General features: G+C 52.1%; 52 protein-coding genes and 4 tRNA genes (2 of these 56 cut by a window edge). 35 read left to right on the top strand and 21 right to left on the bottom strand.

The window, feature by feature from the left end; all coding sequences use genetic code 11:
• The 18 genes from rho to CWS43_RS22965 form a co-directional block, all read left to right on the top strand.
• Nucleotides 1–643, top strand: the 3' portion of a protein-coding gene (gene rho / locus CWS43_RS23050) for a transcription termination factor Rho (protein ID WP_101079467.1). Its footprint begins 617 nt before the window's first position; the window shows 643 of its 1,260 coding nt (coding positions 618–1,260); its start codon lies beyond the left edge, outside the window; its stop codon occupies nt 641–643.
• A gap of 289 nt (nt 644–932) precedes the next feature.
• Nucleotides 933–2,018, top strand: coding sequence for a UDP-N-acetylglucosamine--undecaprenyl-phosphate N-acetylglucosaminephosphotransferase (gene wecA / locus CWS43_RS23045; protein WP_101079466.1), 1,086 nt, complete (start codon nt 933–935; stop codon nt 2,016–2,018).
• Nucleotides 2,019–2,062: 44 nt separating this feature from the next.
• Nucleotides 2,063–3,115, top strand: coding sequence for an ECA polysaccharide chain length modulation protein (wzzE, locus tag CWS43_RS23040; protein WP_101079491.1), 1,053 nt, complete (start codon nt 2,063–2,065; stop codon nt 3,113–3,115).
• Complete coding sequence (gene wecB / locus CWS43_RS23035) at nt 3,112–4,242, top strand: non-hydrolyzing UDP-N-acetylglucosamine 2-epimerase (RefSeq protein WP_101079465.1); 1,131 nt, start codon at nt 3,112–3,114, stop codon at nt 4,240–4,242. Before wzzE ends, wecB begins: the two co-directional genes overlap by 4 nt.
• On the top strand, nt 4,239–5,501 hold the full coding sequence (gene wecC, locus CWS43_RS23030) for a UDP-N-acetyl-D-mannosamine dehydrogenase (RefSeq protein WP_101079464.1): 1,263 nt from the start codon (nt 4,239–4,241) through the stop codon (nt 5,499–5,501). The genes wecB and wecC overlap by 4 nt, the downstream gene beginning before the upstream one ends.
• Nucleotides 5,492–6,565, top strand: coding sequence for a dTDP-glucose 4,6-dehydratase (gene rfbB / locus CWS43_RS23025; protein WP_198555908.1), 1,074 nt, complete (start codon nt 5,492–5,494; stop codon nt 6,563–6,565). The genes wecC and rfbB overlap by 10 nt, the downstream gene beginning before the upstream one ends.
• Before the next feature lie 34 nt (nt 6,566–6,599).
• On the top strand, nt 6,600–7,481 hold the full coding sequence (gene rfbA / locus CWS43_RS23020; protein ID WP_101079463.1) for a glucose-1-phosphate thymidylyltransferase RfbA: 882 nt from the start codon (nt 6,600–6,602) through the stop codon (nt 7,479–7,481).
• Nucleotides 7,459–8,145 carry a dTDP-4-amino-4,6-dideoxy-D-galactose acyltransferase gene (gene rffC, locus CWS43_RS23015; RefSeq protein WP_101079462.1) on the top strand — a complete coding sequence of 229 codons (687 nt, stop codon included), beginning with the start codon at nt 7,459–7,461 and terminating at the stop codon, nt 8,143–8,145. Before rfbA ends, rffC begins: the two co-directional genes overlap by 23 nt.
• Nucleotides 8,146–8,149: 4 nt before the next feature.
• Entirely contained in the window at nt 8,150–9,280 is a 1,131-nt protein-coding gene (gene rffA, locus CWS43_RS23010; RefSeq protein WP_101079461.1) for a dTDP-4-amino-4,6-dideoxygalactose transaminase, read from the top strand.
• 1 nt (nt 9,281) lies between these two features.
• Nucleotides 9,282–10,532 (top strand): lipid III flippase WzxE, encoded by a 1,251-nt coding sequence (wzxE, locus tag CWS43_RS23005; RefSeq protein WP_101079460.1) that lies wholly within the window; start codon nt 9,282–9,284, stop codon nt 10,530–10,532.
• Nucleotides 10,529–11,611, top strand: coding sequence for a TDP-N-acetylfucosamine:lipid II N-acetylfucosaminyltransferase (locus CWS43_RS23000; RefSeq protein ID WP_101079459.1), 1,083 nt, complete (start codon nt 10,529–10,531; stop codon nt 11,609–11,611). The genes wzxE and CWS43_RS23000 overlap by 4 nt, the downstream gene beginning before the upstream one ends.
• Nucleotides 11,608–12,987, top strand: a complete 1,380-nt coding sequence (gene wzyE, locus CWS43_RS22995; protein WP_101079458.1) for an ECA oligosaccharide polymerase — start codon at nt 11,608–11,610, stop codon at nt 12,985–12,987. The genes CWS43_RS23000 and wzyE overlap by 4 nt, the downstream gene beginning before the upstream one ends.
• Entirely contained in the window at nt 12,971–13,711 is a 741-nt protein-coding gene (gene wecG / locus CWS43_RS22990; protein ID WP_101079457.1) for a lipopolysaccharide N-acetylmannosaminouronosyltransferase, read from the top strand. Before wzyE ends, wecG begins: the two co-directional genes overlap by 17 nt.
• Before the next feature lie 237 nt (nt 13,712–13,948).
• On the top strand, nt 13,949–15,343 hold the full coding sequence (locus CWS43_RS22985; protein WP_101079456.1) for an amino acid permease: 1,395 nt from the start codon (nt 13,949–13,951) through the stop codon (nt 15,341–15,343).
• A gap of 143 nt (nt 15,344–15,486) precedes the next feature.
• Nucleotides 15,487–15,563: transfer RNA gene (locus CWS43_RS22980), tRNA-Arg, on the top strand.
• A gap of 65 nt (nt 15,564–15,628) precedes the next feature.
• Nucleotides 15,629–15,704, top strand: a tRNA-His gene (locus tag CWS43_RS22975).
• 29 nt (nt 15,705–15,733) lie between these two features.
• Nucleotides 15,734–15,819: transfer RNA gene (locus tag CWS43_RS22970), tRNA-Leu, on the top strand.
• Between the two features lie 59 nt (nt 15,820–15,878).
• Nucleotides 15,879–15,955 (top strand) — tRNA-Pro (locus tag CWS43_RS22965).
• A gap of 603 nt (nt 15,956–16,558) precedes the next feature.
• Here the strand turns inward: CWS43_RS22965 and hemY are convergent.
• The 4 genes from hemY to hemC are packed head-to-tail and all read right to left on the bottom strand — an operon-like array spanning nt 16,559 to nt 20,611.
• On the bottom strand, nt 16,559–17,755 hold the full coding sequence (hemY, locus tag CWS43_RS22960) for a protoheme IX biogenesis protein HemY (protein WP_101079455.1): 1,197 nt from the start codon (nt 17,753–17,755) through the stop codon (nt 16,559–16,561).
• 3 nt (nt 17,756–17,758) lie between these two features.
• Nucleotides 17,759–18,910 (bottom strand): uroporphyrinogen-III C-methyltransferase, encoded by a 1,152-nt coding sequence (gene hemX / locus CWS43_RS22955; protein ID WP_101079454.1) that lies wholly within the window; start codon nt 18,908–18,910, stop codon nt 17,759–17,761.
• A gap of 13 nt (nt 18,911–18,923) precedes the next feature.
• On the bottom strand, nt 18,924–19,673 hold the full coding sequence (gene hemD / locus CWS43_RS22950; protein ID WP_101079453.1) for a uroporphyrinogen-III synthase: 750 nt from the start codon (nt 19,671–19,673) through the stop codon (nt 18,924–18,926).
• A complete protein-coding gene (gene hemC / locus CWS43_RS22945) occupies nt 19,670–20,611 on the bottom strand; it encodes a hydroxymethylbilane synthase (protein WP_101079452.1) in 942 nt (313 codons plus the stop codon). Before hemC ends, hemD begins: the two co-directional genes overlap by 4 nt.
• Before the next feature lie 330 nt (nt 20,612–20,941).
• Between hemC and CWS43_RS22940 the strand changes: the two genes are divergently transcribed.
• From CWS43_RS22940 to uvrD, 7 genes are all read left to right on the top strand, one after another.
• The gene (locus CWS43_RS22940) at nt 20,942–23,500 is read left to right on the top strand and encodes a class I adenylate cyclase (protein WP_101079451.1); all 2,559 of its coding nucleotides are present in this window, start codon (nt 20,942–20,944) and stop codon (nt 23,498–23,500) included.
• A gap of 158 nt (nt 23,501–23,658) precedes the next feature.
• Nucleotides 23,659–23,862, top strand: a complete 204-nt coding sequence (locus CWS43_RS22935) for a lipoprotein (protein WP_101079450.1) — start codon at nt 23,659–23,661, stop codon at nt 23,860–23,862.
• A 95-nt stretch (nt 23,863–23,957) separates the two neighbouring features.
• Nucleotides 23,958–24,782, top strand: a complete 825-nt coding sequence (dapF, locus tag CWS43_RS22930) for a diaminopimelate epimerase (protein WP_101079449.1) — start codon at nt 23,958–23,960, stop codon at nt 24,780–24,782.
• Nucleotides 24,779–25,483, top strand: coding sequence for a DUF484 domain-containing protein (locus CWS43_RS22925; RefSeq protein WP_101079448.1), 705 nt, complete (start codon nt 24,779–24,781; stop codon nt 25,481–25,483). The genes dapF and CWS43_RS22925 overlap by 4 nt, the downstream gene beginning before the upstream one ends.
• On the top strand, nt 25,480–26,391 hold the full coding sequence (gene xerC, locus CWS43_RS22920; protein ID WP_101079447.1) for a tyrosine recombinase XerC: 912 nt from the start codon (nt 25,480–25,482) through the stop codon (nt 26,389–26,391). The genes CWS43_RS22925 and xerC overlap by 4 nt, the downstream gene beginning before the upstream one ends.
• On the top strand, nt 26,391–27,107 hold the full coding sequence (yigB, locus tag CWS43_RS22915; RefSeq protein ID WP_101079446.1) for a 5-amino-6-(5-phospho-D-ribitylamino)uracil phosphatase YigB: 717 nt from the start codon (nt 26,391–26,393) through the stop codon (nt 27,105–27,107). Before xerC ends, yigB begins: the two co-directional genes overlap by 1 nt.
• Before the next feature lie 96 nt (nt 27,108–27,203).
• Nucleotides 27,204–29,369 (top strand): DNA helicase II, encoded by a 2,166-nt coding sequence (gene uvrD, locus CWS43_RS22910; RefSeq protein WP_101079445.1) that lies wholly within the window; start codon nt 27,204–27,206, stop codon nt 29,367–29,369.
• Nucleotides 29,370–29,502: 133 nt separating this feature from the next.
• Here uvrD and CWS43_RS22900 read toward each other — a convergent pair whose 3' ends face one another.
• Nucleotides 29,503–29,979 (bottom strand): WbuC family cupin fold metalloprotein, encoded by a 477-nt coding sequence (locus tag CWS43_RS22900; RefSeq protein ID WP_101079443.1) that lies wholly within the window; start codon nt 29,977–29,979, stop codon nt 29,503–29,505.
• 420 nt (nt 29,980–30,399) lie between these two features.
• On the opposite strand from CWS43_RS22900, the gene corA reads away from it, so the two are divergent.
• Both corA and CWS43_RS22890 read left to right on the top strand, forming a co-directional pair.
• The gene (gene corA, locus CWS43_RS22895; RefSeq protein WP_101079442.1) at nt 30,400–31,350 is read left to right on the top strand and encodes a magnesium/cobalt transporter CorA; all 951 of its coding nucleotides are present in this window, start codon (nt 30,400–30,402) and stop codon (nt 31,348–31,350) included.
• 139 nt (nt 31,351–31,489) lie between these two features.
• Nucleotides 31,490–32,557: an AbrB family transcriptional regulator gene (locus tag CWS43_RS22890; protein ID WP_369825929.1), complete on the top strand. Its 1,068-nt coding sequence runs from the start codon at nt 31,490–31,492 to the stop codon at nt 32,555–32,557.
• Here the strand turns inward: CWS43_RS22890 and rarD are convergent.
• Complete coding sequence (rarD, locus tag CWS43_RS22885; protein ID WP_101079441.1) at nt 32,522–33,436, bottom strand: EamA family transporter RarD; 915 nt, start codon at nt 33,434–33,436, stop codon at nt 32,522–32,524. The genes CWS43_RS22890 and rarD overlap by 36 nt on opposite strands.
• Nucleotides 33,437–33,549: 113 nt before the next feature.
• Nucleotides 33,550–34,032: a thioesterase family protein gene (locus CWS43_RS22880; protein ID WP_101079440.1), complete on the bottom strand. Its 483-nt coding sequence runs from the start codon at nt 34,030–34,032 to the stop codon at nt 33,550–33,552.
• 214 nt (nt 34,033–34,246) lie between these two features.
• On the opposite strand from CWS43_RS22880, the gene pldA reads away from it, so the two are divergent.
• The 3 genes from pldA (at nt 34,247) to rhtC (ending at nt 37,744) form a co-directional block, all read left to right on the top strand.
• Nucleotides 34,247–35,125 carry a phospholipase A gene (gene pldA, locus CWS43_RS22875; protein WP_101079439.1) on the top strand — a complete coding sequence of 293 codons (879 nt, stop codon included), beginning with the start codon at nt 34,247–34,249 and terminating at the stop codon, nt 35,123–35,125.
• 129 nt (nt 35,126–35,254) lie between these two features.
• Complete coding sequence (gene recQ, locus CWS43_RS22870) at nt 35,255–37,087, top strand: ATP-dependent DNA helicase RecQ (protein ID WP_101079438.1); 1,833 nt, start codon at nt 35,255–35,257, stop codon at nt 37,085–37,087.
• Nucleotides 37,088–37,126: 39 nt separating this feature from the next.
• Nucleotides 37,127–37,744 carry a threonine export protein RhtC gene (rhtC, locus tag CWS43_RS22865; RefSeq protein ID WP_101079437.1) on the top strand — a complete coding sequence of 206 codons (618 nt, stop codon included), beginning with the start codon at nt 37,127–37,129 and terminating at the stop codon, nt 37,742–37,744.
• A gap of 63 nt (nt 37,745–37,807) precedes the next feature.
• On the opposite strand, the gene rhtB is transcribed toward rhtC, so the two are convergent.
• On the bottom strand, nt 37,808–38,428 hold the full coding sequence (rhtB, locus tag CWS43_RS22860; protein ID WP_101079436.1) for a homoserine/homoserine lactone efflux protein: 621 nt from the start codon (nt 38,426–38,428) through the stop codon (nt 37,808–37,810).
• Between the two features lie 121 nt (nt 38,429–38,549).
• Here rhtB and pldB point away from each other — a divergent pair, with 121 nt between their 5' ends.
• Nucleotides 38,550–39,542 carry a lysophospholipase L2 gene (gene pldB / locus CWS43_RS22855; RefSeq protein ID WP_101079435.1) on the top strand — a complete coding sequence of 331 codons (993 nt, stop codon included), beginning with the start codon at nt 38,550–38,552 and terminating at the stop codon, nt 39,540–39,542.
• A gap of 48 nt (nt 39,543–39,590) precedes the next feature.
• Nucleotides 39,591–40,400, top strand: coding sequence for a sugar/pyridoxal phosphate phosphatase YigL (gene yigL, locus CWS43_RS22850; protein WP_101079434.1), 810 nt, complete (start codon nt 39,591–39,593; stop codon nt 40,398–40,400).
• Nucleotides 40,401–40,455: 55 nt separating this feature from the next.
• Here the strand turns inward: yigL and CWS43_RS22845 are convergent, their stop codons facing one another.
• From CWS43_RS22845 to CWS43_RS22810, 8 genes are all read right to left on the bottom strand, one after another.
• Complete coding sequence (locus CWS43_RS22845; protein WP_101079433.1) at nt 40,456–41,724, bottom strand: hypothetical protein; 1,269 nt, start codon at nt 41,722–41,724, stop codon at nt 40,456–40,458.
• 117 nt (nt 41,725–41,841) lie between these two features.
• Nucleotides 41,842–42,816, bottom strand: a complete 975-nt coding sequence (locus CWS43_RS22840; protein ID WP_232777168.1) for a porin — start codon at nt 42,814–42,816, stop codon at nt 41,842–41,844.
• Between the two features lie 217 nt (nt 42,817–43,033).
• Nucleotides 43,034–43,972, bottom strand: coding sequence for a DUF1861 family protein (locus CWS43_RS22835; RefSeq protein WP_198555907.1), 939 nt, complete (start codon nt 43,970–43,972; stop codon nt 43,034–43,036).
• On the bottom strand, nt 43,945–45,006 hold the full coding sequence (locus CWS43_RS22830; protein ID WP_101079488.1) for a glycoside hydrolase family 130 protein: 1,062 nt from the start codon (nt 45,004–45,006) through the stop codon (nt 43,945–43,947). The genes CWS43_RS22835 and CWS43_RS22830 overlap by 28 nt, the downstream gene beginning before the upstream one ends.
• Nucleotides 44,993–46,543, bottom strand: a complete 1,551-nt coding sequence (locus CWS43_RS22825; protein ID WP_101079431.1) for an alpha-amylase family glycosyl hydrolase — start codon at nt 46,541–46,543, stop codon at nt 44,993–44,995. Before CWS43_RS22825 ends, CWS43_RS22830 begins: the two co-directional genes overlap by 14 nt.
• 12 nt (nt 46,544–46,555) lie before the next feature.
• Nucleotides 46,556–47,413 (bottom strand): carbohydrate ABC transporter permease, encoded by an 858-nt coding sequence (locus tag CWS43_RS22820; protein ID WP_369825936.1) that lies wholly within the window; start codon nt 47,411–47,413, stop codon nt 46,556–46,558.
• 20 nt (nt 47,414–47,433) lie between these two features.
• Complete coding sequence (locus CWS43_RS22815; RefSeq protein ID WP_101079429.1) at nt 47,434–48,303, bottom strand: carbohydrate ABC transporter permease; 870 nt, start codon at nt 48,301–48,303, stop codon at nt 47,434–47,436.
• A gap of 3 nt (nt 48,304–48,306) precedes the next feature.
• Entirely contained in the window at nt 48,307–49,569 is a 1,263-nt protein-coding gene (locus tag CWS43_RS22810) for an ABC transporter substrate-binding protein (protein ID WP_101079428.1), read from the bottom strand.
• Between the two features lie 265 nt (nt 49,570–49,834).
• Between CWS43_RS22810 and CWS43_RS22805 the strand changes: the two genes are divergently transcribed.
• A complete protein-coding gene (locus CWS43_RS22805; protein ID WP_101079427.1) occupies nt 49,835–50,860 on the top strand; it encodes a LacI family DNA-binding transcriptional regulator in 1,026 nt (341 codons plus the stop codon).
• Nucleotides 50,861–51,135: 275 nt separating this feature from the next.
• Nucleotides 51,136–52,248: an ABC transporter ATP-binding protein gene (locus CWS43_RS22800; RefSeq protein ID WP_101079426.1), complete on the top strand. Its 1,113-nt coding sequence runs from the start codon at nt 51,136–51,138 to the stop codon at nt 52,246–52,248.
• A gap of 49 nt (nt 52,249–52,297) precedes the next feature.
• On the opposite strand, the gene CWS43_RS22795 is transcribed toward CWS43_RS22800, so the two are convergent.
• Nucleotides 52,298–52,864, bottom strand: coding sequence for a DcrB family lipoprotein (locus CWS43_RS22795; RefSeq protein ID WP_101079425.1), 567 nt, complete (start codon nt 52,862–52,864; stop codon nt 52,298–52,300).
• A gap of 131 nt (nt 52,865–52,995) precedes the next feature.
• Nucleotides 52,996–53,667, bottom strand: coding sequence for a 7-cyano-7-deazaguanine/7-aminomethyl-7-deazaguanine transporter (locus CWS43_RS22790; RefSeq protein ID WP_101079424.1), 672 nt, complete (start codon nt 53,665–53,667; stop codon nt 52,996–52,998).
• 216 nt (nt 53,668–53,883) lie between these two features.
• Between CWS43_RS22790 and tusA the strand changes: the two genes are divergently transcribed.
• Nucleotides 53,884–54,144, top strand: coding sequence for a sulfurtransferase TusA (gene tusA / locus CWS43_RS22785; RefSeq protein WP_101079486.1), 261 nt, complete (start codon nt 53,884–53,886; stop codon nt 54,142–54,144).
• Between the two features lie 17 nt (nt 54,145–54,161).
• Here the strand turns inward: tusA and CWS43_RS22780 are convergent, their stop codons facing one another.
• From CWS43_RS22780 to CWS43_RS22770, 3 genes are all read right to left on the bottom strand, one after another.
• Nucleotides 54,162–56,531 (bottom strand): zinc/cadmium/mercury/lead-transporting ATPase, encoded by a 2,370-nt coding sequence (locus CWS43_RS22780; protein ID WP_101079423.1) that lies wholly within the window; start codon nt 56,529–56,531, stop codon nt 54,162–54,164.
• Between the two features lie 227 nt (nt 56,532–56,758).
• A complete protein-coding gene (locus CWS43_RS22775; protein ID WP_101079422.1) occupies nt 56,759–57,385 on the bottom strand; it encodes a lysoplasmalogenase in 627 nt (208 codons plus the stop codon).
• A 220-nt stretch (nt 57,386–57,605) separates the two neighbouring features.
• A protein-coding gene (locus CWS43_RS22770; RefSeq protein WP_101079421.1) for a DUF1145 family protein crosses the window boundary here: on the bottom strand, nt 57,606–57,671 show its end. It continues 213 nt past the right edge of the window; the window shows 66 of its 279 coding nt (coding positions 214–279); its start codon lies beyond the right edge, outside the window; its stop codon occupies nt 57,606–57,608.

The following is a 57,671-nucleotide window of genomic DNA, read 5'->3' as shown; positions in this document are numbered from 1 at the left end:
TCTGCTGATTGACGAACGCCCGGAAGAAGTGACCGAGATGCAGCGTCTGGTTAAGGGTGAAGTTATCGCTTCTACCTTTGATGAGCCGGCATCCCGTCACGTTCAGGTGGCTGAAATGGTCATCGAAAAAGCGAAACGCCTGGTTGAGCACAAAAAAGACGTTATCATCCTGCTGGACTCCATTACCCGTCTGGCGCGTGCATACAACACCGTGGTTCCATCATCAGGCAAAGTACTGACCGGTGGTGTGGATGCTAACGCCTTACACCGTCCAAAACGCTTCTTCGGTGCAGCACGTAACGTGGAAGAGGGCGGCAGCCTGACCATCATCGCGACCGCGCTGGTCGATACCGGTTCTAAAATGGATGAAGTTATCTATGAAGAATTTAAAGGTACCGGCAACATGGAATTGCATCTGGCGCGTAAAATCGCTGAGAAACGCGTCTTCCCTGCGATTGACTACAACCGCTCTGGTACCCGTAAAGAAGAGCTGTTGACCACTTCTGAAGAGCTGCAAAAAATGTGGATCCTGCGCAAAATCATTCACCCGATGGGTGAAATTGACGCGATGGAATTCCTCATCAACAAGCTCGCTATGACTAAAACCAATGACGACTTCTTCGACATGATGAAACGTTCGTAATTTGGTGTAAAGCTCAAACCAACGCCACGCTTAGCCGTGGCGTTTTTTGCTTTAGGTAGCTACCATAATGCTACTTTCGGGAGATTGTCAGACTATTAGGACAATAGCTGATGGTTTTTCCAGTGCCCTTTCTTTATGTTGTCGGCCAACAGCCCGGCAAAAGGGTAACAGATAAGGTATTGCCTGAGAAAAATCATAAATTTCACCATTGGATTTGTCATAAGGCTATGAAAATTATGCGTTTTTGTCTCGATCCTACGCACCTTATTTTTGCAGAGATCTTTTAACTGTGAATTTACTCAATATGAGTACTGAACTTGTTGTTGTTTTTCTGTTTTCATTCCTATTTTTATTCGTTGCAAGGAAGATGGCGAATTTCATTGGTTTGGTCGATAAACCCAACTTCCGCAAACGCCACCAGGGTATGATCCCGCTGGTCGGTGGCATCTCTGTTTATGCAGGGATTTGTTTCACTTTCCTGATCACTGATTATCGAATTCCCCATATAGCGCTTTACCTGAGTTGTGCCGGTTTACTGGTTCTTGTTGGTGCATTGGATGACCGGTACGACATCAGTGTCAAAATTCGCGCCCTCGTTCAGGCCAGCGTCGCCGTTGCTATGATGAGCTTTGCCAATCTTACGTTGCGAAATCTCGGGCATATCATAGGCCCGTGGGAAATGTTACTTGGGCCATTCGGCTATCTCTTTACGCTTTTTGCCGTCTGGGCCGCGATTAACGCCTTTAATATGGTCGACGGTATTGACGGGCTGCTCGGCGGGCTTTCTTGCGTTAGCTTTGGTGCGATGGGCATCGTGATGTACGGTAGTGGTCATATGGAGTTAGCGCTGTGGTGCTTTGCAATGATTGCTGCGACTTTGCCTTATATCCTGCTTAACCTCGGTATTTTGGGGCCGCGTTATAAAGTCTTTATGGGCGACGCAGGTAGCACCCTGATAGGGTTCACGGTGATTTGGATCCTTTTGCAAAGTACGCAGGGCGAATCACACCCGATGAATCCCGTGACCGCACTTTGGCTTATTGCCATCCCCCTGATGGACATGATTGCTATCATGTATCGTCGTCTGCGAAAAGGTATGAGCCCGTTCTCCGCTGACCGTCAGCACATTCACCATTTGGTCATGCGTGCCGGTTTTACTTCCCGCCAGGCTTTTGTGTTGATCACCCTGGCGGCGGCGGTGCTGGCCTGTATTGGTGTTGTTGGCGAGCGCCTTCCCTTTATGCCCGAATGGTTGATGCTAGTCTTATTCTTCTTTGCCTTCCTGCTCTATGGTGTCTGCTTAAAGCGTGCCTGGCGGGTTGCACGATTTATTAAACGAATAAAAAGACGTTTTCGTCGCCCGACCGTTCATTAATTACTCTTTTGATCAGAGGCATCCTGGCTGTGGATAAACCAGAAATGATAAAAAACCAGAAAGAATACACTATCGAAAATGAGCTCGATATTCGTGCCCTATGCTGCACGCTGTGGCGGGGGAAATTCTGGATTGCAGGTCTGGCGATATTGTTTGCTGTAGTGGCCCTGGGTTCGTCTTATCTGATGAAACAGGAGTGGAGCTCCACGGCGATCACCGATCGTCCGACAGTGAATAACCTTTCGTCTTATTTCTCTCAGGCGCAGTTTTTGCGAAATTTGGATATCCGTAATACATCGCAGTCAGACTTAAATCGCCCGCCGATTTCAGATGAGGCGTATAACGAATTTGTGATGCAACTTGCAGCCTACGATACCCGCCGCGATTTCTGGTTGCAGAGCCCTTATTACAAGCAGCGTCAGGAAAATGATGTACACGCAGACGCTGCACTGCTGGATGAGCTGATTAACGATATTCAGTTTACCGCGCGGGATACCACGAAAGTTCCTAACGATATCGTCAAACTCACGGCGGAAAATGCTGCAGATGCCAACAAACTGTTGCGCCAGTATGTTGATTTCGCCAGTCAGCGCGCGGCACAACATTTGTACGATGAGCTGGAAGGCGCATGGGCGTCCCGTACGCAGTCGATGAAAGCACAGGTGAAACGTCAGGAAGTGGTCGCACAGGCTATTTTTAAGCGAACGACGAATAACACGGAGCAGGCACTTAAGATTGCTCAGCAGCAAAATATCAATAAAAATACGGCTGATACCCCTGCCGAAGAACTGCCAGATTCCGACATGTTCTTATTGGGCGTTCCGATGTTGAAAGCGCGGCTGGAGTTGTTGCAAGCCTCCGGGCCGGGATACGATCTGGACTATGACCAAAATCGTGCAATGCTCTCGACACTGAATGTTGGACCGACGCTTACAGCCAAATTCCAGACCTATCGTTATCTAAGAACGCCTGAAGAACCTGTAAAACGTGACAGTCCACGTCGTGTATTTCTGATGATTATGTGGGGGATCGTTGGTGGCTTAATTGGCGCTGGCGTTGCTCTGTCACGTCGCAAAAAAGGGAGAGACGCATTGTGAAAGTATTAACGATTTTCGGCACCCGTCCTGAAGCCATTAAAATGGCGCCTCTGGTGCATGCTTTGTCGCAGGATGCGGTATTCGAATCAAAAGTCTGTGTCACGGCTCAACACCGTGAAATGCTGGATCAGGTATTGCGGCTCTTTGAAATTACGCCTGATTATGATCTCGACATTATGAAACCAGGGCAAGGGTTGACTGAAATCACCAGCCGTATCCTGACAGGGCTGAAACCTGTGCTGGAAACGTTCAGGCCTGACGTCGTTCTGGTTCATGGCGATACGGCGACGACACTGTCTGCCAGTCTGGCGGCGTTTTATCACCAGATCCCGGTCGGTCATATTGAGGCTGGTCTGCGTACTGGCGACCTGACTTCTCCGTGGCCTGAAGAAGGTAACCGAGTGCTCACCGGCCACCTTGCTCAATGGCACTTTGCGCCAACCGAAACTGCCCGTGAAAATTTACTGAGGGAAAACATTCCTTCCGGGGGCATTTTCATCACGGGAAATACTGTCATCGACGCATTGCTGTGGGTTAGGGAGCGTCTTAACAAAGATGCTGAGCTGGCGCAGCAACTGGCCAATACCTATCCGTTCCTCGATGCCAGCAAAAAGTTGATCCTCGTGACAGGTCACCGTCGTGAAAGTTTTGGCGGCGGTTTTGAGCGGATTTGCTCAGCGTTGGCTGAGATTGCCCTTCAGCACCCTGATGTGCAAATTGTCTACCCGGTACATCTCAACCCGAACGTCAGCGAGCCGGTAAACCGTATTTTGCACGGCATCGACAATATCGTTCTGATTGACCCACAGGATTACCTGCCGTTTGTGTATCTGATGGACAAAGCTTATCTGATTTTGACGGATTCCGGCGGTGTACAGGAAGAAGCGCCTTCATTGGGCAAACCGGTGCTGGTGATGCGCGAAACAACAGAGCGCCCGGAAGCTGTCGATGCCGGAACTGTCCGGTTAGTCGGGACAGATGCTGCGAAAATCGTAGAAGAAGTGAACCGCCTGCTGACTGATAAAAATGAATACGACAGCATGAGCCGGGCACACAATCCTTATGGTGACGGACACGCCTGCCAGCATATTCTTGTAGCATTAAAAAAACATTGGGTATCAGATTGAATTTTAACACTATCTCTGTAATTGGCCTGGGTTACATCGGGCTGCCTACTGCGGCCGCTTTTGCATCATGCCAGAAAAAGGTGGTGGGTGTGGATGTTAACCAGCACGCGGTGGACACCATTAACCGCGGGGCTATTCATATTGTTGAACCCGATCTTGATCTGCTGGTGAAGCAGGCGGTTGAAGAAGGATTTTTGCGGGCAGTCACTTTGCCTGAACCTGCAGATGCATTTCTGATCGCTGTGCCGACGCCGTTTAAAGGGGATCATCTCCCGGACATGCAATTTGTGGAATCTGCGGCACGGTCTGTTGCGCCGGTTCTCAAAAAAGGCGATCTGATTATTCTGGAATCGACTTCACCTGTCGGTGCCACGGAACAAATGGCCGCATGGCTGGCGCAGGCACGCCCTGATCTGAGTTTCCCTCAGCAGGCTGGCGGGTCGTCTGACATTAATATTGCTTACTGCCCGGAGCGTGTTTTACCGGGGAAAATAATGGTTGAGCTGGTTAAAAACGATCGTGTGATTGGCGGGATGACGTCAGTGTGCTCGCAGCGTGCCAGTGAGCTGTATAACATTTTCCTGAAAGGGGAATGTGTGGTCACAAATTCGCGTACGGCGGAAATGTGCAAGCTGACTGAAAACAGCTTCCGCGATGTCAACATCGCTTTCGCTAATGAGCTGTCGCTGATTTGCGATGCGCAGGGCATTAATGTCTGGGAGCTGATCAGCCTGGCAAACCGTCATCCGCGCGTGAATATTTTGCAACCTGGCCCCGGCGTCGGTGGTCATTGTATTGCGGTCGATCCGTGGTTCATTGTGGCGCAGAACCCTGAACTGGCGCGGATTATCCGTACTGCGCGTGAAGTGAATGACAGCAAACCGCACTGGGTGGTTGATCGCGTGAAGGCCGCGCTGGCAGATTGCCTGACGACCACCGGCAAGCGTGCTTCCGAAATCAAAATCGCCTGCTTTGGTCTGGCGTTTAAACCGAATATTGACGATCTGCGCGAAAGCCCTGCGGTGGAAGTTACGCATCTTATTGCCGACTGGCATGCGGGTGAAACCTGGGTGGTTGAACCGAATGTACATCAGCTTCCCGGCGCTTTATCGGGCAAAGTGACGCTGAAGTCTGTGGAGGATGCTCTGAAGGAAGCTGATCTTCTGGTGATGCTGGTCGATCATAAATCCTTCAAAGCGATCCCTGCCGATCAGATCCAACAATCGTGGGTTGTCGATACCAAAGGCGTATGGCGTTGAAAAAAATACTGATCACTGGCGGCGCAGGCTTTATTGGCTCTGCCGTTGTCAGACATATTATTCAAAACACCCCGGATGCGGTGATCGTTGTCGATAAACTGACATATGCCGGAAATCTTGATTCGTTAGCTGAAGTCTCAGGCGATCCCCGTTATGCGTTCGAGCAGATTGATATTAATGACCGTCCGGAGATGGATGCTGTTTTTACGCGCTATCAGCCTGATGCGGTAATGCACCTGGCCGCAGAAAGCCATGTTGATCGCTCCATTGACGGGCCTGCGGCTTTCATTCAAACAAATGTGGTGGGAACTTATCAATTGCTGGAGGCCGCGCGTCAGTTTTGGCTGACATTGCCTGAGCCAAAGCGGCAGGCATTTCGTTTCCATCATATCTCGACAGATGAAGTCTTTGGTGATCTTGGTGCGGGTGATGCGCAGTTTATGGAGACAACGGCCTACGCGCCCAGCAGCCCCTATTCCGCGTCTAAAGCTGCCAGCGATCATCTGGTCAGGGCGTGGCAGCGAACTTATGGGTTGCCGACTCTGGTCACTAATTGTTCTAACAATTATGGCCCGTACCATTTTCCTGAAAAACTGATCCCCCTGGTTATTCTTAATGCATTAGCGGCAAAACCGTTACCGGTGTATGGCGATGGTGGTCAGATCCGCGACTGGCTGTATGTGGAAGATCATGCGCGAGCGTTATACCGGGTTGTGACGCAAGGTTGCGTTGGCGAAACGTATAATATTGGCGGGTGCAATGAGCGTAAAAACATTGAAGTCGTGGAGGCGATCTGCGCGTTACTGGAAGAACTCGTCCCCCGGAAACCGGGCTGCCTTGCGCAGTATCGCGATTTAATTACCTTTGTCACCGATCGCCCGGGGCATGATCTCCGTTACGCAATTAATGCGGGCAAGATTGAGCGTGAGCTCGGTTGGAAGCCGGAAGAAACATTTGAAACAGGTTTACGTAAAACGGTGTTGTGGTATCTGAATAATCAAAGCTGGTGGCAGCGCGTTCAGGATGGCGGCTATCGCGGCGAGCGTCTGGGTCTCGACAACTGATGCTTATACAGCAAGGTTTAACCGAGGATAAGCAATGAAAGGTATCATTCTGGCTGGCGGTTCTGGCACCCGGTTACATCCGATTACGCGGGGCATGTCAAAGCAACTGCTGCCTATTTACGACAAGCCGATGATTTATTATCCGCTATCGGTACTTATGCTGGCAGGTATCCGTGACATTATGATCATCACGACGCCTGAAGATAAACCCTTTTTCCAGCGCTTACTGGGCAGCGGGGAAGAATTTGGTATCCAGCTGACTTACGCTGAGCAGCCGAGCCCTGATGGTCTGGCCCAGGCATTCCTGATCGGCGAGGACTTTATTGACGGGCAATCTACTTGCCTGGTGCTCGGCGATAATATCTTCTTTGGGCAGGGCTTCAGCCCTAAATTACGTTCAGTGGCTGCCCGGGAGAAAGGTGCAACAGTATTTGGCTATCAGGTCATGGATCCGGAACGTTTTGGTGTTGTGGAGTTTGATGACGATTTCCGCGCTTTATCTATCGAAGAAAAACCGAAAAATCCAAAATCAAAATGGGCCGTCACGGGGTTGTATTTCTATGATCATCAGGTCGTCGATTTTGCCAAACAAGTGAAACCTTCTTCACGTGGCGAACTCGAAATTACTTCAATCAATCAGATGTATCTCGAGCGCGGTGAGTTATCAGTCGAGTTGCTGGGGCGTGGTTTTGCCTGGCTTGATACGGGGACTCACGACAGCCTGATCGAAGCCAGCACCTTCGTGCAGACGGTAGAAAAACGCCAGGGCTTTAAAATTGCCTGTCTGGAAGAGATCGGCTGGCGGAATGGCTGGCTTGACGATGAGAGTGTCAGACATACCGCTCAGACATTAGCAAAAACGGGCTACGGGAAATACTTGCTGGATTTATTACATGCCCGTCCACGGCAATATTGAGCCGCTCGAGTGGGAGAGTGATTTCTTCCAGCTCAGGAGCGCACGCCTGGTACCCGATGATTCTGCGGTTGAAATCACACCACAGGCGCTGGCGCAATACGCGCTGGTGCAGGCAAAAGTGGACGCGGATCAGACCGACATGCTGGATGCGCTTTCTGCACTCGGTTTTCGCCTTGCAGAAGGTGAAACTGATGTGTGTGTGACGGTGGCTCCGCAGGACATCTCGCTGCCCGCCGGACGTCTGGCGCAGCAGGGAGAAATTGCCGACGTGGTGGCTATCGCCCGCCAGGCCTTTCGCCTGAGCCGTTTTCGTACGCCGTGGTATCAGCCGGATGACAGCGCACGGTTTTACGCGATGTGGGCAGAGAAAGCGGTGCTGGGCACATTCGACCATCTTTGCCTGTGGGCCGATGACGCGAGCGGATTTGTGACGCTGCGTCAGTTAGCCAATGGCGAAGCAAGAATTGGCCTGCTGGCCGTCAGACCTGAATATCAGGGGCGGGGAGTGGGCAAGACATTAATGGCGGCTGCGAAACAATGGTGTTCCGGTCAGGGCGTTACGCGTCTGCACGTCGCGACACAAACCGGCAACCTTCCGGCTTTAAATCTTTATCTCGCCAGCGGTGGCAAAGTCACGCGCTCGGCGTACTGGCTGTACAGGTGAAACGATGATCCCTTTTAATGCGCCACCGGTTGTGGGTACTGAAATTGATTTCATGCGCGAGGCGATGAGCAGCGGCAAACTTTGTGGCGATGGTGGATTTACCCTGCGTTGTCAGAAATGGTTTGAGCAGCGTTTTAACTGCCCGAAAGTGCTGCTAACCCCGTCCTGCACGGCGTCGCTGGAAATGGCCGCATTGCTGCTTGATATCCAGCCGGGCGATGAAGTGATTATGCCGAGCTTCACGTTCGTCTCGACCGCCAATGCGTTTGTTCTGCGTGGCGCGAAAATCGTCTTTGTGGATGTCCGCCCGGACACCATGAATATCGATGAAACCCTGATTGAAGCGGCGATTACGGCTAAAACCAAAGTGATTGTGCCGGTTCATTACGCAGGCGTGGCCTGTGAAATGGACACCATCATGGCGCTGGCCGAAAAGCATCACCTGTTCGTGGTGGAAGATGCCGCGCAGGGCGTGATGTCGACTTACAAAGGCAAAGCGCTGGGAACGATCGGCCACATCGGTTGTTTCAGTTTCCACGAAACGAAAAACTACACCGCAGGCGGAGAAGGCGGTGCGACGCTTGTCAACGATCCGTCGCTGATTGATCGCGCTGAAATCATTCGCGAAAAAGGCACTAACCGCAGCCAGTTCTTCCGTGGTCAGGTGGATAAATATACCTGGCGCGATATTGGTTCCAGCTATCTGATGTCCGATTTGCAGGCCGCGTATCTGTGGGGAAATCTGGATGCCGCTGAAAAAATTAATCAGCGCCGTCTGGCTATCTGGAATCAGTATTATGAAGCCTTGCAGGATCTGGCCGATGCGGGGCGTATCCAGCTTCCGGCTATTCCGCAGGAATGTGTGCAAAATGCCCACATGTTCTATGTTCGCCTGAAAGATATCGAAGATCGTGATGCTTTTATCCGTCATATGAAGGCAGCTGATATTCTGACCGTCTTCCATTACATTCCGCTCCACGCCTGTCCGGCAGGTGAGGATTTCGGTCACTTCGCCGGTGTTGATCGTTTTACGACCAAAGAAAGCGAGCGACTGGTGCGCCTGCCGTTGTTCTATAACATGGCCGACGATACACAGCGCACTGTGATTGCGGCCATGCTGCAATACTTCGCCTGATATGTCGCTGGCAAAAGCGTCAGTCTGGACCGCCGGTTCCACGCTGATTAAAATTGGCGCCGGATTGCTGGTGGTTAAGCTGCTGGCTGTGGCGTTCGGGCCGGAAGGCGTGGGGCAGGCGGGGAATTTCCGTCAGATGGTCACGGTGCTGGGCGTATTGTCGGGTGCCGGAATATTCAACGGCGTTACCAAGTATGTCGCTGAACATCATGATAATCCTGAGCGTCTCAAAGCCGTACTCGGGACATCTTCATCGCTTATTTTAGGTTTCTCCACGCTGCTGGCAGCGATATTTTTGCTGTTCGCTGCGCCGATCAGTACTGGCCTGTTCGGGCATGAACGCTATCAGACGGTCGTCCGCGCCGTGGCCTTTATCCAGATGGGGATCGCCTGCGCCAACTATTTTCAGGCAATCCTGAAAGGGTATCGCGATGCGATGGGCAATGCGCTGTCGGTGATTGGCGGAAGCCTGATTGGGTTAGTCGCTTATCTGGCTTGCTTCAAACTGGGTGGTTACGAAGGCGCGCTGGCCGGTCTGGCGCTGGTGCCTGCGCTGGTTATCCTGCCCGCGGCGGGTATGTTGTGGAAGCGAAAAGCCTTTCCGCTGGAATACTTAAAACCGGGCTGGGATCGCTTTCTTGCCAGCTATCTGGGTAAATTTACGCTGATGGCGTTGATCACTTCCGTCACGATCCCGGTGGCGTATGTGATGATGCGAAATCTGCTGGCAGAGCACTATAGCTGGAAAGATGTAGGGATCTGGCAGGGGGTAAGCAGCATCTCCGATGCTTATCTGCAATTTATCACCGCATCTTTCAGCGTGTACTTGTTGCCCACGTTATCCCGGCTGACTGATAAACGGGATATTTCCCGCGAAATCGTGAAGTCGCTGAAATTTGTCATCCCCGCCGTGGCTGCAGTCAGTTTAACGGTCTGGTTACTGCGCGATTTTGCTATCTGGCTGTTGTTTTCAAAACAATTTATCGCGATGCGCGATTTGTTTGCCTGGCAACTGGTGGGCGATGTACTGAAAGTTGGCTCGTATGTTTTTGGGTATCTGGTGATCGCCCGCGCGTCTCTGCGCTTTTATGTGCTGACAGAAATCAGTCAGTTCGCGCTGCTGACCGGTTTCTCACACTGGCTGATCCCGATTCACGGTTCTCTGGGCGCCGCGCAGGCGTATATGGCGACGTATATCGTCTATTTTTCCGCGTGCTGCACTGTATTTGTTATCTATCGTAGACGAGCATGACAACGCTGATTCACGTTTTGGGATCTGACATCCCTCATCATAATGTAACCGTACTGCGCTTTTTCAACGACGTGCTGGCCGAATGCACGCCTGAAAAGCGGATTTGTCATTTTATGGTCGCGGCGGCGGATGCTTCGGCGTTTGCTGAGTTTACGCGCCTGGACATTCGGGTTTATCCGGACAAAAAAACGCTGGCGGCGGCGGTGATTTCCCGCGCGCAGGACCGGACGCACCACTTTTTCTTCCACGGGCAATTTAATCCCACCCTCTGGCTGGCGCTGCTGACGGGCAAAATCAAAGCCTCGCAGGCGAGCTGGCATATCTGGGGTGCAGATTTGTATGAATCTGCCGGTGGCCTGAAATTCCGCCTGTTTTATTTCATGCGCCGCCTGGCGCAGGGACGTATCGGGCATGTCTTTGCCACGCGCGGCGATCTGATTCATTTCCATCAGCGCTACCCGCGTACGCCGTCTTCTTTACTGTATTTTCCGACGCGGATGGATCCGGCGCTGACCCAACCTGCTGATCTGCCTGAACCTGAAGGGCCGATGACGGTGCTGGTGGGGAATTCCGGTGACCGCAGTAACCGTCACATTGAAGCACTGCGTTCGCTGCATCAGCAGTTCGGTAGCGGTATCCGCGTGATTATCCCGATGGGATATCCGGCGGATAATCAGACTTACATTGAACAGGTTCGCACCGAAGCATTAACGCTGTTTGCGCCCGAAAATGTCGACCTGATGACCGGCGCCATGGCGTTCGATGATTATCTGAATGTGTTGCGTCGCTGCTCGCTGGGCTATTTTATTTTCGACCGTCAGCAGGGTATCGGGACGCAATGCCTTCTGATTCAGTTCGGCGTGCCGTTTGTCGTCAGCCGTCAGAATCCTTTCTGGCAGGATCTGGCCGAGCAGCATCTGCCGGTGCTTTTCTACGGTGATACGCTGGATGAAAAAGTGGTCGCTGAGGCGCGGCGTCAGTTACTGAATGCCGATCGCAAAAACATCGCCTTCTTTAATCCGAACTATATTTCGGGCTGGCAGCAGGCGTTGCTGCTTGCGGCGGGAGAAACGTCATGACGCTGGCACAATTAGGCGGCCTGACCGTCGTTTACGTGCTGTCGCTGCTGTTTATCCTCACGCTGACGTACAAAGAGTTCCGGCGCGTGCGTTTCAACTTTAACGTCTTATTTTCGTTACTGTATCTGCTGACGTTCTACTTTGGTTTTCCGCTGACCTGTCTGCTGGTTTTCCAGTTTGACGTCAAAGTGGTGCCGGTGGAAAACCTGTTGCAGGCAATGCTGGCCGCGACCTGTTTCTATGGCATTTATTACGTTTGCTACAAAACACGGCTGAAGGCAAAACGCGACGGCCCTTCGCGACCCCTGTTTACCATGAACCGGGTCGAAACTCATCTGACCTGGATGCTGCTGGCGCTGATTGCGGTAGTCACCGTTTCCATCTTCTTCCTGCACAACGGTTTTTTGCTATTTAAGCTGAAATCCTACAGCCAGATCTTCTCCAGCGATGTCTCCGGTGTGGCGCTTAAACGCTTCTTTTACTTCTTTATTCCGGCGATGCTGGTGGTGTTTTTTATCAAACCGGATGTCCGTCGCTGGCTGTTTTTCCTCGCCAGCACCGTGGCTTTTGGCTTTCTGACGTACGTTATCGTCGGCGGAACCCGCGCCAATATCATCATTGCTTTTGCGCTGTTTTTGTTTATCGGCATTGTGCGCGGCTGGATCAGTCTGTGGATGCTGGCGGTGGCAGGCGTGCTGGGCATTGTCGGTATGTTCTGGCTGGCGCTTAAACGTTACGGGTTAAATGTCAGTGGCCCGGAAGCGATTTACACTTTCCTGTATCTGACGCGTGATACGTTTTCTCCGTGGGAAAATCTGGGGCTACTGCTGCAGAATTACGACAAAATCAGTTTTCAGGGGCTGGCTCCGATCGTACGTGATTTCTATGTTTTCATCCCCACATGGTTGTGGCATGACCGCCCGGGCGTGGTGCTCAATTCGGCTAACTACTTCACCTGGGATGTACTGAACAACCATTCCGGGCTGGCAATGTCCCCTACGCTGATTGGCTCGCTGGTAGTGATGGGGGGCGTATGGTTTATCCCGCTTGGCGCGGTGGCGGTGGGAATGATCATCAAATGGTTTGACTGGCTTTACGAAAAAGGTAAAGCGGATACGAATCCTTATAAGGCCGCTATTTTACAAAGTTTTTGTTTCGGTGCGGTATTCAATATGATTGTACTGGCCCGTGAAGGTGTGGATTCCTTCTTTTCGCGGGTGGTGTTTTTCTGTGCCGTTTTCGGCGCCTGCCTGATTGTCGCCAAATTACTGTACTGGATGTTTGACGCCGCCGGGCTGATACGGAACAGGGGGCCGCACAGCAAAAATCTCATGGAGTCGTTGACAGTAAGGAAGATGGATGAGCTTGGAGAATAACATTCCGCAATACGACATTCGGGGGATCCGCCTTTGGGGTTTTCGTCATATGGCGCATTTCCTCGATTATCTTTTTGCTGACCATAAGGTAAAAACCGGCGCGCTGGTGGCAATGAATGCAGAGAAAGTGCTGACCATCGAAAGCAGTCCGGAAATGAGCGAGTTGGTAAGCCAGGCGGAATACAAATATGCCGATGGGATAAGTATCGTGCGGGCCATCCGGCGTAAGTATCCGCAGGCACAAATATCGCGTATTGCGGGAGCCGATCTCTGGGAAGGGCTGATGCAGCGTGCGGGCCGTGAAGGGACGCCGGTATTTTTGATTGGCGGTAAACCCGACGTGCTCCGCAAGACAGAAGATAAGCTGCGGGCGCAATGGAACGTCAATATTGTTGGCAGTCAGAATGGCTACTTTACGCCGGAACAGCGTGATGCCTTATTTGAAAGAATAAAAGACAGTGGCGCAGCCATTGTGACCGTTGGAATGGGGTCGCCAAAACAGGAAATCCTCATGCGCGATTGTCGTCGCATTCATCCCGATGCGCTTTATATGGGGATCGGTGGCACATATGACGTGTTTACTGGCCATGTAAAACGCGCGCCTAAAATCTGGCAGAGGATGGGGCTGGAGTGGCTATACCGCCTGATCTTGCAACCAAGCCGGTTGCGACGTCAGCTTAAACTGCTCAAATTTTTACGTTATTACTATACCGGTCGTCTGTAATTACCCGCCGCTCAACCCCCGGAGCGGCGCGCAATCTCTCATTTTGCTGTTCTCTTTGCTGTTGTTTACATCCAGCCTTGTCTATCAATGCGTATCTTTCTCAATTGTGGTTTGCAACTCGTCTTAAAATACGAAACCATAACGCCGTTTTTCCGCCTTCTGCGGGGAACATCACAATAAAAATAACATTCCGGGGATTCCGGAAGGCAAACACAAATACAGAGAAATTGAGGATTTATGGCGAATCAAGAAGAAAAGGGTGGGCTACACCGGGGGCTTGAAGCGAGGCATATTGAGCTGATAGCGCTGGGCGGTACCATCGGTGTCGGGTTATTTATGGGTGCAGCCAGTACGCTGAAATGGGCAGGGCCGTCGGTACTGCTGGCGTACATTCTGGCCGGTGTGTTTGTATTCTTCATCATGCGCTCGATGGGCGAAATGCTGCATCTGGAGCCTGTTGCGGGCTCATTTGCGGTTTATGCGCATAAGTATCTCGGGCCGTATTACGGCTATCTCACCGCATGGAGTTACTGGTTTATGTGGATAGCGGTGGGGATTTCTGAAATCACCGCAATTGGCGTATACGCGCAGTACTGGTTTCCGGATTTACCGCAGTGGATCCCGGCGCTTGCTGCTGTAGCCATTGTTGCCGCCGCGAACCTTGCCGCGGTGAAACTCTATGGCGAAATGGAGTTCTGGTTTGCACTGATAAAAATCACCACCATTATTGTGATGATAGTGGTCGGTCTGGCCGTGATCTTCTTTGGTTTTGGCAATCACGGTGAAGCCACCGGTTTCGCGAACCTGACTGTGCACGGCGGTTTCTTCGCCGGTGGCTGGAAGGGCTTCCTGTTTGCACTGTGTATTGTCGTGGCATCGTATCAGGGCGTTGAACTGGTGGGGATCACTGCCGGTGAAGCGAAAAACCCGCAGGTGACGCTCAAACGTGCCATCAACAATATCCTGTGGCGCATCCTGATTTTTTACGTGGGCGCGATTTTCGTCATCATCACGATCTTCCCGTGGAACGAAATGGGCACGCACGGCAGCCCGTTCGTTTTAACCTTCGCGAAAATTGGTATTGCCTCAGCAGCCGGTATCATCAACTTTGTGGTACTGACGGCGGCGTTGTCGGGCTGTAACAGCGGAATGTACAGTTGCGGACGTATGCTCTATGCGCTGTCACAAAACCGCCAGTTGCCTGCATTCCTGAGCAAAGTGTCTAAAAGTGGCGTACCGGTTTACGGTATTGCGATTACTATTCTGTGTTTGCTGGTCGGTTCGTGCCTGAACTACGTCATCCCGAATCCGGAAAAGGTTTTCGTGTACGTTTATAGCGCCAGCGTGCTGCCGGGGATGGTGCCGTGGTTCGTCGTGCTGGTCAGCCAGCTGCGTTTTCGCGATGCACATAAAGAGAAACTGAAAAATCACCCGTTCAAATCCGTGCTGTTCCCTTATACCAACTATCTGACGCTGATTTTCCTGGTGTGTGTGCTGGTGGGCATGGCAATTAACCCGGATACGCGGGTTTCTTTGCTGGTTGGCGGTATTTTTATCGCGGCGGTCTCACTGATATACTTCGGTCTGGGTATGCATAATCGGGCTGTGCTGACGGCAGAAAAAGTAAAATAATGCCGTAAGTCATGGGTGGGGAAGGGAAGGCGCTTACTTTTAATGCGGATTGGATAAAGCGTAATCAAACGCAATATTTCTGATAAAAAGCACTAGACAGGTTGGCGTTAAAACCGTAGTATCCCCACCCGCAACGGCGCTAAGCGCCCGTAGCTCAGCTGGATAGAGCGCTGCCCTCCGGAGGCAGAGGTCTCAGGTTCGAATCCTGTCGGGCGCACCATTTAGTTTGCGCTAGAGTTGCGGTGGATTGTTGAAGTCAGATATTCCACGTTAGTTAGAGATATGGTGGCTATAGCTCAGTTGGTAGAGCCCTGGATTGTGATTCCAGTTGTCGTGGGTTCGAGCCCCATTAGCCACCCCACTCTAAAAATGATTTTGTGATTGTGACATGCGATGGTGGCGGAATTGGTAGACGCGCTAGCTTCAGGTGTTAGTGTCCTTCGGATGTGAGGGTTCGAGTCCCTCCCTTCGCACCACACACAAAATTCATTTAAATGATGCAGTTAGCATCATAAAGTAGTAAGATGCACGATATCGGCGAGTAGCGCAGCTTGGTAGCGCAACTGGTTTGGGACCAGTGGGTCGGAGGTTCGAATCCTCTCTCGCCGACCACATTTAAGAAACCTGCTTTTTAAAGCAGGTTTTTTTTCGTCTGTAGTTTCTCAAATCCCTTTCCTGCCCGTTGTAACCGTTTAACGACATTGCCCCTGTTATTTGTCGCTGTCTTGAGACATTTATCTTGTTGATAAATATATAATCGATCAGGCGGTGTTTCAGATGTCGTTCAGTGGAGACAGATTAAGGCGGCTGCGGAATGCTATTGGGCGTGGATCCTTTTTGCCCTGGCAACGCTGAATAATAAAATGCTTATTTTTCAATGAGATTAAAAAATTCACATCCGCTATTGCCATATTGGCACGCCTCCTGCAATATTCCCGCCGTAGATGCTCATTCCACCTATTATGTTTGCTCCGGCTTCATAAACCTGGGAATGATGCAGAGCCAATTTACAGTGCCTATTGCCATCCTGACCGATAACGCTGATGCGCTATCACCCAGAAGGCAAAACGTTGAGTGAGGCACTCATCTGTTGTCCTGGACCTGATTGTTTTATACACCTGCTTATATTGCAGGTGTTTTTTTATGTGCAATTTGCCTCAGGCGTAAAAAAGGCTCCCGAAGGAGCCTTTTGCATAATGTGAGGTCCGGTTCTGATTAAAGTTGCTGATCGTTATTGAGCGTCAGCATCAGCCCTTCACGACGCATCTCTGCCGCTTCAGCCGGTTTATGCAATTTATCCAGCGCATCAGCCAGCCATGCGTAATCGTAAGCATCAGGACGCTGTTTCAGCGCTTCACGGAAAGCCTCGCTGGCCTGTTGCCATTCCCCGTGTTTCATCAGCAACTGGCCGAGTGTGCTATTAAGCAGAGGAGAGGCTCCATTCTGCTTAATCAACTGACGCAGCGTTTTTTCCAACTGTTCAGGATTACCCGAGCGCAGCTTAGGCATCAGCGCAATCAGACGTTCGTCGTACTGGCGTTTCAGCCCGTCCAGAACGACTTCCTGCGCGAGGTCGTGATCGTTGCATTCAATCAGATGTTTCGCCATCGCCACCTGCAATGCCACTTCATGACGGGTCTTGCGGCTCTGATCTTTCCACCAGCGCTTGAGGCCGTCGCTGCCTTCTTCTGCCATCAGCTGATTCATCATGCCGATATACGCTTGTTCCTGAAGAACGCGAAGTTCGTCGTCGGTATGAATTTCCGCTTTTGACATTGAAGGCAAAATTTCCAGCAGTGAACCGTAAGCGCCGGTGCGCAGATAAGCCTGTTCCGCCAGACGTAAAATTTCCGGGTGACGCGGCGACTGTCCGAGCAACCGGTCAACGCCGTGGCGCGCGGCATGGATTTCACCTTGTGCCAGCTGGATCCGGACACGCGTGATATCTACCGGCATCTGGTCAGTATCGGCAATTTCTGCCGCACGTTCGAGATACTGATTCGTGCGGATATCATCACCACGCTGTTGCGCTGCTTCTGCGGCAAGCAGGTAATTCACCACCGGTTGATCTGCGTGATCGGCATTACGCGCCAGTAATTTCTCCATCTGGCGATGATCGCCTTCCGCCAGTTTCAGCATCGCGGCTTTGGTTTGCTTACGCGCTTTGGAGCTTTTACGCCCGGCAAACCAGCCGCGTGTCCTTGCCCCAGTGCGCAGAACGCGGCGAAGGATCCACTCGATGAAAAACAGCACCAGAATCAGGACGATCAGCATGATGACCAGGCCGGTGACGCTGGTTTCAATGTTGTAATTGTCTGTCTGAATCAGGACGTAACCCTGATGACCAGCCAGTATCGGGCCGACGATGATCCCGGCAAACACAATAAGGAACAGCACGAAAACTCGTAACATGCGTTATTCCCCCTGTGTTGCGGCGGCGGGCTGCTGAAGCAGGTTACGCACGCGGGTCTGCATCAGCTTTTCCAACATCGGCTGGCTTTTCAGCTCATCCGGCACATCCATCGAAACAGATTGCTGGCTGAGGTTATCCAGTTCCTCAAGGAAAGCTTTGGTCGACGGATCTGACGTATCAAAGTAGGCGCGAACCCAGGTTGATACGCTTTCCAGCGACTGTTTGTAGACTTCATCCTGATGGCGCGGAACGGCTTGCGCGGCAATCAGCAGGCGCGAGCGGATATTTTCCCGCAGATACACGTCCTGATTGGGGGCCAGCAGCGGTTCTGCGCTGGTATCACGGCGTCGGATGGTAATGAAGTCATCCATAAAGTTGTGCCAGCTTTTGGTCAGATTCTGACGCCATTCTGTCAGTGAACCGGACAAACTGGCGCTGTCGCTGTCCATTGGTGAATCGTCAGTGTCATTATCGGCCAGACGCAGGTTATCCACCTGATTCGACAGCTGGTTCAGCTTAAGGATAATTCCATCAAAATCGACCTGAGCCACGGCGGATAAGCTGCCGACGTCTTCATTCAGCGCGCGACGCACATCAATCAGGCTGGGATCGTTCATGTCTGCCAGGCTCGCATCAGCACTTTTCAACAGCGCGGCTGCCGTGGTGACATCCTGATCGCTCCACAGTTTGCGGCCTGCCAGTTTCACCAGATAATCGGCCTGAGCCAGTAACCATGTTTTGGTATCACTGCCGGAGATGCTGGTGACTTTATCCTGTAATTCATTGAGCTGGCGGCCAAACGATGCCTGCTGGCGGTCAGCGGCTTGCTGTGTTTTCTCCTGCTGAGCGAGCAAATCAGCAATTTGCTGCTTATCCTGTTGCTGGGTTTTTTGCAGGGCATCAAGTTGTTCAGAAAGCGCTTCGTTTGAGGCTGCCTGAGCCAGCGATTGCTGATGGCCGTGATAGTAAAGGCCTGCACCCAGCGCGATCACTAATACAATCGCAATAGCACCTAAGACGGGGGCTGTACGCTGCTTTTTTCGCAACGTGTTCAGCGCCTGGTCACGGTCGGAAGCGTCTGGCTGGGGGCTCTCAACCGCCTGGGAGATAACAACATTCTCATCCGGTGCGGAAGGATTTTTTTGTTCCGTCATTTGGGCACATCCCTTAGTCAGGTAGTTGTAATGCGCGTATCAGCGCATCATTGTCTGCATTCCCGGCAACCCGAATCGTGCTCCAGCCAAGCTGGCGGGCAAGGGTTGCCAGACGTTCACTGACCACCACCAGATTACAACGCAGTAACCATGAATGACGGTAGTAATCAGGAACTAACTGGTACAGCTGTTGCAGCATTTCTCCGCTGGTGACCACCAGCGTGTCAATGCCGGCGCGTTGCCATTGGGCGCTTTGCTCACTGGCATCGTAATGGACCGGGCTGCGCTGATAACATTCGCAGTAGGTGACATCAACGCCGCGCCCGGTCAGCGTTTCTCCCAGCAGCTCCCGTCCACCATTGCCGCGTAAGACCAGCGCTTTTTTGCCCTGTATGCGTTGCAATGCCGGAAGGTTCAATAACATTTCGCTGGTTTCACCATCCTGGGGATAGAGAACCGGCAGGCTGCTGGCCCGGTGAAACTGCAAACCGGTGGTGCGGCCAATCGCAAAATAGCTTACGTTTTCCGGCCAGTGGTTGGCGGACTGACGTAAGGTACGATCCGCGTAATTTACGGCATGTTGTGACAGCAGAAACACCAGATCTTGCTGATTTAATGAGGATAGCAGGTTCGGCAGCGATACGAGCTGGTTCCCCGGCGCAAATTCAATCAACGGGGAATGAAAGGCCACCCGGCCTAAAGTGCGCAGGCGGCTAACCAATATTTCTCCTGCCGGAGAGGGGCGGGTGACCAGAATGGTCATTTAGGGGCGTTCCCCTGATAGACCTCATACAGAATTTCACGGGCACCGTTGGCCAGCAACTCTTCTGCCAGATCAATTCCCATGCTTTCTGCATTTTCAGAAGGGCCACGGCGTTCACCGCATACCATCTGGCTACCATCGGGTGCGCCAACCAAAGCGCGCAGCCATAGTTCGCCATCTTCCAGTTCGGCATAACTGCCGATCGGCACCTGGCATCCACCTTCAAGGCGCATATTCATTGCTCGTTCAGCCTGAACGCGCACCGTGGTTTCGTGGTGTGCCAGCGGAGCCAGCAACTCGCGGGTAATTTTATCATCAAGACGACATTCGATGCCGACGGCACCCTGCCCGACAGCAGGCAGGCATTCTTCCGGTGTCAGCGCGGCGGTGATGCGGCTTTCCAGCCCCAAACGTTTCAGACCGGCGACGGCCAGAATAATGGCATCATATTCGCCGTTATCCAGTTTAGATAAACGGGTGCCGACATTACCGCGCAGATCACGAATCACCAGATCCGGACGTTTCCGGCGCAGCTGGCATTGACGGCGCAGGCTGGAGGTGCCGACGATACTCCCGAGCGGTAAATCTGCCAGGCTGGCGTAATGATTGGAGACGAAAGCGTCACGCGGATCTTCGCGTTCACAAATAGTGACCAGCCCGAGCCCTTCAGGGAACTCAACCGGCACATCTTTCATGGAATGTACGGCGATATCTGCACGGCCATCAAGCATTGCCAGTTCAAGCTCTTTGACGAATAACCCTTTGCCGCCCACTTTCGCCAGCGGGGTATCCAGAATAATGTCCCCTTTGGTGACCATTGGGACCAGTTCTACCTGTAAACCGGGGTGACAGGCCATCAGCTGGCTTTGAACATATTGTGCCTGCCACAGCGCCAGAGGGCTCTGGCGGGTGGCAATTCGAATGATTTTGTCTAACATGTTTGTTACCGTTTAACTGTCTCTGCAACCATCCTACCACTGACAGTAGAAAGCTGTCAGCGTAAGAAGCCATTCGTAAAAGAAGGTTAACGGTTACGCAGGAGAATTGTTCCGTGACGGAACAGACGGTAAAATCCAGAGAAGCGGAACAGTAATTGTGGTGCGTTACTTTCTTTACGGTCAATCAGCAAGGTGTTAAATTGATCACGTTTCCAGCAATTATTCGCCAACTATTTGCACAATCACGGTTGTTCAAAGCATAAGCATCACGATAAATGGCGGATTTGGAACGGGGTTCTTTCCAGACACTGTATAATCAGGCGAAACGTCTTGTACCTCTACATCGAGACATTGAAGCAAAGATTGGATGCGATCAACCAGTTACGCGTCGATCGCGCACTGGCAGCAATGGGGCCTGCGTTTCAACAGGTTTACCAACTGCTTCCCGTCTTTTTACATCAACATCACCCTCTGATGCCGGGATACCTTGAAGGTAAGGTTCCGCATGGTATCTGCATTTTCACGCCTGATGAATCCCAAACTAACTACCTGACTGACCTTGAAGAAAAATGGGGCAGCCCGCTTGAACTGCTGGCGAAAGGCGAATTGCCGATTACCGGTGTGTATTCGATGGGTAGCACCTCATCTATTGGCCAGAGCCAAAGCTCAGATCTTGATATCTGGGTCTGTCATCAGTCATGGCTCGATAATGAAGAACGTAACCGCTTACAGCTAAAATGCAGCCTCTTAGAAAAATGGGCCGCCTCGCTGGGTGTGGAAGTCAGCTTCTTCCTGATTGATGAAAACCGCTTCCGCCACAATGAAAGTGGCAGTCTGGGCGGTGAAGACTGCGGTTCAACGCAGCACATTTTATTACTTGATGAATTCTATCGCACGGCTGTGCGCATGGCCGGTAAACGTATTTTGTGGAATATGGTGCCGGGCGAAGAAGAAGGGCATTACGATGAATATGTTCTTTCTCTTTATGCGCAGGGCGCACTGACGCCTAACGAATGGCTCGATCTCGGTGGCCTGAGCACGCTGTCGGCAGAAGAGTATTTCGGCGCGAGCCTCTGGCAGCTCTATAAAAGCATCGATTCGCCATACAAAGCGGTGTTGAAAACGCTGCTGCTGGAAACCTATTCGTGGGAATACCCGCAAACACAATTGCTGGCAATGGACATCAAACAGCGCCTGCATCAGGGTGAGATCGTCTGCTTCGGTCTTGATTCCTATTGTATGATGCTCGACCGCGTGACCCGTTACCTTACCCAGATTGAAGATTTCACCCGCCTTGATTTAGTCCGCCGCTGTTTCTACTTGAAAGTCTGTGAAAAACTCTCCCGCGCACGAGCGTCGGTGGGCTGGCGTCGCGAAATTCTCAGCCAGCTGGTGGCAGAATGGGGCTGGGACGAAGAACGTCTGGCGATGCTGGACAACCGGGCGAACTGGAAAATCGAGCGTGTGCGTGAAGCGCATAACGAACTGCTTGATGCCATGATGCAAAGCTATCGCAACCTGATTCGTTTTGCCCGTCGCAACAATTTAAGCGTCAGCGCCAGCCCGCAGGATATTGGCGTGCTGACCCGTAAGTTGTACGCTGCATTTGAAGCGCTGCCGGGCAAAGTCACACTGGTGAATCCGCAGATTTCACCTGACCTGTCCGAAAACGATTTAACCTTTATCCATGTGCCGATTGGCCGTGCAAACCGCACCGGCTGGTATCTGTATAACCAGTCGCCGTCGATGGAATCCATCGTCAGCCATCAGCCGCTGGAATATAACCGTTACCTGAATAAACTGGTGGCGTGGGCGTATTTCAATGGCCTGCTGACATCAACTACGCGCCTGCACATTAAAAGCGGCAGCCTGTGTGATATCGCCAAACTGCGCGAGCTGGTGGCGGATGTGTCCCACAGTTTCCCGCTACGTTTACCTGCGCCGACGCCAAAAGCGTTGTACAGCCCGTGCGAAATCCGGCATCTGGCCATTATCGTGAATCTTGAACACGATCCGACCGCCGCTTTCCGCAATCAGGTCGTGCATTTTGATTTCCGTAAACTGGATGTTTTCAGTTTCGGCCAGAATCAGGAATGCATGGTAGGCAGCATTGATTTGCTTTACCGCAATTCGTGGAACGAAGTGCGTACGCTGCATTTCAGCGGCGAGCAGGCCGTGCTGGAAGCGCTGAAAACCATTTTGGGCAAAATGCATCAGGATGCTGCACCGCCGGAATCAGTGGAAGTATTCTGCTACAGCCAGCACCTGCGTGGCCTTATCCGTACGCGCATTCAGCAACTGGTATCGGAGTGTATTGAACTTCGCCTGTCGAGCAAGCGTCTTGAACCGGGCCGTTTCAAAGCTGTGAGGGTTTCCGGCCAGACATGGGGACTGTTCTTCGAGCGCCTGAGTGTATCGGTGCAGAAGCTGGAAAACGCGATTGAATTTTACGGTGCAATTTCTAACAACAAATTGCATGGATTATCGGTGAAATTGCAGACCGATCAGGCACACCTGCCTGCGGTGATTGACGGCTACGCCAGTGAAGGGATCATTCAGTTCTTCTTTGAAGACAGTGCTGATGACATCGGTTTCAATATTTATATTCTTGATGAATCAAACCGTGTCGAGGTGTACCACCATTGTGAAGGCAGTAAAGAGGATCTGGTGCGCGACGTCAGCCGGTTTTATTCCTCTTCACACGACCGGTTTACCTATGGCTCGAGTTTTATTAATTTCAATCTGCCGCAGTTTTATCAGATTGTGTCCCTCGACGATCGTCTGCAGGTGATCCCTTTTCGCAGCAACGCACTCTCTGCTGCCTGCAGCACCGTACCTGAAAGCGACGCCGAACCTTCCCGGCTGAAACAGCAATTTCAGTTGCACTAGAAAAGATGTCCGTAATGCACAGACGTAGCAGATTATCTGGCTTTCCTTGCCTTTAGTCCCTGAAAACGTGCCAGTGGGTTTTGTCGATTCCTGTTGCTTTTCATGATCCACCTGCGATTATAGAGAGCTTGGTCGCATGAATTACGGGCATTCATAAAATGAAAAACGCTTTACGCTGGTCTCTGGCCGCGACAGTACTCTTCTCTCTCTCGGGCTGCGGGCTAAAAGGGCCGTTGTATTTCCCACCAGCGGAAAAATCCGCAACACAAAAAACCAGCAATGTACCGGGTACGGCTAATGACGGCTCATCGCAGGAAAAAGGTGTATCACCAGAAGACCTCACGACGAACTCCAGAGATTAACGGGCAAGTTGTCAGGGAATTCGGGCAATGTCGCGAAACCTGCTCCTTAAAGGATCATCGCGACTGGATTTGACCAGCGGTAAACGGAGTCAGTTATGCAGTTCTCCAAAATGCACGGCCTGGGCAACGATTTTATGGTCGTTGACGCCGTCACTCAAAATGTCTATTTCTCTCCTGAGCTGATCCGCCGTTTGTCTGATCGCCACCGCGGTGTGGGTTTTGACCAGTTGCTGGTGGTTGAGCCGCCTTACGATCCCGAACTCGACTTCCATTACCGCATTTTTAACGCCGATGGCAGCGAAGTGGCGCAATGTGGTAATGGCGCCCGCTGTTTCGCCCGCTTTGTCCGCATCAAAGGTCTGACGAACAAACGCGATATCCGCGTCAGTACGCAGACAGGCCGCATGGTGCTGACAGTCACGGAAGATGAAGAAGTGCAGGTCAATATGGGTGAGCCGGTCTTTGAACCGCAGCAGATCCCCTTCCGTGCAGCGAAACCGGAAAAGACCTATATTCTGCGCGCAGAAGAGCGCACAGTATTCTGTGGTGCGGTTTCTATGGGAAATCCGCACTGTGTATTACAGGTTGAGGATGTTCTGACGGCAGACGTCGAAATTCTCGGACCTGTACTGGAAAGCCACGAACGTTTCCCTGAGCGCGTGAACGTCGGGTTCATGCAGATTGTCAGCCCGGAAAGCATAAAGCTGCGCGTATATGAGCGCGGTGCAGGCGAAACGCAGGCATGCGGTAGCGGTGCCTGTGCGGCGGTTGCAGTCGGGATTCAGCAAGGCTTACTTGCAGAAGAAGTTCAGGTGGAACTGCCGGGAGGCAGCCTCGATATTCGCTGGAAAGGCCCGGGTCATCCGCTGTATATGACCGGACCCGCCACTCATGTTTACGACGGATTTATTCATCTATGAACAATCTTGATGACCAGATTGAACCGGTGATTGCACTCGACGACGACAGCGTGATGCAATATCTGCTGCAAAACCCGGATTTCTTCATCCGCAATGCCCGCAGCGTTGAGCAAATGCATGTACCGCACCCGGTAAAAGGCAGCACTTCGCTGGTGGAGTGGCAGCTCGGACGTCAGCGTCATCAGATTGCTCAGCTCGAAGAAGAAATTACGTTGCTGATGGAACAGGCGTCGATCAACGAATCGTTGTTTGGGCGTATGATCGAGTTACAGGCAACGCTCGCGGCGGCCAGTAGCTTGCAGGATATGCTCAACCGTCTGCAACGCTGGGCACGCAGTCTGGGCCTGGCCGGTGCTAACGTCCGTTTGTTCAGTGAAGGCTGGCGCATCGGTGCACCATCTGATTTCACTCACCTGGCTGTCAGCCGCAGTGCGTTTGAATCCATGCGCATTCAGCGTCTGGGCGAAACCCCGCATTATCTTGGTGGCCTGAATGGCCCTGAGCTGTTATTGCTCTTACCGCAGGCCAAGGCTGTCGGTTCAGTCGCGCTTTCGCTGATGGGCGAACAAGGCGAGCTGGGCGTGCTGATTTTCAGCAGCCGTGACCCGCAGCACTATCAGCCTGGGATGGGTACCGTATTACTCGATCAGCTGGCCAAAATGTTACCCGGCCTGCTGGAACGCTGGATTGAACGGGTATGAGCCCGTCTGAATCGCCTCTGTTTCCCGCAACTGAGGCGTTTCTGCGTTATTTACACGTCGAGCGCCAGCTCAGCCCGTTAACGACCTCCAATTACAGCCGCCAGTTAGAGGCTCTGATCGTCATTTCCGGCGAGATAGGCATTACTCACTGGCAGCAACTCGACGTACCGAAAGTGCGTATGTTGCTGGCACGCAGTAAGCGTGCTGGTTTGGGGGCGTCCAGCCTGGCTTTACGCATGTCTTCGCTGCGCAGTTTTCTTGACTGGCTGGTGCGTCAGGGCGTATTAAGCGCCAATCCTGCTAAAGGGATTTCCACCCCACGCGCCCCTAAACATCTGCCGAAAAATCTCGACGTCGATGAAGTGAATAAACTGCTGGAAATCAATCTCGACGATCCACTTTCTGTGCGGGACCGTGCGATGCTGGAAGTGATGTACGGCGGCGGCCTGCGTTTATCCGAACTGGTGGGTATCGACTGCAAAGATATTGATATGGCCTCGGGCGAAGTACGTGTTCTGGGGAAAGGCAGCAAAGAGCGCAAAGTCCCCATCGGGCGAACGGCGGTTACCTGGCTGGAACACTGGCTGGAAAGGCGTGCGCTGTTTGGCCCGAAGGATGACGCGATGTTTCTTTCAAGCCAGGGCAACCGGATTTCCGCCCGCAACGTGCAAAAGCGCTTTGCCGAGTGGGGCGTGAAACAGGGCGTCAACAGCCATATTCACCCGCACAAGTTGCGCCACTCTTTTGCGACGCATGTGCTGGAATCAAGTGGTGATTTGCGTGCTGTACAGGAATTGCTGGGCCACGCCAATCTGTCTACCACACAAATCTATACCCACCTGGACTTTCAACACCTGGCGACAGTTTACGACGCCGCGCATCCCCGCGCAAAACGAGGAAAATCCTGATGAAGTTCTATCGTCCGTTGAAACGCATTGAAGCGATCACCTTCGATTTAGACGACACCCTGTACGACAATTATGATGTTATCCGCCGTACCGATGCCGAAACTCTGAAATTCATGCAGGGTTTCCACCCCGCTCTGGCGGATATGGCACCGGATACGGTTCGCCTGATGCGTACAGAGTTACTGGCACAGGATGCAGAGATTTATCACGACGTGACGCAATGGCGTCGTCAGGCCGTTCTGCTGGCAATGACCCGCGCGGGTCTGAGCCGCCGTGAGGCTGAACAGGGTACAGCCGCCACAATGGAAACGTTCGCCCAGTGGCGTAGCAAGATCTTCGTGCCGCAGGAAAACCACGATGCATTGGCCGCGCTCGCTGAACGCTGGCCTCTGGTGGCGATTACCAACGGTAATGCCGATCCTCACGCCTGCGGTCTGGCACAATATTTTCAGTTTACGTTGCGTGCGGGTGAACATGGCCGCGCCAAACCGTATGCCGACATGTATAAAAAGGCCTCGCTGAAGCTGGATTTACCGCTGGAGCAAATTCTCCACGTAGGTGATGATCTGACCACCGACGTCGCCGGTTCCGTGCGTTGCGGCATGCAGTCCTGCTGGATTAACCTTCGTGAAGGTGACCTGATGCATATCAGGGATGCCCGTCTGTTGCCGCATATTGAGATTTCGCAGTTGGCATCGCTGACAGCATTGCTATAATCCCTTCTTAAATTACTCTGTATAAATTCACAGTAGAAAAGCGTTCACGGCGGCACAGACCCCGTGAATGTTTTCTCATCCTGACCAACGGTGCCTATGGACGTTTCTGACCTGCTCGACAGCCTGAATGAAAAACAACGTGAAGCCGTGGCTGCGCCGCGCAGCAATCTGTTGGTGCTGGCCGGTGCAGGCAGTGGCAAAACCCGCGTGCTGGTGCATCGCATTGCGTGGCTTCTGGCGGTAGAAAATTGCTCGCCGTATTCCATCATGGCGGTGACGTTCACCAACAAAGCCGCAGCGGAAATGCGTCACCGAATTGATCACCTGATCGGCACCAGTCAGGGCGGCATGTGGATCGGAACTTTCCACGGGCTGGCGCACCGTTTGTTGCGTGCGCACCATCTCGACGCCAACTTGCCGCAGGATTTCCAGATCCTCGACAGCGACGACCAGATGCGCCTGATTAAGCGTCTGATTAAGGCGTTGAATATTGACGATAAACAATGGCCACCGCGTCAGGCGATGTGGTACATCAACGGTAAAAAAGACGAAGGTTTACGTCCTCAGCATGTTGAAACCTATAACAATCCAATCGAAGCGACCTGGTTACGTATTTATCAGGCCTACCAGGAAGCCTGTGATCGCGCCGGGCTGGTGGATTTTGCCGAGCTTTTACTGCGTGCCCACGAATTATGGTTAAACAAGCCGCATATTCTTCAGCACTATCGCGAACGTTTCACCAACCTGCTGGTGGACGAATTCCAGGACACCAACAGCATTCAGTACGCCTGGATCCGTCTGCTGGCGGGCGATAACAATAACGTGATGATCGTCGGTGATGATGATCAGTCAATTTATGGCTGGCGCGGTGCTCAGGTCGAAAATATCCAGCGTTTCCTGAAAGATTTCCCGAAAGCAGAAACTATCCGCTTAGAGCAAAATTACCGTTCAACCAGCACTATCCTGAAAGCGGCTAACTCACTGATTGAAAACAACAACGGACGCATGGGGAAAAACCTGTGGACCGAAGATGGCGAAGGTGAACCGATCTCGCTGTATTGCGCATTCAACGAGCTGGATGAGTCGCGTTTTGTAGTTAACCGGATCAAAACCTGGCAGGACAATGGTGGTGCGCTGAAAGATTGTGCCATTTTGTACCGCAGCAACGCCCAGTCGCGTGTGCTGGAAGAAGCGTTATTACAGATGGCGATGCCGTACCGCATTTACGGCGGCCAGCGATTCTTCGATCGTCAGGAAATCAAAGATGCACTGGCCTATCTGCGTCTGATGTCCAACCGCAATGACGATGCCGCGTTTGAACGTGTGGTGAATACACCAACGCGTGGCATCGGCGACCGTACGCTGGACGTGGTTCGCCAGACCGCGCGCGACCGTCAGATGACCATGTGGCAGGCGACGCGCGCACTGTTGCAGGACAAAGTACTGGCGGGGCGTGCTGCGGCTTCGCTGCAACGCTTTACCGAACTGGTTGACGCACTGGCGCATGAAACTGCGGATATGCCGCTGCACGTACAGACTGACCGCGTGATCAAAGATTCCGGCCTGTTCATCATGTACGAGCAGGAAAAAGGTGAAAAAGGCCAGGCGCGTATCGAAAACTTAGAGGAACTGGTGACGGCGACGCGCCAGTTCAGCTATCAGGATGAAGACGAAGACCTGATGCCATTGCAGGCATTTCTGTCTCATGCCGCACTGGAAGCGGGCGAAGGGCAGGCGGATGCGAATCAGGACGCAACACAGCTGATGACTCTGCACTCGGCGAAAGGTCTGGAATTCCCGCAGGTGTTTATCGTCGGGATGGAAGAGGGCATGTTCCCAAGCCAGATGTCCCTGGAAGAAGGCGGGCGTCTGGAAGAAGAACGCCGGCTGGCGTACGTCGGGGTAACCCGCGCGATGCAAAAACTGACTCTGACTTACGCCGAAACCCGTCGCTTATACGGCAAAGAAGTCTCGCACCGTCCGTCACGTTTTGTCGGTGAACTACCGGAAGACTGTGTCGAAGAAGTGCGAATGCGCGCCAACGTTTCACGCCCGATGAGCAACCGCAGCATGGGCACGCCAACCAACGTCAGCGACACCGGTTTCAAGCTTGGGCAGCGCGTTAATCACCCTAAATTTGGAGAAGGCACCATCGTCAACATGGAAGGCAGCGGCGAACACAGCCGTCTGCAAGTCGCGTTCCCCGGAGAAGGGATCAAGTGGCTTGTTGCGGCCTACGCGAGATTAGAGCCTGCAAGCTAGCTTACTGGTGCTTTTGAGATTGGGCAGTGCTCGCAATCCTCACGTACTTGAGTACGCTCCGGTTGCTGTGCGCTGTCCGCACTCAAAATCCCTGCGCCGCTGACGCTTGCTGCGCAGTATTGAAGGGCAAAAGTTACCGGCCAAAAACCTCGCCTTCTTCCGCTTTCGCATACCATTCCAGCGTGGCTTTTACGCGCTCGTCGCCTTCCGGTGGTGTACCGGGAAGATAATCCTGTTCCAGCACCGGCTGATATGCGCCGTGTTTCACTTCAAAGATAACGCCGCCTTCGTCGAGCGACAACACGCTGTGCCATGTGTTGGCCGGGATTTCCAGCAGACGGGTTTCGGCACCCAGCCACAGGCGGTCGGTCACTTTTCCGCTGGCATCATAAATCAGCACCAGAAAACGCCCGCGCAAAGCTGTCAGCATTTCCCAGGTGTGGGGATGACGATGAATACGCACGTAAGTGCCAGGCTCCATCGCGATCACCAGACGCTGAACATCGTCTTCCGGTGCCGGATGAATATTCAAATTCTGGCGCAGCCGCGGTGAGTTAGCGGCTTTGGTGATCAGGTCGCACAGGGTGTCTTGGTTAATCTGTTTAATCATTTGGGTTATCTGAAAAGTGTGAAGAAATCAGGTCTCTGAGTGTAGCCAAAAAAGCGGCTGCACATAAGCCAGTAAAGGTTGCTAACAATGCCTGAAATTTATGCATAAATGTTGCCAGAATAGATTTGTTCGCGGTTGACAGTCTTTTTATTCCCGGCGTAACATGCGCGCACTATTATCAATGAGGAACTGCGCCTTGGACACACCCAGTAGATACTGGCTCAATAACCTGTTCACCAGGTACCACTTCTAAGGCCTTCCTCTTTGCTGATGGCCTTCGTGGTTGTCAGCGACCCCCGTTCTGTCGCTGTGAGTCAGATCTGAATTTGGTCTGAATTACATGGGTGACATCTCTCTCCCTGTGATTTTCTGTGCTTCAATGCGTTGTCCACTTTCCGTCATTCTTGGGAGAAAGGGCACATGCTGAGTGCTTTTAAATTAGAAAACAGCCGCTTATCCCGTTTAGAGCTGGACGAGTCAGACGATCTCAAAACCTCATTGTGGGTGGATCTGGTCGAGCCTGACGATCAGGAACGTGAGCGCGTTCAATGTGAATTAGGGCAAAGCCTGGCAACGCGTCCTGAACTGGACGACATCGAAGCTTCCGCACGTTTCTTTGAAGATGAAGACGGTCTGCACATTCACTCCTTCTTTTACTATGAAGATGCCGAAGACCACGCGGGCAACAGCACCGTCGCTTTTACCGTGCGTGAAGGGCGTCTGTATACCCTGCGGGAGCGCGAATTACCGGCATTTCGCCTCTACCGTATGCGCGCCAGGAACCAGAAACTGGTTGACGGCAACGCGTATGAGCTGCTGCTGGATTTGTTCGAAACCAAAATCGAACAACTGGCGGATGAGATTGAAAATATCTACAGCGATCTGGAAAAGCTCAGCCGCGTGATCATGGAAGGGCATCAGGGCGACGAGTACGACGCGGCGCTTTCCACGCTGGCTGAGCTGGAAGATATCGGCTGGAAAGTCCGGTTGTGTCTGATGGATACCCAGCGCGCCCTGAATTTCCTGGTGCGTAAAGCCCGATTACCGGCAGGCCAGCTGGAGCAGGCGCGCGAAGTGTTACGCGATATCGAATCTCTTTTGCCGCACAACGAATCTCTGTTCCAGAAAGTAAACTTCCTGATGCAGGCGGCGATGGGTTTTATCAACATCGAGCAGAACCGCATCATCAAGATCTTCTCGGTCGTTTCTGTTGTGTTCCTGCCGCCAACGCTTGTGGCTTCCAGCTACGGGATGAACTTCGAATTTATGCCTGAGCTGAAATGGTCGTTCGGCTATCCCGGGGCCATTACACTCATGATCCTCGCCGGACTGGCTCCTTATCTCTACTTCAAACGTAAAAACTGGTTATAACCGGCAAGGCAATATTTCCCCCTCCCGGGTTCGCCTGAGGAGGGAAATTCCGTCTTTGTTAGCGTTGCGCGGTTCCCAGCTGTATTTGAAGTATGCTAATAAAGAGCGCTGAACTCTTCTCAAATACAGACTAAATACCATGTTGATGGAAAGGATGGCGCCGGCGGGGCAGTGGGTAATTCTCGTCGCTTCCTCGCTGATTTTGGGCATTATTCTTCAAACCTTCCATGTGCCCGCCGCGCTATTGCTTGGGCCGATGATTGTCGGCGTCATCATGGGGCTGTTCGGCGCCAGTGTGCGTATTCATCCCCTGTTTTTCAAAATATCCCAGGGCGTGCTCGGTTGCATGATTGCGCAAAGCCTCTCGCCGTCTATTTTACCTCCATTACTCAATGACTGGCCGCTGGTACTGATGGTCCTGGCCGCGACGCTGTTTGCCAGCGGGCTCTCCGGCTGGCTGCTGGTGCGCTTTAGCAACCTGCCCGGCCCGACCGGTGCCTGGGGTTCATCTCCGGGCGGAGCCAGCGCGATGGTGGCGATGGCCGGTGATTTCGGCGCGGACGTTCGTCTGGTCGCGTTTATGCAGTATCTCCGGGTGCTGTTTGTTGCCACTGCGGCGGCCTTTGTTGCGCGCGTGAGCATGGGTGACAGCGCGTCGCTGGCGGCGGCCGTTGTCTGGTTCCCGCCGCTGACCTGGCGGTTCTTCGCCACCGTTTTTCTGGCGCTGGCCGGTGTCTGGCTGGGGCCTCGTTTGCGCATTCCTTCCGGTGCGCTGCTGCTTCCGGCCGTCGTCGGCGCAGTTCTGCACTCCACCGGTACCGTAACCTTAGAAGTGCCGGAATGGTTGCTGGCAATGGCGTATACGCTGATTGGCTGGAGTGTCGGGTTACGGTTCACGCGGCCCATTTTTAAACTGGCACTGCGCACGTTGCCACAGATGATTGCCTCAATTATCGGGCTGATGCTGATTTGCGGGGGAATGGCGTGGGTGCTGACCAAACTTCTGGGTGTCGATATGCTGACGGCTTATCTGGCGACCAGCCCGGGCGGGCTGGACACCGTGGCGATTATTGCCGCAGGCAGCCATGCGGATTTAGGTTTTGTGATGGCGATGCAGACATTGCGTCTGATCACCATCCTCGTGACCGGCCCGGCGATGGCGCGTTTTATTTCACGCAGCGCTGTGCCCGCTTCTTCCTCGTCTTAACCGGCCTTGCGTGTAAAGCGCGTCGCCGATAAAGCACAGTAACCCGACCCAGATAAAGCCGAACGTAATCAGCTGCGAAGGGTGAACGGTTTCGCCATAGAACACCACCGCCAGCAGGAACATCAGCGTCGGGCCGAGATACTGGAAAAAGCCCAGCGTTGAAAGCTTCAGGCGCGCGGCGGCGGCGGTAAAGAACAGCAGCGGGATTGTGGTAATAATCCCGGCGGCCATCAGCAGCAAATCCAGCGACCACGGATTTGCCGCCAGATTGCTGGTCGGGCTGTTGGCGATAAAGAACAGATAAATCGCCGCGACCGGCAGCAACCACAGCGTTTCAATCAGCATCCCGGTCTGGGAATCAACGCCAATTTTTTTACGCAACAAACCGTAGAATGCGAAAGTCAGCGACAGCCCGATCGCGATAACTGGCACGGAGCCAAATATCCAGACCTGAACCAGAACCCCGGCGAAAGCCAGTGCGACGGCAAACCATTGTAATGCGCGGAATCTTTCTCGCAAAAACAACATGCCAAGCACCACATTCACCAGCGGGTTGATAAAGTAGCCGAGGCTGGCTTCCAGAATATGGTCATGATTAATCGCCCAGATGAAAATCAGCCAGTTCCCACCGACAAGCAGCGCGGTGATCAGTAACATGCCGACTTTCTTTGGTTGTGCGAACACCCGCCGGACATCGCCCCAGTTGCGGCTGACAGACAGAAGCACCAGCATGAAAAAGAATGACCAGATCACCCGGTGGGTCAGAATTTCATCTGCGGGAACCTGTTTGATCAATTTGAAATACGCCGGAGCGATTCCCCAGATCAGATAGGCAATAAAGGCAAAAATAATACCTTGCCGGGTACGGTGTGCTTCCATGTGGGTACCTGAAAAAGAAGGAAAAACAAACAAGAGTTTACCTGATTTGTTTCACCAGATTCAGTTTCTGGCGAAACAAAAAGCACAATGCGCTTATTCCCCGCGCCGCGTTGTCAGCCAACCAGGTAAGTGGCCGTCGTTGTCGCGATGTGCAGGCCGGTGTCATTGTGCAAATCAACGCGCGCAACAGACACTTTATTGCCAGCACGGATAAGGCTGGCGGTGGCAATAAAATATTCGCCACGGCCCGGACGCAGATAATCGACGCGCAAATCGACGGTGCCCATTTTTGATAACCGCTGGCGCATTTCCGCCTCCAGTAACGGGTGATCGGGTTTGTCGCGGCGGATAAGTGAACTGGTGACACAAACCAGTCCGGCGGCGACGTCCAGTACAGCGGCGATCACGCCACCATGTAGAATTTTTTGCGCCGCGTTGCCGACCAGCCTGGTTTGATTGGCAAATTTTAACTCGGCGTAATCGCCGTCAAGACGTTTGAGTTCCAGCCCCAGCTCGCGGTTAAACGGCATATCGTAAACGAAAATATTGCCGATCAGTTGCAGTGCGGCCTCGTGGCTGAGAGATGAAGCAGACATGAATGAATTCCTGACGAAAACGGAGAAGGGGCATATTCGCCGAAAAAGTTAACTGAATGTTGATTTTAGGTGCTCAAAGATGGGATTTCTACATAACACCTGATAAATGTATTCAATGCTCATGCTGAAATGCTTTTGCGTGTAAAATGCCCTGTTTTTTGGGTTTAGTATCTTTGGCCACGTAGCGGGCTTACTTTCATGGGATGGAGGAATAATGCATAAAATTTGGGCTGTCGGGGTCGCTATGTTGGCGGTGCCATTCCTGGGGCATGCAGAAGAAGCAACGATTCAGAAAGTGCATGACCAGCCAGCAGTACGCGGCAGTATTATTGCTAATATGTTGCAAGAACACGACAACCCTTTCACGCTTTATCCTTATGAATCTAACTACTTACTGTACACAGACACCAGTAATCTCAATAAAGATGCTATTAAGTCCTACAACTGGGCTAAAAATGCCAAGCATGATGAAGTTGAGTTCCAGCTAAGCCTGGCGTTCCCGCTGTGGCGCGGCATCGCGGGTGATAACTCGGTGCTCGGTGCGTCTTATACGCAGAAGTCTTTCTGGCAGTTATCCAACCGTGGCGAATCTTCCCCATTCCGTGAAACCAATTATGAGCCACAACTGTTCCTGGCCTGGGCGACAGATTATGATTTTCTGGGCTGGACTTTACGTGAGGCTGAATATGGTGTGAACCATGATTCCAACGGACGTTCTGACCCGACGTCCCGCAGCTGGAACCGCATCTATGCCCGCTTTATGGCGCAAAACGGCAACTGGCAGGTTGATATCAAACCCTGGTACCGAATTCCCGAAAGCGACAAAAATGACGATAACCCGGACATCACCAAGTACATGGGCTATTACCGCCTGAAAATCGGTTATGCACTGGGTGACAGCGTGTTCAGCGTCGAAAGCCGCTACAACTGGAACACCGGCTACGGCGGCGCGACGACCGGCTGGAGCTATCCCATCACGAAACACGTTCGCTTCTATACTCAGGTATTCAGTGGATACGGTGAGTCAATGATCGACTATAACCATAAGCAGACTCGCGTGGGTGTGGGTATCATGCTCAACGATATGATGTAATGCCTGTCATGCCAGAGGTTGCAGGTGCATTGACGGCATCTGCCCTTATTTAGGGTATATTGTGCAGGTGTAGTACAGCCCCGGCGGCTTTAGGGCTTAGCCGGGTGGTTTGAACAGTTGGGGAATTGAGTGTCTACGGCGGCAGTGATAAACAAAGAAGAGCTGGCTCATCAGGTATTACGCGATACCTTCGGCTATCAGCAATTCAGACCAGGTCAGCAAACTATCATCAACACCGCCATCTCTGGTCGGGATTGTCTGGTTGTTATGCCGACCGGCGGCGGTAAATCGCTGTGCTACCAAATCCCTGCGTTGGTGATGGACGGCCTGACATTGGTCGTTTCCCCGCTGATCTCGCTGATGAAAGATCAGGTTGATCAGTTGATGGCGGCGGGCGTTGAAGCGGGATGCCTGAACTCGACGCAAACCCGCGAGCAACAGCAGGAAGTGATGGCCGGTTGCCGTACGGGCCGAATCAAAATGCTGTATATCGCGCCGGAACGTCTGATGATGGGCGATTTCCTCGAACAACTGCAACAGTGGAATCCGGCGATGCTGGCCGTTGACGAAGCCCACTGTATTTCCCAATGGGGCCACGATTTCCGCCCGGAATATCGCGCGCTCGGCCAGCTGAAGCTGCGCTACCCGCAATTACCGGTGATCGCGCTGACCGCGACCGCCGATGAAGCCACCCGTAACGACATTGTTCGTCTGCTTGAGCTGAACGATCCGCTGATTCAGGTCAGCAGCTTCGATCGCCCGAATATCCGTTACACGCTGGTGGAAAAGTTTAAACCGCTCGATCAGCTGATCCGTTTTGTGCAGGACCAGCGTGGTAAAAGCGGCATTATTTACTGCAACAGCCGCGCCAAAGTGGAAGATACCGCCGCGCGTCTGCAAAGCCGCGGGCTGAGCGTCGGCGCGTATCACGCCGGTCTGGACAACGAAACCCGCGCCCGCGTGCAGGAAGGGTTCCAGCGCGATGACCTGCAAATTGTGGTCGCGACCGTCGCATTCGGGATGGGCATCAACAAACCGAACGTCCGCTTTGTGGTGCACTTTGATATTCCGCGCACCATCGAGTCTTACTATCAGGAAACCGGCCGCGCAGGGCGTGATGGTCTGCCCGCCGAAGCGGTGTTGTTGTACGATCCGGCGGATATGGCCTGGCTGCGACGCTGTCTGGAAGAAAAACCGGCCGGTGCGCAACAGGATGTGGAACGCCACAAACTGAATGCTATGAACGCATTTGCCGAGGCGCAAACTTGCCGCCGTCTGGTGCTGCTTAACTATTTCGGTGAAGGCAAACAGAACGCCTGCGGCAACTGCGACGTCTGTCTTGACCCGCCAAAACGCTACGACGGCCTGCTGGACGCGCAAAAAGCGCTGTCAGTGGTGGCGCGCGTCGGGCAACGCTTTGGTTTAGGTTACGTGGTTGAAGTGCTGCGCGGCTCGAACAACCAGCGTATCCGCGAATACGGCCACGAAAAACTGACCGTCTACGGCATCGGTAAAGAGCACAGCAATGAGCACTGGACCAGCGTGGTACGCCAGCTGATCCATCTCGGGCTGATTACTCAGAACATCGCCATGCATTCGGCGTTACAACTGACCGAATCTGCCCGTCCGGTATTGCGCGGCGAAATTCCGTTGCAACTGGCGGTGCCGCGTATCCAGACGCTGAAAATTAAAAGCACATCACGCCAGAAAACCTATGGCGGAAATTACGATCACAAGCTGTTTGCCAAATTGCGCAAACTGCGTAAATCGCTGGCGGATGAAAACAACGTGCCGCCGTACGTGGTTTTCAATGACACGACGCTGCTGGAAATGGCAGAACATCTGCCAGTCAGCCCGGGTGATTTGCTGGATATCACCGGCGTCGGCCAGCGTAAACTGGAGAAATTCGGCCGGCCATTTATGGCGATGATCCGCGATCATATTGATAATGGCGACGAGTAACAGAATTCAGTTCCCTACACATAAAACAGAGAGTTAATCATGCTGATGCTATTCCTGACGGTTGCGATGGTTCATCTGATCGCGCTGATGAGCCCGGGGCCGGACTTCTTCTTTGTATCGCAAACGGCGGCCAGCCGTTCACGCAAAGAAGCCATGATGGGTGTAATTGGTATTACGCTGGGCGTGCTGGTCTGGGCGGCGGTGGCGCTGATGGGTTTACACTTAATTCTGCAAAAAATGGCATGGCTGCATCAGATCATCATCGTCGGTGGTGGATTGTATCTGTGCTGGATGGGCTGGCAGTTACTGAAATCCGCGCGGGCCAAAAAGCAGAATGGCGATGAAACTCCGGTAGTTCTGCCGGCGCGTGGCCGTACTTTTATGCGCGGGCTGCTGACCAATCTGTCGAACCCGAAAGCCGTTATTTACTTCGGCAGCGTGTTCTCCATGTTTGTCGGTGACAGCGTCGGCGGCGGTGAGCGTCTGGCTATTTTCCTGCTGATCGTGGTGGAAACGCTGGCGTGGTTCTCTTTAGTGGCGATGGTTTTTGCGATGCCAAAAATGCGCCGTGGCTACCAGCGTTTAGCGAAATGGATCGACGGAGTGGCGGGTGTGGTTTTCGCAGGCTTCGGTATTGCGCTGATCGTAAATCGCTGATTCAAACGCTTTGCATAAAAAAGGGTCCGGTGATTTACCAGACCCTTTTTGTATTTCAGTGGCTTACACTTTTCGCGCACTGGCCAGCAATACGCCAACCAGCATAAACAGCGAACCGAAAATACGGTTCAGCAACTGCATTTGTTTCGGCGCTTTTACCCATCCTGCGATACGCGTTGCCAGCGTGGCGTAGCCGATCATCACAATAATATCGACCACCACGGTTGTGACGCCAAGTACCACGTATTGTGCAGCTTGTGGTTGGTGCGGGATGATAAACTGTGGGAAAAGCGCGGCCAGAAATACGATACTTTTGGGATTAGTGAGGTTTACCAGAATTGCGCGTTTGAACAAACGACGGCGCGGCATACTGCTGGCGAGCGCGTTCAGATCAATCGCTCCGGCAGAACGCCACTGGCAGATACCCAGCCAGATTAAATAGGCGGCGCCAAACCATTTCAGCAACTCAAAGGCGAGCAATGATTGCGAAATCAGCGCGCCCAATCCGATGCCGACCAGAACGATGTGGATCGACAAACCGAGCTGTAACCCGGCAATCGACGCGACTGCGCCACGGTAGCCGTGGCTGATGCCCGTGCTCATCGTGTTAATCGCCCCGGAGCCGGGGGATAAGCTTAAAATGGAAGTGGTGAGCAGGTAGGTTAACCACCAGTCCAGTGTCATTGAGAGACTCCCTGAATACGTTTTATGTTGTTTTATGGCACAATACGCCATTGTTTATAATTGCGCTATAACTCACAAATAACACTTTCCTCCTCTTTGCTATACGACTTTGGATCATTGAATGCCTGTGAACTTTGCGAAGTGGTTAACACGCGAAAAGGAGTTTTCCGCCTTTGCAACCGGGCCTTTGCTCGATTTCTGGCGGATCCGCGAAGAAAGTGAGTTTATCGGCGTTGATGATGTGCCGATCCGCTACGTCCGGTTCTGTTCGCCCGATCACGATAAAGTCATTGTGGTGTCACCGGGGCGTATAGAAAGCTACGTAAAATACCCTGAAGTGGCCTACGATTTATTTCACTGTGGTTATGATGTGATGATTGTTGATCATCGTGGCCAGGGGCGTTCAGGGCGTATGCTCGACGATCCGCACTGCGGCCACGTTAATCATTTTGATGATTATGTCGAAGATTTCGAAAGCTTTTATCAGCTGGAGATTGCGCCGCGTCAGTACAAAAAAAAGTTCGCTCTGGCACACTCCATGGGCGGTGCCATTCTGGCGCTCTATCTGGCGCGTAATCCGGGCCATTTTGACGCCGCAGCGTTATTAGCACCGATGACCGGTATTTATCTGCCGATGCCAGGCTGGATATCCCGTCGCATCCTCAACTGGGCTGAACATCGCCCGGTTCGCCGTGAGGGCTACGCGCTGGGGACCGGGCACTGGCGGCCGCTGCCGTTTGTTGTAAACCGTCTGACACATAGCCGTGAGCGCTATCGGCGCAATCTGCGTTTTTATGCGGATTACCCTGAGCTACAGGTCGGCGGGCCAACCTACCACTGGGTGCGTGAAGGCATTGAGGCGGGAATGCATATCCTCAAAGAAGCCGGAAAAATCACCACTCCTGTTCTTTTATTGCAGGCGAGCGAAGACCGTGTGGTCGATAACCGGTCCCACCTTGCTTTTTGTCAGGCCATGGCCGTCGCGGGACACCCTTGTGAAGGGGAAAAACCGCTGGTCATCGAAGGCGCGCGCCATGAGATCCTGTTTGAGCGGGACAGCCTGAGGGCACAGGCGCTGGACGCTATCATGCGCTTTTTTGCGCGACAGCATTAATCCGCGGTTCGCCGCGCACAACTCCATCAGAGGTTAGAACCTAACGCTATGTACCCTGTTGTTGCTTCCGATTTAGATGGCACACTGCTATCACCTGACCATACCCTGAGCCCGTTCGCGAAAGAAACGCTGAAACTGCTAACGCAGCGTGATATACATTTCGTGTTCGCGACCGGACGCCACCACATCGATGTAGCGCAGATGCGCGACAATCTGGAAATCAGTGCGTACATGATCACCTCGAACGGTGCGCGTGTGCATAACACTGACGGTGAGCTGATTTTCGCCCACAATCTGGATGAAGATATTGCCAAAGACCTGTTTGGCATCATGCACAACAATCCGGATATTCTGACCAACGTTTACCGTAATGACGACTGGTACATGAACCGTGACCGTGCCGATCAGGATGATTTTTTCCGTGAATCCGTTTTCAAATACAAACTGTATGAACCGGGTTTGCTGGAAACTGACGGCATCTGCAAAGTGTATTTCACCTGCGAAGATCACGAAAAACTGCTGCCACTCGAAGAAGCCATTAATGCGCGCTGGGGTGACCGTGTGAACGTTAGTTTCTCGCTGCCGGTTTGTCTGGAAGTGATGGCGGGCGGCGTATCGAAAGGTCACGCGCTGGAATACGTGTCCAAACTGATGGGCTACACGCTGAAAGATTGCATCGCGTTTGGTGACGGTCTGAATGACCTGGAAATGCTGTCGATGGCCGGTAAAGGTTGCCTGATGAGTGGCTCATTGCCACGACTGAAAGCAGCCATGCCGGAGGCGGAAATTATCGGCTCCAACGCTGATGACGCGGTTCCGCATTACCTGCGTAAAATGTATTTATCTGCAGAAGGCTAATGCGCAGAACAACCCGTGCAGAGTTTTCGCTCTGTCCGGGTTATCTCCCATCCGGTTATTTTCCGCGACGTAATTTTTCCTCCAGTTGTTTTTTTGCCAGCGGCGAGCGTTCAATCGCATCCAGAGCCAGCAGCGTTTCTATGGTCGATTCCGCGCCAGAGTTGCGGTTGAAACTTTTACCTGAATCCAGCCCGTCAAACGCCAGTCCGGTGTCCGGTAAATACATCTGAACCCCGGCGACATTGCCCCTGAAGAACCACATCGCCAGCGTCACGGCCTGATCGATATAGCGAACGTCCCGCGAAATTTCATAAGCCCGCAAATTGGCAAAAATCATCGGGCGGAAAATGTAAGCGATTTGCGCGAATTGCTGCTCATCACTCACGACAACCTTTCCCCCGGACTGACTGACGGAAAAACTGGTGAGATAGCCCTGACTGATTAACCAGGGGTGAAAATTATCCAGTTCGTAAAACGCCGCTTTCACCATATCCCTGTCACTCAGCACGGTTCCAGCTTCGAGCAGCGCATAACCCTGATTGTTGCCGTAGCCATGCCAGGTATTTTTCCAACTCAGGAATACGCCATTGACCGGGGATGTGACATCGCGGATTTGCATGGTCATGATGCCACCAGCCAGCGTTCTCATCATTTTTTCGATGTGCGGCTGCGGCGAAATTTGCTGCATGCGCGTCAGGGCCAGCAACAAAATAGCGGCCTGATCTGCGCCGTCATTGGGCATCCATACGGGCAGAGTAATGCCCTGCAATGTAGTCACGGTTTGCGTTTCCTGCACAAACCCACGCAGGGCCTGCGTGCGGGTAAACAGGACGTCGTACATCTTCGCCGCGAGTGTTTTATCGTGTTCCTTCACCACTGGATAGGCGCTGGCCAGTGCCCATAAAGCCCGCCATGTCCACCAGTTCGGTTCGGCCAAACTGGTTTTATAGGTTGTATTGATGATGTTATCCGGATAGATAAAATTATAGAAGTAACCGTTTTCAGCCTGCATCATCAAAATGCTGCGGGTCAGATGAATGATTTTATTCATCACCGCAGGTTCCGGCTGATGGGCGTACAAGCCGGTATAAAACACCAGTGCACGGGAAATGTCATCGACAGCGGAAACCCCCTCAATCGGATCTTTAACCCATTCATATTTGGGGTATTCACTGTAAATATGGATTATTCCTACCGACGTGCCGTCCGGGGCCGTTCTTTCTTCGTAAAGTGAATCCAGATGCGTGGTATTAACCGGCGAAGCAAAAGAAGGTAAGGAGATCGTAAAAATGAAGATAAGTAATATTCTTGTAAGAAGACTCATGCAACGATCCTTTTATTTTCACTCTTCATTCCTGAAGATATCGGAGGTAATGAAAAAATAAATTCAGTTTGATTTTATATGTTGATAATTGTTATTGTTTTTCGTTATTCATAAATATCAGAAGATAAAATTAAAGCCGACTTTGCCAAAGTTGGTGGTCTGGTCGTCGAATCCTGTCATTCCGTCAATTTCCTTATCCCCTTCGGTCCGGTAAAATGCTTCGGAGACGAAATACACTTTTGGCGTAATCGCATAACTGTAGTTAACGATATATTTCCAGGCTTTCGCGCTGTAAGTTTCGTTCCCTTTGCGGTCTTTAATTCGTTTGTGCTGTGGCTCCATTTTTAACAGGAAATTGTGTTTGTCCAAGTGATACGTTGCCCAGGGGCGGATCTCTTTTTCGGCCACATTGGAGCCGCGGTTGCCGTTTTTGTCATAGTCGTTGCCTTCCTTACGGAAGAACTCCGTGCCCAGAGTGAAATCATCCGTGACACGATAACTTACGTTGAGCAGCGCTTCATAAAAAACAAATTTCCCCGAGTCTGCCCCGTTGGCTCCTTTGTCTTCGGTCAGCCATTTAATGTCGGTATTCACCGCCAGTTTATCCGTGGCTTGATAGCGATAGTAAGGCCGGAAACCATAGCCGTCGCCGCCAATCAGGTAGGCGTTGCTTTCCGCCACCGTCGGTTTCTCATAACCGGTTTTACCCAGGTAAATGGCTTCGAACATCATCCAGTGCTTACCGGTTTCATAGGCATACGCAGGCCGGACTTCCATTTCTGTCATACGAAAATCGGTATGATTATTCGATGTGTCGTGAATTTCGTTTTTGAAGGACACTTTTTTGAGCACAAAACCCATGTTAAAACCGGTATCTCCCAGATTCACACGTCCGTCGCCGAATACCCATTCGTGAACCGGGCGGGAGTTATGCGAAGAACCTTCATTTCTGAAGTGTTCTATTTTATATTCCGTCAGCCAGTTGCCGTGAAGATTATACCCGGTGTCACCTTCCTCTAATTCCACCAGCGCAATATTATCATTGTCGATGCTGATCACCGCATCCACGACTTTACCGCTCGGGTGTTTCATTTTAATTTTGTCACCCGGATAAATGGCGGTATTAATATTTTCTGGTTTTGTTTTAATAGCTTCCTTCTTTACCAATTCGGGTTGGGTGGCGGGCATTATACAGGTGGGGAGTGACGATATTTTTGGCGATTTTTCCTCCGCCAGTACATCGAGAGGGAAAGGAAGTGTGAGACAAAGGAACGATATTATCTGAGCTTTATTCATTTATAATTTCCAGTTATTTAAAGGGGTAATTGATTTCTATCCATTGCGCTTCACAATCGCTGGTTCCGCAATATAAGCGGGGCGATGATTGTCCGGCAAAGTAAAGACCTCCGGGGAAGATGACGTCTTCCAGATCGGCCCGTTTGGCGCAACCGGGTTTAAACTGTTTACGCTCGGCGATAATTTTCAGCGCCGTGCATTGATGTGTCTGATGATTAAAAACAAACGAACAGGCGTAATAGTTACGGTTTCCGCAGGCATCAAAACGGGCAACGTGGCCCAGAACACCGACGTTATTCCCATCCAGAACGTATGCTGCATTCACGCCACACCATTCCTCCGGGCTGACCTGTCCCTCTAATAATGTCGCCTGAGCTACTTTGCTGAGGGTCAGATCGTCCAGTGAATCCAGCAGGACAAAGCCGATAGTGCCACGCCCGCCGGTTTCGCCCTGCGGGCGGGTAAACAGCAGGACTTTTCCATCCGGTAAACCCACCGGGCGGATGTCTTTCATACCTTCCGGCCCGATAAAAAAAGGGCGCAGGGAATAGATATTGGCACCCCGGTACAGCAGGGTTTTCCAACGCAGGATTTCTCCGGTGTCATCCGCCGGTTCGACGCTGACGCCGCCAAAGATAAATTCTCCGCCAATAAGGGTAATAAATGGATCCTGCAAGGCGAAGACCGGCGCGTCAGGCAGCAATTTGCACTGACGGATACCGTCAAATTCAAAAAATTTTACCTGTGATAACTCAGAGTTTCTGGGCTCGACGCGACCGGCAATGACCAAAAGATCACCGCAACGAAACGGTGCGGTCAGGTTATAAACGTCGTCATCCCCAATGCCGGAAAAGTGGATTTTTTCTCCGGTGGGTGTGGGTAATTTCAGTGCATGAAATTGCTGCTGCAAAGCTTCTACCGCACTCACAGCGGCAGGCCAAGATGCGCCCATAAGGCATCGAGCGGCATAGTTGCCAGCGCAATGCATTCATCGGCCGCGCCGTAATAAATTTTCAGTGTGTCCTGTTCCAGCAATGCGCCGCAGGTGAAAACGACATTGCCGAAGAAACCTTCCGTTTCATAAATCATTTCGGGCTGGAGCAGCATTGTGGGGGATTTTGCTATGATTTTTAGCGGATTATCTATCGCAAGCAGCATCGCGCCGAGGCAGTAACGCTGATCTTTATCCACGCCGTGATAAATCTGCAACCAGCCGCGCGCCGTTTTCATCAGTGGTGCGCCGCCGCCCAGCTTCAATGCGTCCCAGTCGCCGTGTGTGCTGCCCAGCAAATGGCGATGATTGCCCCAGTGCAGCATGTCCGGTGATTCACATATCCAGATCTCTGGCTTACCGAAATGCTTGGGCGAAGGGCGGGTTAGCGCCTGATATTTGCCGTTAATTTTTTCGGGGAAGAAACAGACATCGCGGTTATCCGGGCAAAAAATCACGCCGCGCTTTTCCACTGTGACAAAATCAGTGGTGGTCGCCAGCGCGGTGGAAATGCCATACGGCGAAATGGCCGAATAGTTAATGTAGTAAATGCCGTCGATCAGCGTGATACGCGGGTCTTCGCAGCCAAATTGTTCATATTGCGTATCGGCAGTCAAAAATGGCTGTGGATCGACAGTAAAATCTTCGCCATTCTGACTGTGTGCCAGACGCAGATGCGACATAGAGGTCAGCCAGATCACCGAAGGGTCGGCTTTCAGCGCAATCATTCTGGGGTCGGTGAAATCATACGCCGGGTCATCGCGGCGAAAACGTTTCGTGCCCGGCTGCCAGACGTTCTGCCGGTTCACCAGGAGCGGTACTTCCAGGCTATTGGCGTCAGCCGATATCACGCTTTCTGCAACGCGAAGCAACAGCAGGGTTTCCCCTTTGTAGGAACATACGCCTGCATTAAAAACACAATCAACCTTCCATCCCGGCTGGGAAGGTGCGACGTCGGCAGGTGTTAGCAGCGGGTTTTTATCACTTCTGAGCATTTTCATGAGTTACCTTTTTGATAAGAATCTGGTTTTTTTTCAGCAGCGGTTCGTCCGCGCCAAACAAAACGGCATTGCCATCGCCAAAACCGTCATTGGCAACTGGCGGGCCGAAATTGATCATCACTTCCAAACATTCCGCAGCCAGATGGCGACGGAAAATCAGGCATTGTTTAAGTAATCGTAGGTGCTGGTAGCGGCCCTGCTGAAGGGCGGGATGAGTATTTCTGATGTGGATCAGTTGTTTATAATTCGCGATGATTGATTGTGAGTACTTACTTTCACTTTCGACGTTAATCTGATCTTCACCGGCATCCGCAGGCGTCCAGGGAACCGCTGCACGGGAGGCATCGCGGCAGAACGGCAAAGCATAAGTGAATGCTTGCTTCTCATTCATGCCTTGTGAAATGGCAGTGTGGTAATGAGTGATGCCCTGAACATCCTGCATCTGCTGTAAATTCTGAGGAACAAAATCGGTCATGCCGATTTCTTCACCCTGAAAGATAAAAGGCAGGCCGCGGGCGGTCATTTGCAAAGCGAAGACGGCCACTGCGCGGGAAATATCGCGGGAGGCCTCACCGAAACGGCTGATCATGCGTGACATATCATGGCTGGAGAAAAACAGCGTTGGTAAGCCGTAAAGTGTGGTTTCCATGGCCTGCATTTCGCCGAAAATCGCCGAAATATCAAAGTGTTTCTGGCTGCCAAGGTTGAAATTAAACACAACATCGAGTAAACCGGCTTCCTGATAAGGAGACATCACCGGTAAGCGATCGCTGCCCACTTCGCCAATCAGCAGGAATTCTCCCTGCGCGCGGATGTGGCGACACAGGCGTTTCACCACGTTCGTCACGCCGGGTTGATTGATATCTTTATCATGAGGCGGTTCCGTACCTGCTGTGGCTGGTGGGTGATCGTCGCCTATGCCGTCGGTGGTCAGAAAATTAATCACGTCAAAGCGGAAGCCATCGACACCACGTGCGATCCAGAAATCGAAGATTTTCTTAATTTCATGTTCAACAGCGGGATTCGACCAGTTCAGACACACCTGCTGAGGGGAAAATTTGTGGTAATAACTGGCGGTTCCGCCGGGCTCCTGCGTCCAGGCTGAACCGCCGAAAAATGAGGTCCAGTTGTTGGTTTTCTCTCGAAAGAAAAAGAAGTCGCGGAACAGGCTGTCAGGTAGGCTAAGCGCCGACTTGAACCACTGGTGCTGGTCCGAGACATGGTTAATCACCACGTCGATCACCAGTAGAATATCGCGCTGATGACAGACCGTAATCAGTTCATCAAAAAGTGCTAACGTGCCAAAGCGTGGGTCGACGGCGCAGTGATCGCTGATATCGTAGCCATTATCCTTGAGCGGAGATGGATAAAAAGGGGTGACCCAGATGCCGCCAATCCCCAGCTCAGCGAGATAATCCAGTTTAGAAATCAGCCCCTGAAAATCGCCTAATCCGTCAGCGTTACCGTCGCAGAACGACGGTAAATACACCTGATAAAATATCCGCTCCTGCCATGTCTTCGGGTTATTCATCATTCACGCCTGTTACTTAAGTGAAAGCGACATCCCTTCCAGGAAATGCTTCCTGAAGAGGACAAACAAAACGACGATTGGTAAAGTTTGTACTACCGACCCCGCCAGCACCGGACCGACATACACGCCATACGATTTGCTGAACGTCGCCAGAAGAACGGAAAGCGGCATTTTGTTAACGTCTTGCATGACAATTAGCGGCCAGAGGAAATTATCCCAGGCACTGGTAAAGGTAAAAATCGCGACGATAGCGAGAATCGATTTGTTGAGGGGCAGCATGACGTGGAGCAGAATCTTGATAAGACCGGCGTGATCTAATTTTGCGGCATGAATATAGTCATTTGGAGTGCCTTTAAAGCTCTGGGAGATCATAAAAATACCCCAACCATTCATGACGAACGGTAAAATAAGTGCTCCATAGGAATTAATCATGCCGAGTTCCCGCATCAGCACAAAATGCGGAATAATAAACATAAATGCGGGAAAGACTATTTGCAGGATGAGCAGGTTTTTAAATATATCCCGGCCTTTAAATTCCATTTTAGCCAGCGCATAACCAATCAAACACGAAGTCAGTGTGACGCAAACCGTTATGGTTAACGTAATGAATATGGAATTAAATAAGGTGCGCAGGAACGGCTTTTCCGCCTTACCCGTACCGTCGAACAGGAATGTATAATTATCGAATGACAGCGGGCCGGAGAAAAGGGAAGTGGTATAAATATCGGATGTATTTTTGAATGAACCGATGAACATCCATAAATACGGATATAGCCAGGTTATTGCCAGTATAAACATCAGCAGGTGGATCACCACGGAACCGAGGGTTCTTTTTATCTGATATTTTTGAGGGGGAGAGTCTGTCCGCATCCCCACAGATTTTGTCTTCATCATACGATCTCGATTCTCTTTTCCAGGCACCGGCGCAATACCCAGATCAGTGAAAAACTGAATAAGGCGACAATAATCGACATGGTGGCAGCCCAGCTTGGCTGCATCTGCCGGAAGGCGGCTTCATACATCACCACCATTGGCGTGGTGGTGCTTTCCAGCGGGCCACCGCCGGTGATGAGATACGGTTCGGTGAAAATACTGAAGGCCACCGTGATCGCCAGAACCAGAACCATGACTATCTGAGCATTCATCAGGGGCAAGGTGATATGCCATATTTTCCCAATGCTGGTGGCTTGATCGAGATCGGCAGCATCGTAAATATCTTTGGGAATAGTAATCAACCCGGAATAAAAAATTAGCCCGTAGTAGCCGACAAATTTCCAGGTAATAATAAGGGCAATAGATAACATGGCGAAATCAGGATGGGTAAACCATGGAACACTAATACCTAACATATTTATCAGAAACGTATTGATCGGCCCCGTTTCGCTGAACAGCTTGGAAAATACAATAGAATACGCCACGCCGGAGGAAACATTAGCGAGAAGAAAACTCAGAGCAACAAATGCTTTGCCGTATTTTATCTTTCTTAACCCGAATGCAAAGAGTAATGAAGACACAAATACAATGGGAAGATAGTAAACTAGAAATTTAAAGACGTTATAAATCGACGCCCAGAATAAAGGGTTCTGCATAACGGCGACAATATTCTTCACTCCGTTAAAAGACGGTGTGCCAATAAATTTCCAGTCGGTAAAACTCAACACCGCCAGCCAGAGAAACGGATATAGCCAAAATACCAGGGAATATCCGAGGTAAGTGCAAGCCAAAATTCCTCCGAGCGATGACTCCTTCATTTTTATCATCTCTTACTGCCCCAGAGTTTTGTCGATCTCGCGGGAAGACTCTTGAATAACCTCGGGTATCGGGCTGTTTTTAAACACCAGCTTTTCAATCATTTGGGTCATCGTCCGCTGGACTTCGACCGTTTGAGTAATCGGAGCAGGTGGAACGGCTTTCGGAACGTAAGAAGCGATAGCGTTAACTAATGCGTGCTGTTGCAGGTACTCTTCAAAAATCGGGTTGCTCTGCAAGTCTTCACGGGCAGGCGGCATTCCGGTGAGTTCCAGCCAGCGGCGATCGTGTTTTGGATCGCTGTATACCCATTGAATAAATTTCCAGGCGTCGTCCTGCACTTTCGATGTGCTGAACATCACGATCCCTTTGCTGTCTGCCATGGTGGCTACGCCGGGTTCGCCAGTTAGCGTCGGCATCGGGCCAATACGGATGGTTTTTAACACCTCGGGGAATTGTTTTTCATAGCGCCCGATATCCCACGGCCCGCGTACTGCGCCCAGCACAGCGCCGGTCGCCAGCGGATCATCCGAAGCGCTGAAATCGTAGCTCGTCCACTTGTTCACGAACATTTTGTTGAGGAAGGCCAAGGTCTGGCGGCCGGGGTCATTATCAAAGCTGGCTTTGTTGCCCTGAATATAAGGGGTGCCCTGAGAGGCGGCGTAATACAATGGAATAAAATCAAACCAGCGATCCCACCAGTTTTTGCCGCTGGTGATTTGAAGGCTGTAGCCTTTGTGATTTTGCGTCATCCGTTCTGACAGTGTATAAACCTCGTCATACGTGGCCGGTACATGGTCAAAACCTTGTTCTGCCAGCAGATCGCTGCGCCACCAGTACACCACCGGGCTGATATAAATCGGAATAACATTTTGCTGCCCGTCGAACTGCCATGACGCCACCGCTTTCCCCATATGTCGGGTTTCGACCAGAGCCTGAAATCCGGGCATTTTGGAATAATCATTGAGCTGTTTCAGCTCAGCTAACTGACGTGCAAAACCGATAAAGATATTGGTCGAAATATCCGGTTCTGTCCCCGACGCCAGCGCGTTCATAATGGCTTCTTCGGAACTTCCTGCTGCCGGAATGGGGGTGAATTCCACTTTTCTGTTCGCCGGATTGGTGTTCCATTCTTTAACTACTTCACCCCAATACACTTCCTGAGTAATATTTGGCGCAATCCACATTTTGATGCTGGTTTGATCTTTCTCATCAGGTCCGCAGCCAGAAATAAATAACGTGATACCCGCAATAACGGCCAGTTTCATTTTTTTCATGCTATTTCCTATATCCATTAGGGTATGGTTCATAATTAGTAATTATATTTAATGATTACTCATATTATTATTTTATGAATGAGATTCTATTTTAAACGCTAGCACGTACATTCAATGAACAAACGTTATTACGGTCACATAAATGATTTTGTTTAACGTTAAACTTTATTTTTATATTCGTTGCAAAAGGGAGGGGTTTGTGAGCATATGTTGGCGGGTTAATTAGTTTCAGAGAGGTGAATTTCTTTGTTTAAAGGATTTTGTAGTGAGTAAAATAACGCTAAAAAAAATTGCGATAGAATTGGGTGTGACACATACGACGGTGTCGAATGCATTTAATAATCCGGGTAAGTTATCCGTGTCTTTAAGAAAAAGAATAATAGATTATGCGCATTCCGTTAATTTTTACGGACCGGATAATTTGGGGCGTGCTCTGCGAACCGGCAGATCGGATGCCATTGGCATTATTTTTAACGACACGCTCAGTTACGTATTTACAGACAGCCATGACGTGCAGCTTATGCAGGGGGTTGCCGGTGAATGCGATCGGAATGGGGTCAGCATCATCCTGATCCCGCTGTATAATGGGCAAGGCGCGCTGGCCAGTGTTATCAACACGGCGGTGGATGGTTATATCCTGAATGCGACGCACAATAATGATCAGATTATCGCTAAGGCGCTGTCAAAAAATATGCCCGTTGTGACGACGGATTTTAAAATTCCGCCACACAGCAGCGTCTCAATTGATAACTACAGGGCGATGAAGGAAATTTGTTTACATCTGCTCGAAAAAGGGCATCGTGAGTTTGGGATTATTTCCTTCCCTTCACTGCAAGGGCGAAATGGTTTAACGCCGTTGAGTGAGGGTGTTTATGGCGATAACGACGTCATGCTAACCCGCGTGAATTCCTGTGTGGATACTTTTCGGGAATGGGATATTGATCTGAATAAATGCTTTCTTTGCGAAACCCCCCATCACGAAAAGTTTGGTGAAATAGCAGCGCAGGAACTTCTGGCGATAAATCCCGAAATGACGGCACTTATTTGTCTGTCTGACCGTTTCGCTCAGGGCGCAATTAATTATTGCCGGAAGACTGGTTTAAATATTCCGCAAGACCTTGCCATTACCGGCTTCGATAATATCCCCAGATTAGAGGATCAAATCGGACTGACCACCATCGCACAGGATCCGGTTAAAAAAGGGAGTATAGCCGCGGCGTTGTTGTTGGAAGGGAGAACTAATATTCACTACGACCTTGAGTTTACGTTAATTATTCGTGGTTCTACCTGATTTACGGTGGGGCCATAAACGCAAATTTTTATTTCTATTTCCCGGATGGAATATAGCCTTATTGACGTGTTTTTAAAGCTTACGATATACGCGGCATTCTGGGTTCTGAATTAAACGAGGATATTGTATGCCGTATCGGTTCTGCGTTTGCGCATTTTTATCGCCCCGAACGTAGAAACCCGGTATTCCACCGCGTTATTAGCCGAAACCACACGCAAACTGCTCGCCCTTACCGGGGCATAACCGCTCATCTTTTTGTTTCCAAGGACAACGCTATGTCAGGTTTAACGCTAAAAAATGTCAAAAAATACTATGACAAGACAGCCGTGATCCCCGATTTATCTCTGGAGATCCATTCTGGTGAGTTCCTGGTGCTGGTTGGCCCGTCGGGCTGCGGTAAATCAACCTTACTGCGCATGATTGCTGGGCTGGATTCGCTGAGCGCTGGAAGTATTCACATTGAGGAAACTGATGTGACGGAACTGGCTGCCGGGAAACGCGGCCTGTCGATGGTCTTTCAGTCCTACGCGCTTTATCCGCACATGACAGTCAGGCAGAATCTGGCCTTTGGCCTGAAGAATATCCGCACACCGCCGGATGAAATTGCGCGGCGTATCAGTGAAGCGGCTCTTATTTTGCGGCTGGATGAGATGCTCGACCGGTTACCGCAAAATCTTTCCGGCGGGCAGCGTCAGCGCGTTGCCATCGGGCGTTCCATTGTTCAGCAGCCGAAAGTATTTTTGTTTGATGAGCCGCTGTCGAACCTTGATGCCGCACTGCGCGTGCAGATGCGTCAGGAAATCAGTCAACTACACGCCCGCCTGAAAAATACCATGATTTATGTGACCCATGATCAGGTTGAGGCGATGACGCTGGCGGACCGGATTGTGGTGCTCAACCAGGGCCGCATTGAGCAAATCGGGAGGCCGGTGGAACTCTATAATTCTCCCGCCAGTTTGTTTGTTGCCAATTTTATTGGCACGCCGAAAATCAATATCATCCCGGCGCAGGTTAACGGCCGTCAGTTGTGCATTAACGGGCAGCCAATGTTCCCGCTCGGAGATAAATTCCCGGTGGTTCACGAAGGACAAATGGTGTCGCTGGCAATCCGGCCTGAACTGTTGCGCCTTAATGAAGTGACGGATCATCAGTTCGGAGTTTTCGTCGATTTCACCGAATTACAGGGTGATTCCACGCTGGTGTACGCGCGTTTTGGCGAACACATCCTGAAAATGAAATCGTCGAAACAGCTCTCCTTTGCTAAAGATACGCCGATCAATTTTGGGTTTAATGCAGAAAGTATCTTACTGTTTAATGAAGCGGGCAAATGCATCCCCGCGACTGCCTGCGATGGCATAAATCAGCCCGGGCTCCTCATGGGGCAATGACAAAAAAGCGGAGCCTGAGCCCCGCCTGATATTTTCACAACATCTGAATTTACTGAATTTTCAGCGTATTAATAATCGCTTCGGCATCGGTCTGCGCCTGTTGCTGATTATCCGCTGGCAGCGTGATTTGCAGCGTCAGCAGGTGGCTGTCGACTTTGCCCAGCACGATAGATGAATACGCTTTCTGACCGGCAGAAGTGATCACGCTGTCGTATTGCTGCAACGTCTGGCCGTTCACCTGAATGGATTTATTGGTGACGACTTGCAGATTGGTATCGCGCGCTTTTTGCTGATCCTGTAAACGACCTGCCAGAACGTCCAGTGACTCAGTGGTGTTATCACCCAGGATCACAATCACCGCTTTCTGGCCAGTGCTGTCTGCGTAGACGTGCATATTGTTTGCCTGAGTGCCCAGCTTACCGCTCTGGTCGCTCATTCCCTGCGGCAGGGAGAAAGTCACTTTGCCGTCCAGCAGGCTGACTGGCGTGGTCGCCGCGGCGGCTGCTGCGGCAGGTGCGCCTTTATCTGCGGCTGGCGCATCTGTTGATTTACCATCACACGCAGCCAGACCGGCGATCAGTACTGCCATTCCCATCATTTTTGCGACATTACGCATCGGGCTTCCTTAAGTGGCCTGTCTATCAGGCTTACATGTTGACTTAACAGCCGTTATGGCAACCTATTCAGGCCACAAATGCAAGTCAGATTATGGCGCGATTTGTGTCATCTGAGACGCCGTCGTCACTCTTAGTGCGCGCTGACCGCAGAAGCCTTGTGATTTCCGTGCGCCGACAGCCGCTTAAGCAACATGTTGAGCAACATGCCGTACATTGGCAGGAAGAACACCAGGCAGATCAGCACTTTGAAGCTGTAATCCACCAGCGCGATTTCTACCCAGTGCGCCGCCATAAAGGCATCGGTACTTTTGTAGAACGCGATGAAGAAGAAGGAGAGCGTATCGCTGATATTGCCGAGGAACATCGAAGCGACCGGCGCAATCCACCAGCGGCGGTTCTGACGCAGCCGGTTGAACACGTGAACGTCGAGGATTTGTCCCAGCACGTAAGCCATAAAGCTGGCAGTTGCGATGCGGGCGACCATGATGTTCAGGCTGCTGAGCGCTTCAACGCCCTGCCACTGTGCTTCAAAGAACAGTGCGGAAATCACGTAAGAGATTGCCAGTGCCGGGATCATGACGGAAAGGATAATCCGGCGTGCCAGCGGTGCGCCAAAGATTCGCACCGTGAGATCGGTAGCCAGGAAAATAAACGGAAAAGTGAACGCGCCCCAGGTGGTATGGAAACCAAAAATGGAGACAGGCAGCTGAACCAGATAGTTGCTGGAGGTAATGATGGCGATGTGGAATAGCGAAAGCCATATCAACGCGGAAAACCGCTGTTGAGCAGTAAAGGAGTACATAGATGTGACCTTTTTAGTGAATTGGGGTGAGGGAACCCAAGAGTGTCATTTTCTTTTGCACCGGTATTTTAGTGCGGCGCGCATAGTACCTGTTTGCGCACCGTTTGCGCAACAGATTCGATGGTTAATTTTAGCGCAATGAGCCTTGTTTGTTGCACCAGAAAACCAGCGGGTTAAACTGTCGCGCATTCACGTATGAAGATGTTGAGACACGAAATGACCGACCCCTTTATCAATCCTGACCATCAGCTTGATGCGACGGGTCTGCGTTGCCCGGAACCTGTAATGATGGTTCGCAAAGCGGTGCGTACCATGAAAGACGGCGAAACGCTGCTGATCGTCGCTGATGATCCGGCAACGACCCGCGATATTCCCGGTTTCTGCCGTTTTATGGAACACCGGCTTTTAGCGTCTGATACGGAAAACCTGCCGTACCGCTATTTGCTGTGCAAAGGTCTGGTGGAAAAGCAGGGCTGATTGCTCAGCCCTGACGGTCAGTGTGATTTCTTGCGCAACAGCCGCAAGGCATTGGCAGTGACTAACGCCGTTGCGCCGGAATCGGCCAGCACCGCCAGCCACAAACCGGTCAGCCCCATAATCGTGGTCACCAGAAATATCGCCTTCAGCCCCAGCGCAATCGTGATGTTCTGACGGATATTCGCCCGCGTTGCGCGTGACAAACTGATCATCTGCGCCAGCCCGCTCAGGCGGTTGTGCGTCAGCGCCGCGTCGGCGGTTTCCAGCGCCACGTCGGTGCCACTTCCCATCGCAATCCCGATCGTAGCGGCTTTCATGGCGGGCGCATCGTTAATGCCGTCGCCGACCATCGCGACCGGTTTAACCGCATTCAGCGCGGTGACTGCCGAGACTTTGTCCGCAGGCAATAAGCCCGCGCGGAACTCAATCCCCAGGCGATCCGCGATAGTTTTCGTTGCACGCGGGTTGTCGCCGGTCAGCATCACCGCAGACACGCCCAGCGCTTTAAGTTTCTGCAACGCATTCACCGCATCGTCGCGCAGACGATCCTGCATCGCGATGAGCCCGACCGCTGTTTCATCTTTTAAGACCACAACGACCGTTTTGCCGGTCGATTCCCAGTCCGTGATTTGCGCGCGGGCCTCCAGCGTCAGTACCGGTTCCGCCACACGCACCGGCGCGAGAACCTGAACCTTACTGCCAGATACCACGCCTTCCACGCCGGAACCGGCCAGCGCGCGGCGGTTCTGCGCCGTCATCGGCACCGGATTACTCTCTTGTGCGCGGGTCAGAATCGCCTGCGCCAGCGGGTGGTGCGAACCTTCTTCAACGGCGGCGGCCAGGCTTAATAGTTCTTTTTCGCTGGTATCATTGAGCGCGAAAACGTCCGTGACTTCCGGTTTGCCTTCGGTCAGCGTGCCGGTTTTATCCAGCGCGACGGTTTCAATCAGCGCCAGCTGTTCCAGCGCCGCACCGCCTTTAATTAACGCGCCCTGACGCGTTGCCGCCGCCAGACCGGAGGTAATCGCCGCCGGAGTGGAAATCACCAGCGCGCACGGGCAACCAATCAGCAGCAGCGTCAGGCCACGGTAAATCCAGGTTTCCCACGATAAGCCCATCGCCAGCGGCGGAATGATAATAACCAGCAGCGACAGCAGCATGATGATCGGCGTGTAGTAACGGCTGAAGGTATCAAGGAAACGCTCGATCGGCGCACGGCGCTCATCGGCTTCTTCGATCAGTTGCAGGATGCGGTCAATCGCGCTGTTGCCGGGCGCGGAAGCCACTTCAAGGCGCGCCAGACGGTCAACGCAGAGGCTTCCCGCCGGGACTTTTTCGCCGGGCTGATGTTCAACGGGCACTGATTCGCCGGTTAATGCGCTTTCATCGAAACTGGCGTGGCCTTGTAAAATGGCGTCTGCGGGCAGGCGCGCGCCCGCCGCGATTTCAATGATATCGCCGGGGCGCAGGCTGCTGACCGGCACCGTTTCTGTTTTGTCGTTCACCACGCGTACGGCGGTATCCGGGATCAGCGCCATCAGGGATTTCACGCCACTGCGCGCGCGGCTCGAGGCGAAGGATTCCAGACGCTCGCCCACCATAAACAGCAGCAACACCATCGCGGCTTCGGCGGTCGCACCAATGAACAGCGCACCGAGCGCCGCAATGCTCATCAGCGTTTCGATGGCAAAAGGCGAACCGGAACGCGTCTGGCGGATGGCCTGACGCAGCACCGGCCACAGCCCGACCAGCGTGGTGGCGATAAACGCGATTTTACCCGCCTGCGGGCTGACGTGATCGAGCGCCCAGCTCAGCAGCATCAGCACCGACAGGGCGATCAGCGGCAGCATTTCTTTCAGGCGGGACGCTTCAGGTTCAGAAGCAGCGGTTTTTTTATCGAGAGATTGCAGCGTAAAACCGGCGGCGATAACGGCCTGCTGAACATTGTGTGAAATGTCATAACCCGCATCAATGACCAGTTTTTCTGTCGCAAATAAGACCCTGGCGCGGCTGACGCCCTCGAGGCCGGAGACGGCATTTTCAATTTTGCGGGCGCACGCAGGGCAATCCATTCCGGCGACTTTCCAGCTGTACTGTAAGTCACCGGAATGCGCGGCTTCGGGAGCATCTTCCCCCGGCGAGCCTTCTGCATTGCCGTCGCCAGAAGTGTGTGAGTGCTCACCGGATTTCGGTGTGCAGCAGCTGTCGGTAGCGCAACTGTCTGTGGCCGCGCTGGCCGAAACCGCCAGCGTTGCGCGCGTGTCACAGCAGCCCGCAGGATGTGTACCGGACTGAACCGGTGCGCTGATTTTATTGATACGCAGCGCGGGGCCACGTTTGGCCTGACAGCCGCAGCTGCATCCGGTGTTTTTTTGAAGTGGGGTCATAGTGCCTCCGGTTTAAAACCGAGTGGAATTGCACTCAGTGTAAACGTTGGAGTCAGCTCTAAGGTCAAGCAAAATTTAAATCCCCTTCATACTTCGAGCTGCAGATGCGTTAGCTGCTCTCAGTCACCCGAATCACTTACCGGAGTAAGCTCATCGGGATTCCTTCGGTTGCTGCCTTCCTGCAACTCGAACTATTTTGAGGATTTCAGCGTATCGTTCTGAATTAACTACAAATACAGCGAGCGGACGATCAGGAAGTGCCCGCCGAAATAACATGCGGCAACCAGCGCATCGGAGGCGCGGAAAGTGAAGCGATAGCGGCTGGTGAGCCAGAAAATATTCCCGAGCAACAGCAGCGCAGCACCGCAAAACAGCGAGAACGCCATGTCGGTGCTGCGTGCGAAATACTGTTCACCCGCCAGCCAGACCATCAGCAGCGTCATCGCGATGTAAGTGGTCACTGCCCAGCGAAGTTCCGCCAGCCTCGTCCAGATCACCGCCAGTAATATCGCGCCGATAATCAGCAGCGTCAGCGGCAAAGGCCAGAAGAACGTAATCGTCATCTGGCTGGCAAAACTGAGCGTATACAGCAGATGCGAGAGGAAAAACGCCCCGATGGCGTACATAAACCGCTCTTCCGGCAGCAACAGCAGGCCGTCGGCGACCAGCGTTGCGGCCAGACCCAGCAGGATCAGATAGCTGTAAACATTGAGCGTCGGTGCCTGCCAGGCGAGTAAAAGCAGCAATAATAAGGTGACGGGTTTGAATACCCAGCGTTGCCAGCGCGGGCCGCGATAGCTGGCGTCAACGAACAACCAGCCTGAGAAAAACACTGCGAGGAATGGCCAACTCATTGTTTATCCTTTTATATTTAAAAACAGAAGGTAAAACCAACGCAAGGATCTGCCTTCAGGAAAACACATCCTGTTTTCCCGTACTTATTCTCAGTGTAGGAGAGGCGCGGTGCCGCAGACAATCAGAAATAACCTTATCAGGCCGTCTGTTCAGGCAGAGTTGAAGAATAGCGGCCGCAGAGGGGCTTTTTACGGCGCAGGACGCGCCGTAAAACGGGGATTACTTTTTGTTGGGCAACGGAGGCTGTTTTTTCTGCCAGGCCAGCAATTCAAACACGCCGAACAG

The sequence above is a fragment of the Rahnella sp. AA genome, assembly GCF_002834385.1.
Taxonomy (GTDB): domain Bacteria; phylum Pseudomonadota; class Gammaproteobacteria; order Enterobacterales; family Enterobacteriaceae; genus Rahnella.
Note: the sequence above shows the minus strand (reverse complement) of the source record. Positions and strands in the feature narration are given on the sequence as shown.

Bases quoted from the DNA above. Each gene is read 5' to 3' on its own strand.
- wzzE (WP_101079491.1), top strand. From the start codon at position 2,063: ATGATAAAAAACCAGAAAGAATACACTATCGAAAATGAGCTCGATATT.
- rfbB (WP_198555908.1), top strand. From the start codon at position 5,492: ATGGCGTTGAAAAAAATACTGATCACTGGCGGCGCAGGCTTTATTGGC.
- rfbA (WP_101079463.1), top strand. From the start codon at position 6,600: ATGAAAGGTATCATTCTGGCTGGCGGTTCTGGCACCCGGTTACATCCG.
- rffC (WP_101079462.1), top strand. From the start codon at position 7,459: ATGCCCGTCCACGGCAATATTGAGCCGCTCGAGTGGGAGAGTGATTTC.
- rffA (WP_101079461.1), top strand. From the start codon at position 8,150: ATGATCCCTTTTAATGCGCCACCGGTTGTGGGTACTGAAATTGATTTC.
- wzxE (WP_101079460.1), top strand. From the start codon at position 9,282: ATGTCGCTGGCAAAAGCGTCAGTCTGGACCGCCGGTTCCACGCTGATT.
- CWS43_RS23000 (WP_101079459.1), top strand. From the start codon at position 10,529: ATGACAACGCTGATTCACGTTTTGGGATCTGACATCCCTCATCATAAT.
- wzyE (WP_101079458.1), top strand. From the start codon at position 11,608: ATGACGCTGGCACAATTAGGCGGCCTGACCGTCGTTTACGTGCTGTCG.
- wecG (WP_101079457.1), top strand. From the start codon at position 12,971: ATGAGCTTGGAGAATAACATTCCGCAATACGACATTCGGGGGATCCGC.
- CWS43_RS22985 (WP_101079456.1), top strand. From the start codon at position 13,949: ATGGCGAATCAAGAAGAAAAGGGTGGGCTACACCGGGGGCTTGAAGCG.
- hemY (WP_101079455.1), bottom strand. From the start codon at position 17,755: ATGTTACGAGTTTTCGTGCTGTTCCTTATTGTGTTTGCCGGGATCATC.
- hemX (WP_101079454.1), bottom strand. From the start codon at position 18,910: ATGACGGAACAAAAAAATCCTTCCGCACCGGATGAGAATGTTGTTATC.
- hemD (WP_101079453.1), bottom strand. From the start codon at position 19,673: ATGACCATTCTGGTCACCCGCCCCTCTCCGGCAGGAGAAATATTGGTT.
- hemC (WP_101079452.1), bottom strand. From the start codon at position 20,611: ATGTTAGACAAAATCATTCGAATTGCCACCCGCCAGAGCCCTCTGGCG.
- CWS43_RS22935 (WP_101079450.1), top strand. From the start codon at position 23,659: ATGAAAAACGCTTTACGCTGGTCTCTGGCCGCGACAGTACTCTTCTCT.
- dapF (WP_101079449.1), top strand. From the start codon at position 23,958: ATGCAGTTCTCCAAAATGCACGGCCTGGGCAACGATTTTATGGTCGTT.
- CWS43_RS22925 (WP_101079448.1), top strand. From the start codon at position 24,779: ATGAACAATCTTGATGACCAGATTGAACCGGTGATTGCACTCGACGAC.
- xerC (WP_101079447.1), top strand. From the start codon at position 25,480: ATGAGCCCGTCTGAATCGCCTCTGTTTCCCGCAACTGAGGCGTTTCTG.
- yigB (WP_101079446.1), top strand. From the start codon at position 26,391: ATGAAGTTCTATCGTCCGTTGAAACGCATTGAAGCGATCACCTTCGAT.
- uvrD (WP_101079445.1), top strand. From the start codon at position 27,204: ATGGACGTTTCTGACCTGCTCGACAGCCTGAATGAAAAACAACGTGAA.
- CWS43_RS22900 (WP_101079443.1), bottom strand. From the start codon at position 29,979: ATGATTAAACAGATTAACCAAGACACCCTGTGCGACCTGATCACCAAA.
- corA (WP_101079442.1), top strand. From the start codon at position 30,400: ATGCTGAGTGCTTTTAAATTAGAAAACAGCCGCTTATCCCGTTTAGAG.
- CWS43_RS22890 (WP_369825929.1), top strand. From the start codon at position 31,490: ATGTTGATGGAAAGGATGGCGCCGGCGGGGCAGTGGGTAATTCTCGTC.
- rarD (WP_101079441.1), bottom strand. From the start codon at position 33,436: ATGGAAGCACACCGTACCCGGCAAGGTATTATTTTTGCCTTTATTGCC.
- CWS43_RS22880 (WP_101079440.1), bottom strand. From the start codon at position 34,032: ATGTCTGCTTCATCTCTCAGCCACGAGGCCGCACTGCAACTGATCGGC.
- pldA (WP_101079439.1), top strand. From the start codon at position 34,247: ATGCATAAAATTTGGGCTGTCGGGGTCGCTATGTTGGCGGTGCCATTC.
- rhtC (WP_101079437.1), top strand. From the start codon at position 37,127: ATGCTGATGCTATTCCTGACGGTTGCGATGGTTCATCTGATCGCGCTG.
- rhtB (WP_101079436.1), bottom strand. From the start codon at position 38,428: ATGACACTGGACTGGTGGTTAACCTACCTGCTCACCACTTCCATTTTA.
- pldB (WP_101079435.1), top strand. From the start codon at position 38,550: ATGCCTGTGAACTTTGCGAAGTGGTTAACACGCGAAAAGGAGTTTTCC.
- yigL (WP_101079434.1), top strand. From the start codon at position 39,591: ATGTACCCTGTTGTTGCTTCCGATTTAGATGGCACACTGCTATCACCT.
- CWS43_RS22845 (WP_101079433.1), bottom strand. From the start codon at position 41,724: ATGAGTCTTCTTACAAGAATATTACTTATCTTCATTTTTACGATCTCC.
- CWS43_RS22840 (WP_232777168.1), bottom strand. From the start codon at position 42,816: ATGAAACACCCGAGCGGTAAAGTCGTGGATGCGGTGATCAGCATCGAC.
- CWS43_RS22835 (WP_198555907.1), bottom strand. From the start codon at position 43,972: ATGGGCGCATCTTGGCCTGCCGCTGTGAGTGCGGTAGAAGCTTTGCAG.
- CWS43_RS22830 (WP_101079488.1), bottom strand. From the start codon at position 45,006: ATGCTCAGAAGTGATAAAAACCCGCTGCTAACACCTGCCGACGTCGCA.
- CWS43_RS22825 (WP_101079431.1), bottom strand. From the start codon at position 46,543: ATGAATAACCCGAAGACATGGCAGGAGCGGATATTTTATCAGGTGTAT.
- CWS43_RS22820 (WP_369825936.1), bottom strand. From the start codon at position 47,413: ATGCGGACAGACTCTCCCCCTCAAAAATATCAGATAAAAAGAACCCTC.
- CWS43_RS22815 (WP_101079429.1), bottom strand. From the start codon at position 48,303: ATGATAAAAATGAAGGAGTCATCGCTCGGAGGAATTTTGGCTTGCACT.
- CWS43_RS22810 (WP_101079428.1), bottom strand. From the start codon at position 49,569: ATGAAAAAAATGAAACTGGCCGTTATTGCGGGTATCACGTTATTTATT.
- CWS43_RS22800 (WP_101079426.1), top strand. From the start codon at position 51,136: ATGTCAGGTTTAACGCTAAAAAATGTCAAAAAATACTATGACAAGACA.
- CWS43_RS22795 (WP_101079425.1), bottom strand. From the start codon at position 52,864: ATGCGTAATGTCGCAAAAATGATGGGAATGGCAGTACTGATCGCCGGT.
- CWS43_RS22790 (WP_101079424.1), bottom strand. From the start codon at position 53,667: ATGTACTCCTTTACTGCTCAACAGCGGTTTTCCGCGTTGATATGGCTT.
- tusA (WP_101079486.1), top strand. From the start codon at position 53,884: ATGACCGACCCCTTTATCAATCCTGACCATCAGCTTGATGCGACGGGT.
- CWS43_RS22780 (WP_101079423.1), bottom strand. From the start codon at position 56,531: ATGACCCCACTTCAAAAAAACACCGGATGCAGCTGCGGCTGTCAGGCC.
- CWS43_RS22775 (WP_101079422.1), bottom strand. From the start codon at position 57,385: ATGAGTTGGCCATTCCTCGCAGTGTTTTTCTCAGGCTGGTTGTTCGTT.